Annotated in this window: 52 protein-coding genes and 1 pseudogene (1 of these 53 cut by a window edge); 27 read left to right on the top strand and 26 right to left on the bottom strand. The window is 73.9% G+C overall.

Annotated elements, in window-relative coordinates; genetic code table 11:
• Nucleotides 1-486: 486 nt before the first annotated feature.
• On the top strand, nucleotides 487-1,536 hold the full coding sequence (rsgA, locus tag QSK22_RS10500; protein ID WP_285493870.1) for a ribosome small subunit-dependent GTPase A: 1,050 nt from the start codon (nucleotides 487-489) through the stop codon (nucleotides 1,534-1,536).
• A complete protein-coding gene (locus QSK22_RS10495; protein ID WP_285493869.1) occupies nucleotides 1,533-2,045 on the top strand; it encodes a GNAT family N-acetyltransferase in 513 nt (170 codons plus the stop codon). The genes rsgA and QSK22_RS10495 overlap by 4 nt, the downstream gene beginning before the upstream one ends.
• 48 nt (nucleotides 2,046-2,093) lie before the next feature.
• Here the strand turns inward: QSK22_RS10495 and QSK22_RS10490 are convergent, their stop codons facing one another.
• Nucleotides 2,094-3,110 carry a polyprenyl synthetase family protein gene (locus QSK22_RS10490; protein ID WP_285493868.1) on the bottom strand — a complete coding sequence of 339 codons (1,017 nt, stop codon included), beginning with the start codon at nucleotides 3,108-3,110 and terminating at the stop codon, nucleotides 2,094-2,096.
• Between the two features lie 224 nt (nucleotides 3,111-3,334).
• On the opposite strand from QSK22_RS10490, the gene QSK22_RS10485 reads away from it, so the two are divergent.
• Nucleotides 3,335-4,288, top strand: a complete 954-nt coding sequence (locus QSK22_RS10485) for an undecaprenyl diphosphate synthase family protein (RefSeq protein ID WP_285493867.1) — start codon at nucleotides 3,335-3,337, stop codon at nucleotides 4,286-4,288.
• Complete coding sequence (locus QSK22_RS10480) at nucleotides 4,285-5,235, top strand: phytoene/squalene synthase family protein (protein WP_285493866.1); 951 nt, start codon at nucleotides 4,285-4,287, stop codon at nucleotides 5,233-5,235. Before QSK22_RS10485 ends, QSK22_RS10480 begins: the two co-directional genes overlap by 4 nt.
• Nucleotides 5,236-5,253: 18 nt before the next feature.
• Here the strand turns inward: QSK22_RS10480 and QSK22_RS10475 are convergent, their stop codons facing one another.
• A complete protein-coding gene (locus QSK22_RS10475) occupies nucleotides 5,254-6,099 on the bottom strand; it encodes an ABC transporter permease (RefSeq protein ID WP_285493865.1) in 846 nt (281 codons plus the stop codon).
• On the bottom strand, nucleotides 6,096-7,085 hold the full coding sequence (locus QSK22_RS10470) for an ATP-binding cassette domain-containing protein (RefSeq protein WP_285493864.1): 990 nt from the start codon (nucleotides 7,083-7,085) through the stop codon (nucleotides 6,096-6,098). Before QSK22_RS10470 ends, QSK22_RS10475 begins: the two co-directional genes overlap by 4 nt.
• 223 nt (nucleotides 7,086-7,308) lie before the next feature.
• Between QSK22_RS10470 and QSK22_RS10465 the strand changes: the two genes are divergently transcribed.
• Nucleotides 7,309-8,529, top strand: coding sequence for an amidase (locus QSK22_RS10465; RefSeq protein WP_285493863.1), 1,221 nt, complete (start codon nucleotides 7,309-7,311; stop codon nucleotides 8,527-8,529).
• Nucleotides 8,530-8,545: 16 nt separating this feature from the next.
• On the opposite strand, the gene QSK22_RS10460 is transcribed toward QSK22_RS10465, so the two are convergent.
• A complete protein-coding gene (locus QSK22_RS10460) occupies nucleotides 8,546-9,373 on the bottom strand; it encodes an L-histidine N(alpha)-methyltransferase (RefSeq protein ID WP_285493862.1) in 828 nt (275 codons plus the stop codon).
• A 98-nt stretch (nucleotides 9,374-9,471) separates the two neighbouring features.
• Between QSK22_RS10460 and pdxR the strand changes: the two genes are divergently transcribed.
• The gene (pdxR, locus tag QSK22_RS10455) at nucleotides 9,472-10,881 is read left to right on the top strand and encodes a MocR-like pyridoxine biosynthesis transcription factor PdxR (protein WP_285493861.1); all 1,410 of its coding nucleotides are present in this window, start codon (nucleotides 9,472-9,474) and stop codon (nucleotides 10,879-10,881) included.
• On the opposite strand, the gene QSK22_RS10450 is transcribed toward pdxR, so the two are convergent.
• A complete protein-coding gene (locus QSK22_RS10450) occupies nucleotides 10,876-11,886 on the bottom strand; it encodes a tyrosine-type recombinase/integrase (RefSeq protein ID WP_285493860.1) in 1,011 nt (336 codons plus the stop codon). The genes pdxR and QSK22_RS10450 overlap by 6 nt on opposite strands.
• A 171-nt stretch (nucleotides 11,887-12,057) precedes the next feature.
• Here QSK22_RS10450 and QSK22_RS10445 point away from each other — a divergent pair, with 171 nt between their 5' ends.
• On the top strand, nucleotides 12,058-12,906 hold the full coding sequence (locus QSK22_RS10445) for an SAM-dependent methyltransferase (RefSeq protein WP_285493859.1): 849 nt from the start codon (nucleotides 12,058-12,060) through the stop codon (nucleotides 12,904-12,906).
• A 553-nt stretch (nucleotides 12,907-13,459) separates the two neighbouring features.
• Here the strand turns inward: QSK22_RS10445 and QSK22_RS10440 are convergent.
• The 3 genes from QSK22_RS10440 to QSK22_RS10430 form a co-directional block, all read right to left on the bottom strand.
• Nucleotides 13,460-14,677, bottom strand: coding sequence for a PP2C family protein-serine/threonine phosphatase (locus QSK22_RS10440; protein WP_285493858.1), 1,218 nt, complete (start codon nucleotides 14,675-14,677; stop codon nucleotides 13,460-13,462).
• 175 nt (nucleotides 14,678-14,852) lie between these two features.
• Nucleotides 14,853-15,080 (bottom strand): NAD(P)-dependent oxidoreductase, encoded by a 228-nt coding sequence (locus QSK22_RS10435; protein ID WP_285494044.1) that lies wholly within the window; start codon nucleotides 15,078-15,080, stop codon nucleotides 14,853-14,855.
• 552 nt (nucleotides 15,081-15,632) lie between these two features.
• Nucleotides 15,633-16,601: an rRNA adenine N-6-methyltransferase family protein gene (locus tag QSK22_RS10430; protein ID WP_285493857.1), complete on the bottom strand. Its 969-nt coding sequence runs from the start codon at nucleotides 16,599-16,601 to the stop codon at nucleotides 15,633-15,635.
• A gap of 355 nt (nucleotides 16,602-16,956) precedes the next feature.
• Between QSK22_RS10430 and QSK22_RS10425 the strand changes: the two genes are divergently transcribed.
• The 6 genes from QSK22_RS10425 to QSK22_RS10400 all read left to right on the top strand — a co-directional run bounded on the left by QSK22_RS10425 (nucleotide 16,957) and on the right by QSK22_RS10400 (nucleotide 21,891).
• Nucleotides 16,957-17,163 (top strand): DUF1918 domain-containing protein, encoded by a 207-nt coding sequence (locus tag QSK22_RS10425; RefSeq protein ID WP_285493855.1) that lies wholly within the window; start codon nucleotides 16,957-16,959, stop codon nucleotides 17,161-17,163.
• 237 nt (nucleotides 17,164-17,400) lie between these two features.
• Nucleotides 17,401-18,228 carry a universal stress protein gene (locus tag QSK22_RS10420; RefSeq protein ID WP_285493854.1) on the top strand — a complete coding sequence of 276 codons (828 nt, stop codon included), beginning with the start codon at nucleotides 17,401-17,403 and terminating at the stop codon, nucleotides 18,226-18,228.
• 273 nt (nucleotides 18,229-18,501) lie between these two features.
• On the top strand, nucleotides 18,502-19,041 hold the full coding sequence (locus QSK22_RS10415; protein ID WP_285493853.1) for a putative immunity protein: 540 nt from the start codon (nucleotides 18,502-18,504) through the stop codon (nucleotides 19,039-19,041).
• A 693-nt stretch (nucleotides 19,042-19,734) separates the two neighbouring features.
• Nucleotides 19,735-20,220, top strand: coding sequence for an RrF2 family transcriptional regulator (locus tag QSK22_RS10410; RefSeq protein ID WP_285493852.1), 486 nt, complete (start codon nucleotides 19,735-19,737; stop codon nucleotides 20,218-20,220).
• A 111-nt stretch (nucleotides 20,221-20,331) separates the two neighbouring features.
• Nucleotides 20,332-21,462, top strand: coding sequence for an MFS transporter (locus tag QSK22_RS10405; RefSeq protein WP_285493851.1), 1,131 nt, complete (start codon nucleotides 20,332-20,334; stop codon nucleotides 21,460-21,462).
• Nucleotides 21,463-21,483: 21 nt separating this feature from the next.
• The gene (locus QSK22_RS10400; RefSeq protein WP_285493850.1) at nucleotides 21,484-21,891 is read left to right on the top strand and encodes a RidA family protein; all 408 of its coding nucleotides are present in this window, start codon (nucleotides 21,484-21,486) and stop codon (nucleotides 21,889-21,891) included.
• Between the two features lie 51 nt (nucleotides 21,892-21,942).
• On the opposite strand, the gene QSK22_RS10395 is transcribed toward QSK22_RS10400, so the two are convergent.
• A complete protein-coding gene (locus QSK22_RS10395; RefSeq protein WP_285493849.1) occupies nucleotides 21,943-22,173 on the bottom strand; it encodes a hypothetical protein in 231 nt (76 codons plus the stop codon).
• An 80-nt stretch (nucleotides 22,174-22,253) separates the two neighbouring features.
• Here QSK22_RS10395 and QSK22_RS10390 point away from each other — a divergent pair, with 80 nt between their 5' ends.
• Nucleotides 22,254-23,375 (top strand): coiled-coil domain-containing protein, encoded by a 1,122-nt coding sequence (locus tag QSK22_RS10390; RefSeq protein WP_285493848.1) that lies wholly within the window; start codon nucleotides 22,254-22,256, stop codon nucleotides 23,373-23,375.
• A gap of 397 nt (nucleotides 23,376-23,772) precedes the next feature.
• On the opposite strand, the gene QSK22_RS10385 is transcribed toward QSK22_RS10390, so the two are convergent.
• From QSK22_RS10385 to QSK22_RS10370, 4 genes are all read right to left on the bottom strand, one after another.
• Entirely contained in the window at nucleotides 23,773-25,395 is a 1,623-nt protein-coding gene (locus tag QSK22_RS10385) for an FAD-binding oxidoreductase (RefSeq protein WP_285493847.1), read from the bottom strand.
• Nucleotides 25,396-25,647: 252 nt separating this feature from the next.
• Nucleotides 25,648-26,334, bottom strand: coding sequence for a cysteine hydrolase family protein (locus tag QSK22_RS10380; protein WP_285493846.1), 687 nt, complete (start codon nucleotides 26,332-26,334; stop codon nucleotides 25,648-25,650).
• A gap of 10 nt (nucleotides 26,335-26,344) precedes the next feature.
• Nucleotides 26,345-26,560 carry a hypothetical protein gene (locus QSK22_RS10375; protein ID WP_285493845.1) on the bottom strand — a complete coding sequence of 72 codons (216 nt, stop codon included), beginning with the start codon at nucleotides 26,558-26,560 and terminating at the stop codon, nucleotides 26,345-26,347.
• Nucleotides 26,561-27,513: 953 nt separating this feature from the next.
• On the bottom strand, nucleotides 27,514-28,551 hold the full coding sequence (locus QSK22_RS10370; protein ID WP_285493844.1) for a helix-turn-helix domain-containing protein: 1,038 nt from the start codon (nucleotides 28,549-28,551) through the stop codon (nucleotides 27,514-27,516).
• 96 nt (nucleotides 28,552-28,647) lie between these two features.
• Here QSK22_RS10370 and QSK22_RS10365 point away from each other — a divergent pair, with 96 nt between their 5' ends.
• The 4 genes and pseudogenes from QSK22_RS10365 (at nucleotide 28,648) to QSK22_RS10350 (ending at nucleotide 33,302) form a co-directional block, all read left to right on the top strand.
• Nucleotides 28,648-29,544 carry an alpha/beta hydrolase gene (locus QSK22_RS10365; protein ID WP_285493843.1) on the top strand — a complete coding sequence of 299 codons (897 nt, stop codon included), beginning with the start codon at nucleotides 28,648-28,650 and terminating at the stop codon, nucleotides 29,542-29,544.
• Between the two features lie 193 nt (nucleotides 29,545-29,737).
• A pseudogene (locus tag QSK22_RS10360) lies at nucleotides 29,738-30,616 on the top strand (ABC transporter transmembrane domain-containing protein); the annotation flags it as partial.
• On the top strand, nucleotides 30,508-31,575 hold the full coding sequence (locus tag QSK22_RS10355; protein WP_352231431.1) for an ABC transporter ATP-binding protein: 1,068 nt from the start codon (nucleotides 30,508-30,510) through the stop codon (nucleotides 31,573-31,575). The pseudogene QSK22_RS10360 and the gene QSK22_RS10355, both read left to right, overlap by 109 nt.
• Nucleotides 31,572-33,302 carry an ABC transporter ATP-binding protein gene (locus tag QSK22_RS10350; RefSeq protein WP_285493841.1) on the top strand — a complete coding sequence of 577 codons (1,731 nt, stop codon included), beginning with the start codon at nucleotides 31,572-31,574 and terminating at the stop codon, nucleotides 33,300-33,302. The genes QSK22_RS10355 and QSK22_RS10350 overlap by 4 nt, the downstream gene beginning before the upstream one ends.
• Before the next feature lie 84 nt (nucleotides 33,303-33,386).
• On the opposite strand, the gene QSK22_RS10345 is transcribed toward QSK22_RS10350, so the two are convergent.
• A complete protein-coding gene (locus tag QSK22_RS10345; RefSeq protein WP_502872292.1) occupies nucleotides 33,387-33,518 on the bottom strand; it encodes a MerR family transcriptional regulator in 132 nt (43 codons plus the stop codon).
• A gap of 382 nt (nucleotides 33,519-33,900) precedes the next feature.
• Between QSK22_RS10345 and QSK22_RS10340 the strand changes: the two genes are divergently transcribed.
• Together QSK22_RS10340 and QSK22_RS10335 are read left to right on the top strand one after the other, a co-directional pair.
• Entirely contained in the window at nucleotides 33,901-34,695 is a 795-nt protein-coding gene (locus tag QSK22_RS10340) for a maleylpyruvate isomerase family mycothiol-dependent enzyme (RefSeq protein ID WP_285493840.1), read from the top strand.
• Between the two features lie 218 nt (nucleotides 34,696-34,913).
• Entirely contained in the window at nucleotides 34,914-36,191 is a 1,278-nt protein-coding gene (locus QSK22_RS10335) for a hypothetical protein (protein ID WP_285493839.1), read from the top strand.
• Nucleotides 36,192-36,420: 229 nt separating this feature from the next.
• On the opposite strand, the gene QSK22_RS10330 is transcribed toward QSK22_RS10335, so the two are convergent.
• Entirely contained in the window at nucleotides 36,421-38,022 is a 1,602-nt protein-coding gene (locus tag QSK22_RS10330; RefSeq protein WP_285493838.1) for a bis-aminopropyl spermidine synthase family protein, read from the bottom strand.
• A 110-nt stretch (nucleotides 38,023-38,132) separates the two neighbouring features.
• Here QSK22_RS10330 and QSK22_RS10325 point away from each other — a divergent pair, with 110 nt between their 5' ends.
• Nucleotides 38,133-38,918 (top strand): RNA ligase family protein, encoded by a 786-nt coding sequence (locus QSK22_RS10325; RefSeq protein WP_285493837.1) that lies wholly within the window; start codon nucleotides 38,133-38,135, stop codon nucleotides 38,916-38,918.
• Nucleotides 38,905-40,029: an AAA family ATPase gene (locus QSK22_RS10320; protein WP_285493836.1), complete on the top strand. Its 1,125-nt coding sequence runs from the start codon at nucleotides 38,905-38,907 to the stop codon at nucleotides 40,027-40,029. The genes QSK22_RS10325 and QSK22_RS10320 overlap by 14 nt, the downstream gene beginning before the upstream one ends.
• A 112-nt stretch (nucleotides 40,030-40,141) precedes the next feature.
• Here QSK22_RS10320 and QSK22_RS10315 read toward each other — a convergent pair whose 3' ends face one another.
• The 4 genes from QSK22_RS10315 to QSK22_RS10300 form a co-directional block, all read right to left on the bottom strand.
• A complete protein-coding gene (locus QSK22_RS10315; RefSeq protein WP_285493835.1) occupies nucleotides 40,142-40,384 on the bottom strand; it encodes a hypothetical protein in 243 nt (80 codons plus the stop codon).
• Nucleotides 40,381-40,884: a hypothetical protein gene (locus QSK22_RS10310; RefSeq protein WP_285493834.1), complete on the bottom strand. Its 504-nt coding sequence runs from the start codon at nucleotides 40,882-40,884 to the stop codon at nucleotides 40,381-40,383. The genes QSK22_RS10315 and QSK22_RS10310 overlap by 4 nt, the downstream gene beginning before the upstream one ends.
• A 204-nt stretch (nucleotides 40,885-41,088) precedes the next feature.
• A complete protein-coding gene (locus QSK22_RS10305; protein ID WP_285493833.1) occupies nucleotides 41,089-41,454 on the bottom strand; it encodes a fluoride efflux transporter FluC in 366 nt (121 codons plus the stop codon).
• Entirely contained in the window at nucleotides 41,451-41,930 is a 480-nt protein-coding gene (locus tag QSK22_RS10300; protein ID WP_285493832.1) for a fluoride efflux transporter FluC, read from the bottom strand. The genes QSK22_RS10305 and QSK22_RS10300 overlap by 4 nt, the downstream gene beginning before the upstream one ends.
• A gap of 292 nt (nucleotides 41,931-42,222) precedes the next feature.
• On the opposite strand from QSK22_RS10300, the gene QSK22_RS10295 reads away from it, so the two are divergent.
• Nucleotides 42,223-42,372: a hypothetical protein gene (locus QSK22_RS10295; RefSeq protein ID WP_285493831.1), complete on the top strand. Its 150-nt coding sequence runs from the start codon at nucleotides 42,223-42,225 to the stop codon at nucleotides 42,370-42,372.
• Here QSK22_RS10295 and QSK22_RS10290 read toward each other — a convergent pair.
• The 4 genes from QSK22_RS10290 to QSK22_RS10275 all read right to left on the bottom strand — a co-directional run bounded on the left by QSK22_RS10290 (nucleotide 42,360) and on the right by QSK22_RS10275 (nucleotide 47,818).
• Complete coding sequence (locus QSK22_RS10290) at nucleotides 42,360-44,198, bottom strand: glycoside hydrolase family 3 protein (protein ID WP_285493830.1); 1,839 nt, start codon at nucleotides 44,196-44,198, stop codon at nucleotides 42,360-42,362. The two genes, QSK22_RS10295 and QSK22_RS10290, sit on opposite strands and share 13 nt — an antisense overlap.
• A gap of 405 nt (nucleotides 44,199-44,603) precedes the next feature.
• On the bottom strand, nucleotides 44,604-45,647 hold the full coding sequence (locus QSK22_RS10285) for an ARPP-1 family domain-containing protein (protein ID WP_285493829.1): 1,044 nt from the start codon (nucleotides 45,645-45,647) through the stop codon (nucleotides 44,604-44,606).
• A complete protein-coding gene (locus tag QSK22_RS10280; protein ID WP_285493828.1) occupies nucleotides 45,644-46,981 on the bottom strand; it encodes a vWA domain-containing protein in 1,338 nt (445 codons plus the stop codon). Before QSK22_RS10280 ends, QSK22_RS10285 begins: the two co-directional genes overlap by 4 nt.
• 39 nt (nucleotides 46,982-47,020) lie before the next feature.
• Nucleotides 47,021-47,818, bottom strand: a complete 798-nt coding sequence (locus tag QSK22_RS10275) for a TetR/AcrR family transcriptional regulator (RefSeq protein ID WP_285493827.1) — start codon at nucleotides 47,816-47,818, stop codon at nucleotides 47,021-47,023.
• 102 nt (nucleotides 47,819-47,920) lie between these two features.
• Between QSK22_RS10275 and QSK22_RS10270 the strand changes: the two genes are divergently transcribed.
• Both QSK22_RS10270 and QSK22_RS10265 read left to right on the top strand, forming a co-directional pair.
• Nucleotides 47,921-48,937, top strand: coding sequence for an ATP-binding cassette domain-containing protein (locus tag QSK22_RS10270; RefSeq protein ID WP_285493826.1), 1,017 nt, complete (start codon nucleotides 47,921-47,923; stop codon nucleotides 48,935-48,937).
• Between the two features lie 85 nt (nucleotides 48,938-49,022).
• Complete coding sequence (locus QSK22_RS10265; RefSeq protein ID WP_285493825.1) at nucleotides 49,023-49,793, top strand: ABC transporter permease; 771 nt, start codon at nucleotides 49,023-49,025, stop codon at nucleotides 49,791-49,793.
• 22 nt (nucleotides 49,794-49,815) lie between these two features.
• On the opposite strand, the gene QSK22_RS10260 is transcribed toward QSK22_RS10265, so the two are convergent.
• Complete coding sequence (locus QSK22_RS10260; RefSeq protein WP_285493824.1) at nucleotides 49,816-50,883, bottom strand: EamA family transporter; 1,068 nt, start codon at nucleotides 50,881-50,883, stop codon at nucleotides 49,816-49,818.
• A gap of 146 nt (nucleotides 50,884-51,029) precedes the next feature.
• On the opposite strand from QSK22_RS10260, the gene QSK22_RS10255 reads away from it, so the two are divergent.
• Nucleotides 51,030-53,750: a hypothetical protein gene (locus QSK22_RS10255; protein WP_285493823.1), complete on the top strand. Its 2,721-nt coding sequence runs from the start codon at nucleotides 51,030-51,032 to the stop codon at nucleotides 53,748-53,750.
• Nucleotides 53,751-54,160: 410 nt separating this feature from the next.
• On the opposite strand, the gene QSK22_RS10250 is transcribed toward QSK22_RS10255, so the two are convergent.
• Together QSK22_RS10250 and QSK22_RS10245 are read right to left on the bottom strand one after the other, a co-directional pair.
• Nucleotides 54,161-54,376 (bottom strand): DUF3040 domain-containing protein, encoded by a 216-nt coding sequence (locus tag QSK22_RS10250; protein ID WP_285493822.1) that lies wholly within the window; start codon nucleotides 54,374-54,376, stop codon nucleotides 54,161-54,163.
• A gap of 58 nt (nucleotides 54,377-54,434) precedes the next feature.
• Nucleotides 54,435-56,075, bottom strand: coding sequence for a glycoside hydrolase family 10-like protein (locus QSK22_RS10245; protein WP_285493821.1), 1,641 nt, complete (start codon nucleotides 56,073-56,075; stop codon nucleotides 54,435-54,437).
• 197 nt (nucleotides 56,076-56,272) lie between these two features.
• Between QSK22_RS10245 and QSK22_RS10240 the strand changes: the two genes are divergently transcribed.
• Nucleotides 56,273-56,502: the 5' portion of an intein-containing Rv2578c family radical SAM protein gene (locus QSK22_RS10240; protein ID WP_285493820.1), read on the top strand. The gene runs 1,825 nt beyond the window's last position; the window shows 230 of its 2,055 coding nt (coding positions 1-230); it begins with the start codon at nucleotides 56,273-56,275; its stop codon lies beyond the right edge, outside the window.

Raw genomic sequence — 56,502 nt, 5'->3', positions numbered from 1 at the left:
ACACGGGCCGCGTCTTGCGAGCGGCCGGACGCAGACGTGGCCGCGCAGCTGGAAGGCCGCCACGCGGGACAGCCGCCGACGACGGCGCCGCCGTGTGCAAGGCACCCGGCCCCGGCGGAACTTGGGGCCCTAGGCCATCCAGGCGGGAAGAAGGCGCCCACGAACCCGGCCGCCGGACCCCGGGAGCTGCTGCTGCACCCGCTCAGAAGGCAGATGTCAAGCCCCTCGTCAGCGCGGTCGGTGCGTGTGCCGTGTGGCGGCGGCCCTGCCTGGATCGCAGAGGGAAGGCGTGGTGTTGGGGGAATGGGGAGGCGTTGGGCGGGGCGGAGGGCTACAGTAGGCGCTGGAACCGAAGGGAGGTGTGGTCTATGGCCGTCGCGGTGGTTGTCGCTGCGCGCGACTTCGAGGCCGACCACATTTCCCGGGTCGCCGGCTGACGCTCTTCCGCGCGCCGGGCGGCCCCCTCACACATGAGGTTCCATTCCATTGCTCGAGTCTTCTGACGTCCTGGCCGTCTACGGCTGGGACGAGTACTTCGATGACGCCTTCGCGGCGTACCGTGCCGAAGGGCTGGTGCCCGCCCGTATCGTCCGCGTCGATCGCGGGCGTTGCGACCTCGTCACCGAGCACGGGCCCGTGCGCGCCGACACCTCGCGGGTGGACGGGCCGTGCACGGGTGACTGGGCCGTGCTGCGGCCCGGTGACCGTCCGGTGGTCACGCATCTGCTGCCGCGCCGTACGGCGCTCGTGCGGTCGTCGGCGTCCGGCCGTTCGCAAGGGCAGGTGCTCGCCGCCAACGTCGACACGATCGCGGTGACCGTGTCGCTGGCCGTCCCGGTGGACCTGGGACGGCTGGAGCGGATGCTGGCACTGGCCTGGGAGAGCGGCGCCCGTCCCGTCGTCGCGCTCACCAAGGCCGACCGGGTCGGCGACACGGCCGAGATCGAGGCAGAGGTCGCGGCGGCCGCGCCCGGCGTGGACGTGGTGGCCGTCAGCGCCGCCACCGGGTTCGGCGTGGACGCGTTCGCCGCGCTGCTCACCGGCACGGTGGTGCTGATCGGGCCGTCCGGTGCGGGCAAGTCCACGCTCGGCAATGCCCTGCTCGGTGAGGAGCGGCTGGCCACCGGTGCCGTGCGCGCCTCGGACGGCAAGGGGCGGCACACCACCGTGCACCGCGAGTTGCTGCCGCTGCCCGGAGGCGGTGTGCTCATCGACACGCCCGGGCTGCGCGGCGTCGGCCTGTGGGACGCGGCGGACGGGCTGGAGCAGACGTTCGCCGACATCGAGGAACTGGCCGACAACTGCCGGTTCGCCGACTGCGGGCACCGCGCCGAACCGGGGTGCGCCGTGCTGGCGGCCGTCGAGGACGGTGTGCTGACGCGCCGCCGCCTCGACAGCTACCGCAAGCTGGTCCGCGAGAACGAGTGGATCGCCTCGCGCAGCGATGCGCGTCTGCGCGCCGAACGCGAGAACCGGTACAAGGCGATCAGCAGGTCGCTGCGGCAGAAGTACAAGCACGAGGGGAGGAAGCGGTGAGCGCCTGGACGACGCGGCCCGAGACCTTTCGGGACGTCGCCGACGTGCGGCGGGTGCTGCAAGCGGCGTTTCCCACCGCGCAGGAGGCCGAGCTGGTCGACGCGTTGCGGCGGGACGCGGCGTGGCTGCCCGGTCTGGCGTGGGTGGCCGAGGAACCCGGCGGCCGGGTCGTCGGGTATGCGCTGCTGACGCGGTGCCACGTGGGCGAGCCGCCCGCGCCCGCACTGGCGTTGGCGCCGGTCGCCGTGCTGCCCGCGTTCCAGCGCAGGGGCGTGGGCGAGGCGGTCACGGCCGCCGCGTTGCACGCCGCCGAGCAGGCGGGCGAACGGCTGGTGATCGTGCTGGGGCATCCGGAGTACTACCCGAGGTTCGGGTTCACGCGGGCGTCCCGGTTCGGCATCGGGGTGTCGTTCGAGGTGCCGGACGAGGCGCTGATGGCGCTGGTCCTGGACGTGGGAGCCGACGTGCCGCGAGGCGTCGTCCGGTATCCGGCGCCGTTCGGGGTGTGAGTCGAGACGGCCCGGCCGGCGTTCGGCCGGGCCGTCGCCCTGCCCGCCCTACGGGGTGGGAAGGGGCATGGCGGCCAGTTCGGCGCGTGCGCGGCTCGGCGGCAGCCGGTCCAGGGCTTGGCGGGCCCGGATCCAGTACTGGTCGGCCATGTGGCGGGCGCGGGCCAGGGCGCCGGTGTCGTGCAGGATCTGATGCACCTGCTGCAGGGACGGGGCGCGCCGGGTCAGCGCGCGTCGCAGTGTGCGGCGCTGCTGGCCGTCGCCGCGCTGGTAGGCCAGCAGGAGCGGGAGGGTGGGGCGCCGGTTGCGCAGGTCGCTGTCGGCGGGCTTGCCGTTTTTGGACGTGGCGTCGCCGGTGCGGTAGGCGAGCATGTCGTCGCGGATCTGGAAGGCCATGCCGTACCGCTCGCCGAAGGCGGCCAGGGCGGCGGCCTGCTCGGGGTCGGCGCCGCCGAGCACGGCCCCGGACTCGCATGCGGCTCGGGTGAACACGGCGGTCTTGCCATGCGCCATGGTCAGGTACGTCTCGACCGGGCAGTCGAGGCGGCCGGCCAGTGCGAGTTCGTCGTAGGCGCCTCGGCAGGCGGCGGCGCCGGCTTCGGCGGCGATCCGCATCGTCTCCAGCACGGCCTGCGGCGGCACGCCGCGGTCGGCGACGCGGACGAGCGCCCCGAGGAACTCGATGAGCAGCGAGTTGCCCGCGATGATGGCCGGTTCGGCGCCGAAGGCGATGTGGACGGCGGGACGGGAGCGGCGGATGGCGTCGCCGTCGATGATGTCGTCGTGCACGAGGCTGGCGGTGTGCGCGGCCTCGCTGCCCACGGCCACGGGCAGCACGTGCTCCAGGCGGCCGCCGACCGCCAGGGCCGACCAGACCGTCAGCAGCGGACGCACCAGCTTTCCGGGCGGGATCAGGGCATAGCGCTGGACGCGGCCGAGGCCGTCGAGCGTGGCGGGCCAGCGTTCGGCGAAGGCGTCCCGCAGCGCCGCGTCGACCTCCTCCGGACTCCACTGGTGGGGCTCCCGGGCCGCCGGCCCGGCCGATAGCACGACATGGTTGTTCACGATGGTCTCCAAGGGGAAAGGGCAGCCAGCGGGCATCGGGCTGCTGGGGGCACGAGGCTGGCGATACCCGTCTGGTCCGCTGGTCAGCCCTTCCGTTCACTGGCCGTGTCACTGTCGGCTTGTCGACGCCGATACCGCCGTCGGGATACATGGCGGGTGCCGGGGCGGCCCCTAGGCTGCGTTAGGCAATCGAGTCACCACGGTTCGCGGCAACTGGAGAGCGCATGACGCAGCGGCCCGCGAGGCATGTCGCCTGCATCATGGACGGCGGTGCCGCCTGGCCCGGAGGCGACGCGAGCGACCGTGTTCCCGCTGCCGAGACGGGGGTCGCCGCAGCGGTGGACGCCGCGGTCGAGGCGGGTGTGCGGTGGCTGACGCTGCTGCCCGCTGCCGGTTCGGGCGGGCCGCGAAAGGTGCTGGAACCGGTTCTGGACGCAGGCGGTGAGCGTCTGCACGGCCGCGGTGTGCGGGTCGGCCTGCTCGGCGGTGCGACGTCCGCGCTCACCGGCGATGCGGCGCAGCGGTTGCGCCGCGTCCGGGAACTGACCGTCGGCAACACCGGCCTGCGTCTGACGTTGGCTTTGACCCATGACGGCCGCGAGGCGCTTCCGGCCACCCTCCACGCCCTGATCGCCGGTGGCGAGGCGGGCGACATGGCCGAGCGGCTGCAAAAGGAGACCGGGCTGCCCCCGGTCGATCTGCTGATCCGCACCGGTGGCCGCCACCGCCTGTCGGGCGCGCTGCCCTGGCACTGCGCCGACGCCGAACTGGTCTTCCTGGACGTGCCGTGGGCCGGCTTCACCGCCGAGCACTTCCGCCAGGCGCTGGAGCTCTACCGGCTGCGCCGCGGCCTGGACGGGCCGCCGCCCTCGGGCGACGCGGCCGTCCCCGCGGTCGGCGCCGCTGCCCCCCGTTCGCCGGTGCTGGAGGCGGCGGCCAAGGCCACCGGCCTGTTGCGGGCCGCCGTCTCCGTCCCGGCGCGCGTGCCCCGGCCGCCCGCCGGTTCCTCGGACCTGGCGGCCCTGCCCGCCGAGGTCACCGCGCACCTGGTGAGCGGGCTGCGGGAAACCGTCCGGTTCACCAGAGCCCGCCTCGCCGAGATCCTCGCCGAGCAGGTGGCCGGACCGGAGCGGTGCGGCGACGCGGCGGACACGCTCTTCGACCGAGGCGAGCCGTGAGCCTGGCGCCCGGCTGGGAGCGTTCACTGACCGCCGCGCACATCATCGGCGACCGGTTGCGCGCCGACTACACCGGCGCGGCCGCCATGGTGCGGCGCAGGTATCCCGACATGTACCTGCTGATGCGGCTGGGGCTTCCGGCGCAGATCCAGCCGCATCTGGTGGCGATCGCGTCCTTCTGCGTCCAGGGCGACGCACTGGTGGACCGGCCCGTCGGCGAACGCGACCCCGCGCGCTTTCACGCCTGGGCCGACCAGGTCAGGTCGGCGCTGGCCACGGGCACGGCCGGGCAACCGTACCTGCGGGCGTTCCTGCACACCTTCGCCGTGCGCGGCGTCTCCCACGATGACGTGCTGGCCCACTTGAGGGGGCAGGCCGCCCACCTCTACGTCACCGGCTACGCCACCGAACAGGAGTACTACGACGATCTGGAGCGGGTCGTCATGACCACCGCCCGGTTCGTCGCGGCCATCTGGGGCACGGACGTCACCCCCGCCGAGGAGCAGCTGATGCGGCTGGTCGCCGATGCCGCGCAACGCGTCGACGACCTGGTCGACCTCGCCGAGGACCTCCGCGACGGGCGGCTGACCGTCCCCGAGACCGAGCTGCTGCGCTTCGGTGCCACCCGCGCCGACCTGGAGGCCGCCCGCGACACCCCCGCGGTGCGGGCCTTGATCGCCCACCGGGCCGCCAGGGCCCGCGAGCTGCTGCGGGAGGTCAGGGCCCGGCTCGACCAGACCCGCCAGCCGATGAAGCTGTGGTGCCAGTGCATGGCCCTGTACTACGTCCACCACCTGGACGCCGCCGAACGCCGCGGCGCCGCGACCGACCGCGGCCTGCTGCGGTATCTGCGTCCCCGCCCGGCCGACCTGGGCAGGGGTCTGACGGGCATCCTGCTCAGCCGCCTCGTCGTCGGAGCGATGGCCGCCGCGGCCGACCGCACGTGAGCGACCCGGGCGGGCCGTTCAGCGGCCGCGGCGCCGGTAGGTGCGGATCGACAGCGGCGCGAACACCGCCAGCAGCACGGCCGACCACACCAGCACCGCCGCGACCGGATGGGCCAGCGGCAACGACAGGTCGTCCCCGGTGGGCGCGCCGGGGTTGCCGAACAGCTCGCGGGAGGCCGCGGTCATCGCGCTGACGGGGTTCCACTCGGCCACCACGCGCAGCCAGGCGGGCATCCCGTCGGTCGGGACGAACGAGTTGGACAGCATCGACACCGGCAGCGACAGCGGCACGAAATGGTCTGCGGTCCGCTCGTCGCCCACCAGCAGGCCCAGGTAGCAGCCCACCCAGCTCAGCGCGAACCGGATCAGCAGCAGCAGCGCGAACGCCTCGGCGGTGGCCACCGGTCCGTTGTGCGGGCGCCAGCCGACCAGCAGCCCGGCACCCACCATGATCACCAGGGCGAGCGGCCCGCTCACCAGCGTGTCCGCGCCGACCTGCCCGAGCGGCACCGCGGAACGCGCCATCGGCATGGCGCGGAACCGGTCCATGACGCCGAGGGAGGCGTCGGTGGCGACCCGCATCATCAGGGCCATCACCGCACTGAAGGTGATCATGGAGAACAGGCCGGGCATCAGGTACTCGCGGTAGTTGCCGCCGCCGGGCACCTGGATGGCGCTGCCGAACACGTAGCCGAACAGCAGCACCATGATCCCCGGGAAGATCAGCGCGGCGACGAGCTGGCCGGGCTCCTGACGCAGCCTGCTCAGCTCCCGGCCGACCAGCACGGAGGCGTCGGCGGCGGTCCAGCGCAGCCGCCCGGCCAGCGACGCGGGCGGGGCGGGCATGGGCGGAGCGGTCGTCACACTGCCTCCTTCACGGGTGCGGTCTCGTCGGCGCCGTCGGCCTGCTCGGCGGCGGAGCGGCCGGTGAGGCTGAGGAACACCTCGTCCAATGTCGGGCGGCGCAGGCTGACATCGGCGGCGGCGACGCCGGCGCGGTCGAGTTCGCGCACCACGTCGGCCAGGCGCACGGTGTCGCCGGGCAGGGCGATGCCGAGGCGCGCGTGTTCGGCGTCGACGGCGGGTTCCGCTCCGGTGAGCCCGGCCAGCACGGACGCGCCGCGTTCCAGTTGCGCCCGGTCCTGCAGGACGACGTCGAGCCGGTCGCCGAGCCGGGCCTTGAGGGCGTCGGGTGTGCCGGTGGCGATGACACGGCCGTGGTCGACGACGGCGATGTCGTCGGCGAGCTGGTCGGCCTCGTCCAGGTACTGCGTGGTCAGCAGGACGGTGGTGCCGTCGGCGACCAGTTGCCGGATGCCGTCCCAGATCTCGCCGCGGCTGCGCGGGTCCAGGCCGGTGGTCGGCTCGTCCAGGAACAGCACCGCCGGGCGCAGGATCAGGCAGGTGATCAGGTCCAGCCGGCGCCGCATGCCGCCGGAGTAGCCGCCGACCTGCCGGTCGGCGGCCTCGGCCAGGCCGAACCGCTCCAGCAGTTCGTCGGCCCGCCGGTGCGCCTCGCGGCGCGGCAGGTGGTACAGGCGGGCGAACATGCGCAGGTTGCCGCGGCCGGTCAGCTTCTCGTCGACGGCGGCGTACTGCCCGGCCAGCCCGATGCGCGCCCGCACCCGCTCGGTCTCGCGCACGACGTCGTACCCGGCGATGCGGGCCCGGCCCGCGTCCGGGTCCGCCAGCGTCGCCAGAATCCTGATCAGCGTCGTCTTGCCCGCCCCGTTGGGGCCGAGCACCCCGCACACTGTGCCCGCCGGGACGGTCAGGTCCAGGCCGCGCAGCGCGTGCGTCGTGCCGAAGCGTTTGTGCAGCCCTTCGGCCACGACGATCGGCTCCTCCATCACCCCTCCAACTGAGTACACCGTACGCATCAATCTCTATGAGAGTAGGTAAACGGGTACAGCGTACGCAACTCGGCGCCTCGGTCGGCGCGCACCGCTCGTACGAATCCCGCCGGCGCCCCCGGTAGCGGCGTCGCCACCGCCGGCGGGCGAGCGTAGTCTGTCGGACTCACCGAATCCGACAGCGATCGCGTCCCGGGGGCGGGGCGAAGGCAGGGGCGGCATGGACGACGGCCTGGCGGCACTGGACGCGACGGCGGTGGCGGACATGGTGACGCGGCGCGAGGCGTCGGCGGTCGACATGGTGACCGCCGCGTTGGCGCGGGTGGATGACATCGATCCGCGGTTGCGTGCGTTCCGTGATGTCTGGCCGGAGCAGGCGCTGGCGGCGGCGCGGGCGGTGGACCGGGCGGTGGCGCGCGGGGAGCGGCCGCGGCTGGCGGGGGTGCCGATCGCGGTCAAGGCCTGGCAGCGGATCCAGGCGCCGCAGACCCGGCGGCTGCGCCGCGAAGGCTGCGTGGTGGTGGGGTCGACGTCGGTGCCCCGGCCGAGCACCGACTGGCAGACCTGGGGGCACACCGACCGCGGCCCCACCCTCAACCCCTGGCGGCCCGACCGCACCCCCGGCGGCTCGTCGGCCGGCTCCGCCGCGGCGGTGGCCGCCGGGATCGTGCCGCTGGCCACCGGCAGCGACGGCGCCGGCTCCCTGCGCATCCCCGCCGCCTGGTGCGGGATGCTCGCCCTCAAACCGACCAACGGGCGCCTGCCCACCCGCGACCCCTCGGGCCTGGCCGCACTCGGCGCCGTGGTCCGCACCGCACGCGACGCCGCCCTGCACCTGTCGGTCCTGCTCGACGAACCCTTCACCGTTGACCACGACCTTCCGGCCGGGCTGCGCGCCACCTGGTCCACGACCCTGGGATTCGCCGCCGTCGACCCGCAGCAGGCCGCCATCGCCCGCGCCGCCGCCGACCGGCTGAACGAGGCGGGCGTGATCACCTGGCGGCCCGGGCCCGTCCGGCTGCTGGACCCCGAACCGGCGTGGCGGCAGATGCGGGAGCGGGCGTCCCCCTCGGCGGCCGCGCGGCTGCGGTCGGCCAACGACGCCCGCCTGCGCGAGGTGTTCGAACGCGCCGACGTGCTGCTGACCCCGACCACACCCATCCCCGCCCACGGGCACGCCGGCCCCGGCACGGCCTTGAGCGTCAGCCTCACCTGGGGATTCAACGTCACCGGCCACCCGGCGATCAGCATTCCCGCCGGGTTCGGCCGTGACGGCACGCCCGTGGGACTGCAGGCCGTCGCGCCGCACGGTCATGAGGCGACCCTGCTGCGGCTGGCCGCCGCGGTGGAGCGGCACGCGCCGTGGCCCGTCCTGGCCTCCGGCGCGCCGCCCGCACCGGCCCGCTCCCCCGCCCGCCCTCAGACGGCGCCCGAGCCGTAGGGGCGGCGCCCTCCCCTCACGGGTTGACGGCGACGCCCTTGAAGAACGTGTAGTGGAACGTGCCGTTGGGGTCGGCGGTGCGGCGCAGGTCGGCGATGCCGCGGTCCCATTCGGGCGCGGTGATCAGCCCGGCGGCCAGCGCGTCGTCCCGCACCGACTCGACCATCGCGATGAAGGTGCCGCGGGTGAAGCCCTCCACCAGCGCGGGACGGGTCCGGTCGGCGTAGACGGTGCGCGGGCCGACCGCGACCCCGGTGTACCCGGCCTCGAACAGCAGCGGCTGCAACCGCCGTCCCACCAGGGCGTCCCCGCCCGCGGCGGCCTGCAGGCGGACCAGGCACTCGATCACCGCCTGCGCGTAGCGGCTGTCGGGGTGGAAGATCGCCGAACCGTGGTCCCCCTCGATCACCGTGATCGTGCCGCCCGGTGCCAGCACGCGGCGCAACCCGGCCAGCGCCCGGGCCGGATCCCGCAGGTGCTCCAGGACGAAGCACACGAAAACGTGGTCGAACGCCGCGTCGGGGAACGGCAGGTCGAACAGGTCGGCGCGATGCCACTCGACGCGGGCGCCGGGCCGCTCGGCGGCGACGCGGGCGCGCGCCCGCTCCAGCGAATCCTCCGACACGTCGACCGCCACGAAATGCGCGCCCGGGCTGTTGGCCACCAGGTGCACCGTCTGCGCGCCGACACCGCACCCAGCCTCGAGCACCCGGCTGCCGTCCGGGTAGGCGGTGCCGGAGTGCAGCAACGCCGCCAACGTGTCGGCCTGGTCGCCGAGCCTGCGCGTCTCGTGCTCGGAGTATCCGTGAACGTAGCTTCTGCCCGGGAGGATGTCAGTCTTCATGCCTGCCACCCTGCTGGCATTATGGCCCAATGCCCAGGTCCAATAGCGACCATGATGACCGGTCCATAACGTCCGGTGCCGATTTTCTGCAACTGGACGTGCGGGACGCGCCACCGGGCGGGCTGTCGGACTGGCTGGCCCGCCGGCTGCGGCACGCCATCGCCGACGGACGGCTGCCGATCGGCAGCAGGCTCCCCGCCACCCGCGTGCTCGCCGCGCAACTGGGCGTGTCGCGCGGCGTCGTCACCGAGGCCTACCGGCGGCTCGGCGAGGACGGCCACGTCGCCGGACGCGGCCGCGCGGGCACGATCGTCGTCGCCGCCCCCGTGTCGACGTCGCAGCCGGCCCCACCGCGCCCGGCCGCCGCCCCGCGCAGGACCGCCGTGTTCGACTCCGCACCCGGCGCCGGCGTCTTCGACGCGCTGCGCACCTCCCCCGCCCGCATCGACCTGTCCCCCGGCCTGCCCGACCTGGCCGCGTTCCCCCGGTCGGCGTGGCTGCGCGCCGAACGCGCCGTCATCGGCGAACTCCCCGCGGCCGGCTTCGGCTACGGCGACCCGCGCGGAACGCCCGCGCTGCGCCGCGCCGTCGCCGCCTGGCTGGCCCCCAACCGCGGCATCAAGGCCGACCCGGACGAGGTCATCATCGTCGCGGGCACCGCCCAGGCGATGGGGCTCATCGCCCAGGTGCTGCGCGACGACGGCATCACCGCCATGGCCGTCGAAGACCCCGGGTCGCTGGGGGCGCGCATGCACCTGCAGCACTGGGGCATGGAAACGCCGCCCGTCCCCGTCGACTCCGAGGGCCTGCGGGTGGACGCCCTGGGCGACGCGCCGTCCGTCCTGCTCACCCCGGCGCACCAGTTCCCGATGGGCATGGTGCTCGGCGGGCAACGGCGGCGCGCGCTGATGCGGTGGGCCGCCGACGGAGGGCTGATCGTCGAGGACGACTACGACGCCGAGCACCGCTACGACCACCCGCCCGTCGCCGCCGTGCGCGCCATGCTGCCCGAGCGGGTGTTCTACGCCGGGACCGTGTCCAAGCTGCTGGCGCCGGCGCTGCGCATCGGCTGGCTGCTCGCGCCGCCCCGATACCGGGACGCCATCGTCGACGCCAAACGCTTCACCGACCTGGGCAACGCCGCACTGCCGCAGCTGGTGCTGGCGCGGCTCATGCAGTCCGGCGACATGGAACGCCAGCTGCGCTACCTGCGCCGACGCCACCGCAAGCGCCGCGACGCCATGATCCGGGCGATCGGCGCGCACCTGCCGGACGCGTCCGTGCACGGCGCCGCCGCGGGCCTGCACCTGACGATGACCTTCGACGGCGGGTTCTCCGACGTGGCCCTGGCCGCGGCGGCGCTGGCCCGCGGTGTGAAGACCCAGCCGCTGTCCTGGCATGCCCAGCGGCCGCACCGGCCCGGGCTCGTCCTCGGCCACGCCGCCAGCACCCCGACCGACATCGCCGAGGGCATCGCCGTCATCGGCGAGGAGCTGCGCCGGCTATGACACGGCGGCCGGGAAGACCAGCCGGTCGACCGCGCTGCGCCGCCGCCGCTCGGGCCTGCGGTCGTAGCGGGCCGTCGTCGCCGGGGACGCGTGCCCGACCAGCTGCTGCACGGTCGCCAGGTCCACGCCCCGGTCCAGCAGGTCGCCGATGAACGTGCGCCGGAAATCGTGCGGCGTCATCGGCGGCAGCCCCGCCTCCCGCCGCCGCTTGACGACCGCGTTGCGCACCGCCGCATCCGTCATCGCCCGGTACTGGATCGCCCCCGACTTGTGCACCGGCATGAACAACGGCCCCTTCGGACGATCGCTGAGCGCCAGCCACGCACCGAGCAGCACCGCCGCGCCCTCGTGCACGTACTCCATGCGCTCCTTGTCGCCCTTGCCGACGATGCGCAGCGACCGCTCGCCGGGGTCGTAGTGCTCGCGGCGCATCGCCGCCACCTCGGCGCGCCGCGCACCCGTGGTGTAGAGGACGGCCAGCAACGCCGCGTCCCGCCGCCCCGCCGGAGACGGGTCGTCGGCGCAGACCTTCAGCAGGGCGGCGAACTCGGCGGCGTGCACGCTGCGCCCGGCGGGCAGCCGCGACCCCCTGAAGTTCTTGACGGCCTTGGCCCGCTGGTAGTCGTCGGTCGACATCTCCCCCAGCCGCCACGCCGTCTGCAGCACGCCGCGCAGCGCCGACAGGTGCTGGTTGCGGTAGGCCGGCGACCACGGACGCTCCTCGCCGTCCGGCCCGGGCGTGGTCTGCGCGGCGATCAGCGACCGCAGCGCCGCGGTGTGCTCGGCCCGCAGCATCGCCCACGGGAACGTCTCGGCGGGCGAGGGGCCGGGATCGCGTCCCGAGGCGGTGTGGAACAGCGCCGCCAGCCTGTGCAGGCACGCGCTCATCGCCCGCCGCGACCGCGGACTCTCCAAAGACGCCACGTACACCAGGAACGGATTGCGTCCCGCGTCCACCACGGCGGGCTCCCGGGCCCCCGCAACGGTGATCGCAAGCTCCTCCACGGACGCCCACCCTAACGCCGTCCCCTTCCCGGCGCCGCGGATCACCTGCCGGGTCCGGGAGAGTGGCCTACAGCACACCGGAATCGCACCACAAGATCACGACTTTCGACCGGACGGAGTACCGTCTCTGGCAGACATTCATGGCCCGCGATGCCCGATACGGAGTGTGCAGTGGCTGAAGAGCGGATTCCGCCCGGCATCCCGAGCGACGTGCCGACCTCGGCGCGGGCGTACGGGTGGCTGCTCGGCGGCAAGGACAACTACGAAGTCGACCGGCAGTTCATCAAGGCTCAACTGGAGCAATTTCCGGCCGGCCTCGACATCACCCGGCAGAACCGGCTCTTCCTGTACCGCGCCGTCCGCTACCTGACCCTCGAGGCCGGGATCCGGCAGTTCATCGACATGGGCTGCGGGCTTCCCACCGACAACAACGTCCACCAGGTCGCGCAGGGCATCGCCCCCGAGTCCCGCGTCGTGTACGTGGACATCGACCCGATCGTGCTGGTGCACGGCCGCGCCCTGCTGGCCGACAACGACCTCACCACCGTGATCACCGCCGACATGCGCGACCAGGAGGAGATCCTCAAGCACCCGGACGTGCAGCGGCTCATCGACTTCGACGAGCCCGTCGGGGTGCTGTTCTTGTCGGTCGGGCACCACCTGCCGGACGAGTACGACCCGCGCCGCATCCTGACCACGATCATCGACCGGGCCGTGCCCGGCAGCCACCTCACGTTCTCGCAGGTGGTGTGCGAGGACCCGGCGGAGGGCACGCTGATGACCGAACGCGTCACCGCCGCGGGCATCCCCTGGCAGACCCGCACGCCCGAGGAGGTGGACCGGTTGCTGTCCGACCTGGACCCGGTGGAGCCGGGCCTGGTGAACCTGGCGCAGTGGCGCCCCATGGACGTGCAGCCTCCCCTGCCCCCGGTGCCCGCCGAGATCGCCCACTACGAAGGCGCGTCCAAGCTCAACCCGAAGGTGTACGAATACGGGGGCGTCCTGCGCAAGCGGGCCTGAGCAGGTGTCTTCCGTGCTGATCGCCGAGGCGGTCGGCGCCGCACAGGCTCGCGGCCATGGCGAGGAACCGAAGTGATCTTCACTGCCGTCCCGCTGGCGCTCGACGTTATCTGAGTGGCCGGGTCAACAGCAGTGAGTTTCGGAGTAGCCGCCTTCCCCCCTGGTTTTCACCGAGAAACTCCGCGCGGTCGCGTTCAGCTGTGAGTGACATCGCGACTGCGCGGGGTTCGCGCGCTTTTCGAGAGGGGCGGACTTCGAGGCTTCGGTGAAGGCACACGGTATTCGAACGCGCACCGGGAATGCACAGGAAGCAGGCTCACCGAATACCGCGGAGGGAACACGTGCACGAGGGTGCAGCGGTGCTGCTCAGTACGTGGCCGGTGCTGCCGAACGGCCCGAAGTCTCACGCGTGCACAAGTCGGGGCGATCCGGCATCGGCCGATGACGGCCGTGCGGTGCGACGGCTCGCAGGCCGACGGGTGTGCTGTCGCGCGCGAGTCCGGCGGGGATGGCTACAAAGCGCGCAGCCGAAGCGACCGCCTCGGGTGGGGTGTCAGGCCGGGGTGCGGCGCATCAGCAGAAGCGCGACGTCGTCTTCGGCCGTCTCACGGCCGATGAGCGCTGACATGACCGCGGTGCAGACCGCTTCGGGGGGACCGGCGTACACCGCGTCGCGCAGCCGGGAGAGGTCATGGACGATCTCACTGTTCCGCCGCTCCACCAGCCCGTCGGTGTAGAGGCACAGCAGGGCGCCCGGCGGCAGCGTCACGGTGGTGGTCTGGTGGGGCATGTCGTCCCCCAGACCGATCAGGATGTCGGTCTTCAGGTCGAGGAACTTGACGTCGCCGTCCGGCAGGGCGAGGACCGGAGGCCAGTGGCCGGCCGATGACACCCGGACCCGGCCCCGCTCGAGGTCGCACCTGGCGTACAGCACCGTTGCCGTCGCCTCGGGCTCGAAGTGCTGCATCTTGCGGTCGAGTTTGCGCAGTACCTCCGCCGGATCGTCGGCCTCCAGGGCATAGGCCCGCAGGGCACTGCGCATCCGCCCCATCACCACCGCGGCCGGAAGCCCGTGCCCCGCCACGTCGCCCATGACGATGCCGATCTCGCCGGAGGGAAGGGGGAAGATGTCGTACCAGTCGCCCCCGACGCTCGCCTTGCCGGGGAGGTAGCGGGCGGCGAACTCGACGCCGGGGATGCTCGGCAGCGCGTCCGGCACCAGGCTGCGCTGCAGTTCCAGCACTCCGGCGCGTTCCGCCCTGCTGATCAGGGAATGCACCGCCATCGCGATACGCGCGGCTGCGAGCTGCAGGAACTCGGTCTCGTCTTCGGTGAACCGGCGTTCGGTGAGCGACCCGACGTGCAGGATGCCCACCAGTGTGCCGCCCGCGACGAGGGGGACGCCGAGCAGGGCGCGCAGGCCCCGCTGGACCAGCAGCGGGTTGTACACGTTGGCGTTGGTGATGTCGTCGGTGTAGACCGGTCTGCGCTCGGCGGTGACACGCCCGGCGAAGCCTTCGCCGACCGGGACGCGGATGCCCTGGCTGACCTCCTCCTCAAGACCTTTCGCCGCAACCGCCACCAGGGAGCGCGCCTGACGCTCCAGCAGCAGCACGACGGCGGTGTCGACCTCCAGGATCTGGCGGACGCGGTCCAGCAGGGTGTTCAGGAAGTCGTCGACGTCCATGTGGGCGAACACCTCGTCGGTGATCGCCTGGATGCTCTCGAGCTTGCGGGCGGCGCCCCGCAGGGCGCTTGCCGAGTTCTCCACCTTGACCACTGTATGTGACCCTTGTGGGGGTTTCCTCCCATCACCGCAGGTCGCGGGGTTGGGGGCACGGCGTGGCGGCCCCTGCGGCGCCGGTTCTGCGGCCCGCGCAAAGCCCGGTCTCGGCGACCCGCCGGGCTGTGGAGCGGCCGTGCCCGTCCGGCGGGTCGCCGGGGCGTCAGATCTTTGGGACGGGCGTGATCAGCGTGCCCTTCTCCATGAAGTTCCGCAGGTTGCGGAAGGCAAGGTCGCCCATGGTGCGCCGCGTCTCGTGGGTGGCGCTGCCGATGTGCGGGAGCAGGACGACCGAATCCAGGGTTGAAAGCTCGGCGGGCACGTTCGGTTCGCCGGTGAACACGTCGAGTGCGGCGCCCGCGATGCGTCCGCCGGTCAGGGCGGCGACCAGCGCGGGTTCCCAGCGTCAGGAGCAGGGCATCTGAGCGGTCGGGACCATCACCGGACGGCGTTCAGCCTGCTCCCCGCCCGGCCCGCCGCCTGCGCCCGGCACACGGGGCCGCCACCGGACCCGATCACGCGGGTTCGGCCTGCCTGAAACGCTCCTGGCGGCGTCCGGCCGGTGTCGGCGCCGACTTGATCGGACGGCACCGGGCCGCGGAGGTCCGGCTGCACCGGGCGCCGCCGCGGTCGGTTCATGGCAGGGCGTCGATGCAGCGCAAGGCGCGTAGGGGCGCACCATCGCGCGGCCGAGCTGCGCTTTTTGCGCGTTGCCCGGGAGGTCGGCCGGACGAGGTGCTCAGCAGCGTGCAGCGGTCCGAAATGGTGTCGATGGCGTGTCGAGCCACACCTGTTGCCGCCCGCCGGGCAGGACCGTCATACCGAAGCGGGTGAGGGCCGGTCGGCCGTGGCTTCAGCCATGTCCGGTATGCGGCGGCGACCTCGTCCCAGAGGCGGCGCGGGCCGTGCTGCTGGACCCGGTGGGCGGAGTTGCCCTCGAAGGTCACCGAGGCCCACGATCGGTCGCCGGGTCGACGTCGATGAGCCAGACGGTGAACGCACCGCACCTGTCGTCGGCGTCGAACCGGTGCCAGGACACACCGGGCACCTGTACGCCGATCGCGAAGTCGACGTCCAGGTGACCGAACATGCCGCGCAGGTCCAGGTCGGTGGTGGACACGTCGGGGACGTCGCCGTCGTGCACCTCGTCGCCCAGCGTGCCGAGCAGCACGCGGGCATCCCTCATCCACATGAACGGGGCTCGACCGGTGAACGGGCCCGACGCGGTGCCGTCCTCGTGCACGGTGAGCCGCAGCAGGGCGTCGTTGTGATAGGCGTTGCCCCACGGGGTGAGGATGATCCCGCCCGGCCTGGTCTGCTCGATCCACGCCGTGGGGACGCGCTGCACCGACGCGGTGGCGATGATCCGGTCGTAGGGGGCGTGCGGCGGGTGCCCAGCGATGCCGTCCGCGGTGACGACCCGTACGGGGCGGCCGACGCGGGCCAGGGTTCGGCGGGTGCGGTCGGCCAACTGCGGATCGACCTCCACGGTGGTCACGTTTTCCGGGCCGAGCCGCGCGGCCAGGAGCGCGGCGTTGTACCCGGTGCCGGTTCCGATCTCCAGCACCCGCATGCCCGGCTCGGCGTTCAGCTCGTCGAGCATGCGCAGGACGAGGCTGGGCTGGGTGGCGCTGCTGGTGGAGTACTCGCCGTGGTCGGGGGCGGCGGGCCGGCCGTCATCGACCTGGGTGACGATGTACCCGTCCCGGTTGACCATCTCCCACCAGACATCGGGCTCCGTCAGCCGGGACAGCCGCCGCCAGCCGTCGGACGCCTCGCTCCAGACCTCGTCGGGAATGAACAGGTGCCGCGGTGTGGCGCGGAACGCGTCCCGCCACGCCTCGGGCAGCGCGCCGGCCGATTCGAGTTCGGTTTCCAGTCGTTTGGAGCCGAGGGCGGGATCGGCGGTCACTTCTCTTTGCCGGACCCGTGCTTGGTGCCGGTGGTGCCGTCCGACTGCTGCTTGGTCAGCTTCCCGTCTTCGGGGTTGTTGCTGTCGCCGCGGTTGCCCATCTGCGCCTCCCAGGGGTGAGCACACGCGAAGCTACCCGCGCCTCAAGATCGATGCGGACTGTGACGCGACAGTCACACCTACAGGTAAGGCGTAGGTGACGTAGCCCCTGCGCGGCGGGCTCGAGGGGCGGCATGTCAGCGAGCGTGCTCGCTTCCCATGGCCGTTGACCTGTGTGTTTACCGACCTTCGCCCCTTGTGGCCCCCTCCTGCCCGCACCACGATGGAGTTCTGGACGGCCTGTCAGGAGGACACCATGCGAGCGAGCACAGGCGACCGGCTGGTGGTCCACGGACACCATGTGGGCGAACCGGACCGCGAGGCAGAGATCTTGGAGGTGCACGGCCGGGACGGAGAGCCTCCCTATGTCGTCCGGTGGGACGACGGCCACGAGAGCACGTACTTCCCCTCCTCCGATGCCACCATCCAACGTTTCCCGCCCGATTCGGCCAAGGAGCGGTAGGCGGCGCACCAAAGGCACTCGCTTCCGGTGACGGCGGGCGTCTCGCGCGCCTGCTGACCGGGCGCTTACGGGAGCAGGGCCGATGCTCTTGCAGCACCTTTGCGGGCGGCCTTTCCGGCGGGTGACGCCCGGCGGGATCCCGGCCGTGGAGGGACGGCCGATGCAGGATCACCGCAGTAGACGCCCCGTCCTGGGGGATGAGGACGGAACCGGCCCGATGAGGTGAGGGGATGGCGCATGGACACACCCGTTGTCGCAGGGCTGGACGGTTCAGCCGCGTCACCGCGGTGCGTGGCGTGGGCGGCCAACGAGGCGCGCCTTCGGGGCCGTCCGCTGGAGCTGGTGCACGCCTCGATGCTGCTGTACCGGGACGGATCACTGAGCGAGGCAGCCTACGAGGGCCTGGAGGAGGAACGGACGCGCCTGCTCGTCGAGGCCAAGGCGTACGCGCTGGGGCTGCAACCGGGGCTGGAGGTCCGCACCCGGCTGCTGGCCCAGGAGCCGGGCAAGGCCCTGGTGTTCGAGAGCGAGCGCGCGGAACTGATCGTTGTCGGTACCAGCAGGCTTGAGGCCTTCGGCGGTCCCATCCTCGGGGCGGTGGCCCTGCGCCTGGTGACGGGTGCCCGCTGCCCGGTGCTGGCGGTCACCGACAGCGCCCCCGATGCCGACGCGGCGCCCGCCGAGATCGTCGTGGGGGTCGCCGAACGGGGGCGCGAGTCCCGCGCGATCGGCTGGGCCTTCGAGGAGGCCGCCCTGCGGGGTGCGCATCTGAACGCCGTCCACGCGCTCGGCGGCGAGTTCGCAGGCCGGGCGAAGGCGGAGGAGGACGCGCTGCTGGCCGAGGCACTGGCGGGATGGCGGTCGAAGTATCCGGACGTGGAGGTTTCACGGACCATCTCCGATCAGCACCCGGCGCGGGCGCTGGTGACCGCGTCCGATGAGGCCGCCCTGGTCGTCGTCGGTGCGACGCACCGCCCCGGTATCACCGAGCACGCCCTGGGCACCGTCGGGCATGCGTTGCTGCATCAGGCGCTGTCCGCCGTGGTGATCGTCCCGGAAACCTGACGACACAGGATCGGCTCAGCGGGGAGGGAACGTGCAGTAGTGCCCGCGTGTCCGCCGGGATGTCGCAGCTCCCCGGATAGGGTGTCGAGAACCTCCAGGAGGGTGCACCGGAGTCTCCGCAGAGGACGTGGTGGTAGCGGCCCGGTCAAACAGCAGACGCCCCTGGGTTTGAAGGTTCCTCCGCTTCAGTGCTGAAATGCGCGCTCAGCTTCACACCGAGGGTCCAACGATACGGTGAACGTGCCTTTCGGTTCCTATGCAGAAGGGTGACGTATGGCGGACGACTCCGCGGCGATCGGACTCAGCACGTCCGAACTTCGCGAGGTCACCGGCTTCGCCGTGGCCTGTGCGCGGCCCGCTTTGGCGATCTTCGAGCGTGACCGTCCTGACGATCGGCGTCCGCGAGCCGCGATCGACACCGCGCAGGCGTTCGCGGATGGGGCCGAGCGGACCAAGGCGCTCCGTGACAGCGCGTGGGCGGCGCACCGGGCGGCCCAGGACACCCGCGACGCGGGGCAGGCCGCGGCGAGCGACGCCGCACGTGCGGCCATGGCCGCGGCAGGGGCGGCCTTCCTCCACCCCCTGGCGAAGGCCACGCAGGTCAAGCACATCCTCGGTTCGGCCGCTCATGCCGCACGAGCGTTCGAACTGTCCGCCGGAGACGATCCCGCCGTCGGAGCCGACCACATCGCGCGGTTGCGGATGCTTGCTCGTCCCGTCGTGGTGGACGTCCTGAGGCGCTATCCGCTTGCCCCGTCCGGCGGTGGGCGGGTCGGAGAGCTCATGCGTCAACTGGACGCGTCGCTCCGATGATCCCGGGCGGAACGCCACGCGGGCACGGTCTAGCGGACCTTTTGCACGCGGGCTGCCGGTGCGGAGGGAGGTGCCGTCGGCGCTGGTCGGCGTGAGTTCACGGCACGGGGTCGCCGTGCTGGTCGACAAGGACGGAGTGGGGCTCGCCGGGGGGCGAAGGCGTGGCGTTCTCCCCACCAGCGCAGGGTGAGGACCGGGATGAGGTCGCGGCCCGCGTCGGTGAGCAGGTATTCCTGGCGGCGGCCCGATGGTGCGGTGCGCTTGGTGCGGAGCCAGGCACTGCCCACGCTGCCTAAGATCGGGGCCGGCGGGCGTGGCCGGCGATCACCCGGGCGCTGCTGACCGACGCCGACGACGAGGGGGCGCGCAGCGCGTGGCGAGCGGCGGTCGTGCTGGTGCTGCGAAGGGAGCCCGCGTTGGCGGAGCGGATCGCCGCCGGGCTCGCCGACCGCCTCGCCCACGGCGGTCCCGATTCGACTGCACGTCGTCGGCTGACCGAGGCGCTCGCGGACATTCCGGGGGCGACGACGTCACGTGCCCTCGCAGAGCTGTCACTTGGCGAGGACCGCGCCGTCGCGCTCACGGCGACCCACCTCCTCAAGCTGCTGCGCAGCGCACGAGGAAAGGCAGCTGCGCGCCGGTCCCGGAGGGCGCGGGTGCGGCGGCGAATTCTGGACATGTATGATCCAGGACATGCGGATGAGCGAGGGCGTGGAGTGGGCGCTGCACACATGCCTGAACCTGGCATGGGTGGAGCGGGATCGCGCGGTCCCCACCTCGACGCTGGCCGCGTTCTACGAACTGCCGCCCGCCTACCTCAACAAGCAGCTGCAGGCGCTGGTGCGAGCGGGCATCCTCGCCTCCACGCCCGGGCCGCGGGGCGGTTTCCGGCTGGCGCGCGCCCCCGAGAAGATCACGGTGCTGGACGTGGTGGTGGCGATCGAGGGTCCGCAGGAGGCGTTCGAGTGCGCCGAGATCCTGCGGCGGGGCCCCGGCGGCGAGCCCGGGGTCGACTACCGGACGACCTGCGTGATCTCCCAGTTCATGCGCCGGGCGGAGCTGAACTGGCGGCGGGAGCTGGCCGGGCGGACCCTCGCCGACCTCAAATCGACGGTGGAGGAGCGCTTCCCCGCCGTCCCCGGGGAGATCCGCCACGGGCTGACCGGCACGCGCACCTGAACACCCCCTCTCCACCGAGAGGGTTTTTCGCGGGAGAAATTCTGGATGTTTCCTAGTCAGATTAGGTATAGGTCGCGGTCGCTCGACCGGACGTGGCCGGCGGTCCTGGCGGTGGCGCTCGGCATCTTCGCGCTGATGACGTCCGAACTGCTGCCCGTCGGCCTGCTCACACCGGTCGGCTCGGACCTCGCCGTCTCCGACGGCACAGCGGGGCTGATGCTGACCGCGCCCGGCCTGGTCGCAGCCGCGTCCGCGCCGGTCGTCACCGTCGTCGCCGCCGGGGTGGACCGGCGGGTCCTGCTGGCGGCGCTCATCGGTGTCATGGCGGCCGCCAACCTGGTGTGCGCCGCGGCGCCGCACTTCGCGGTCCTGCTGGCGGCGCGGCTGGCGATCGGCGTGAGCATCGGCGGGTTCTGGGCCATCGCGGGCGGTCTCGCGGTGCGGCTGGTGCCCGCCGAACACGTGCCCCTCGCCACATCGATCGTGTTCGGCGGGGTCTCCACCGCCTCCCTCGTCGGCGTCCCGGCGGGAACGCTGATCGGCGACCTGGGCGGATGGCGCGCCGCGTTCGCCGCGGTCGGGGTGCTGGGACTCGCCGCGCTGGCCGCCCTGCTCGTCCTCGTGCCGCCGCTGCCGTCCCGGGGCGCCCTGTCCTTCCGGGAACTGCCGGGGCTGCTGCGGCGCAACACCGGCGTGCGGGTCGGCGTGATCATCACGTTCCTGCTGATCACCGGGCACTTCGCCGCGTACACCTTCGTCCGTCCGGTGCCGCGCGAGGCGGCCGGGGTGGACGACGACGCCCTCATCGGCGGCCTGCTGATGGCGTACGGGGCCGCGGGCATCGCGGGCAACTTCGTGGCCGGGTCGCGGTTGGCGGCGCACCTGCGCGGCACCCTCGCGGCCATCTGCACCGGCCTTGCGGCCGTGACGGCGCTGTTCGCCCTGCTCGGCACCGCGCCCGTGACCGCGCCCGTCACCGCGTCCGCGCTGCTGGTCGCCTGGGGGCTGGTCTACGGCGGGGTGTCGGTGAGCCTGCAGACGTGGATGCTGAAAGCCGCTCGTGATGCGAGCGAAGCCGCCTCGTCCCTGTTCGTCGCCGCTTTCAACCTGTCCATCGCCCTGGGGGCCCTCGTGGGCGGCGCCACGGTCGACGGCCTCGCTGCCACCGATGTCCTGTGGGTCGCCGGTTCCCTCGCGCTGGTCGCCGCCGCGACCGTCGCAACGTTCCGCACACCCCTTTGATCACACGAGAGAGGTATCGCCATGACACACCGCATCGTCAACCCCGCCGGACTGCACGACCCGGTCGGCTTCGGTTACAGCCACGTCGTCCGCGCACCGGGAGGCCTGGTGTTCATCGCGGGTCAGTACGCCTCCGACGGACAGGGGAACGTCACCTCCCCCGACTTCGGCGAGCAGGTCGAACGGTCCCTGGCCAACCTCGGCACCGCCCTGGCCTCCGTGGGCCTCGGTTTCGCCGACGTCGTGCAGATCCGCACCCACATCGTCGACCACGACGCGGACAAGCTGGCCGTGCTCGTGAAGCACCTCGACCGCATCTGGGGTTCCCGGCCGCCCGCGCAGACCCTCACCGGCGTGGCCGCGCTCGCCCTCCCCGGCATGCTCTTCGAGATCGACGCCGTCGCGGTCGCCCCGTCCGCCCGGCCGTAACGCGATGCCCCGCCCTGCCGCCCCGGAAACTCCTGCGGGCGGCAGGGCCCCTCACCGCTGCAGCCGCGACGGCGCGTTCGCGAACGTGATCGGCGATCTTCCGGGCGGGGTCTCCGGTGCCGCGCCGACGATCGTGCCCGCACGGCCGCAGCCGGCGACGTGGCCGCCCTCACTCGACAGGTCCACGTCCGCGCCGATGCGGCCCTTCTCGTCAACCCCGCCCAGTTCCGTCAGCGCGCCGGGGACGGGCGTCCGCCACAGCTGACTTTCGTCAACGGACATTGTCGTCAGTTAGAGCCTCCGGTTTTCCGTTGGTTGTTATTTTCTGGAAACAGAAAATCAAAAAATGTAGGATGAGAGCCGTGAGTGAGGTGACAGCGCAGGAGCGGCCGTGCCGGTACTGCGGGCGGCCCGTGCCGCAGAGGGGTGGGCGGGGGCGTCCCCGCGAGTACTGCATGGACAGCGACTGCCAGGCTCGGGCCAAGCGGGAGCGGGAGCTGAGGCGTGCGACGCCGGGACTGGAGGGAGCGCTCGCCCGGGCGGAGGATCTCTACGAGCGCATGGAGCAGGGCCTGGCCGCGGTCCTGGCTCCCCTGGCTCAAGCACTCGACGCGGAACTGTCGCCCCGGGGCGTCGAGGCGCGGATCAGTGCGGTCAGGGCCGAGGCCGAGGCCACGGTGGCGGCGGCGTTGGCCGAGCGGCAGGACGCCGAAGACCGGGCCGTCCGGGCGGAGAAGCTGGCGGAGAAGACCCAGGAGCGGGCCCGGGCCGCCCGCGACCGCGCGCAGCAGGCCGAGCAGGAGCGCGACGAGGCCGTCGAAGCGGCGGAGCGGACACGTGCGGAGGCCGAGGCGGCGGTCAAGGCGGCGCAGGAGGAGGCGCAGCGCGTCAGCGAAGCCGCACGGGCCGAGGCCGCGGAGGCCAGAACGGAGGCCGACGAGGCGCGTGCCCGGGCCGACCGCGACCGCGCCGAGAAACAGGAGGCGCTGCGGCAGGCCGAGCAAGCCCGTCGTGCGGCCGAGTCCGCGGCCGACGAGGCGGCGAAGGCGCGCGACGCCGCGCAGCAGGCGCGTGACTCGCAGGTGCGCGCCGAGCGGGAACGCGCCGCCGCGCTCGCCCGGGCCGAGGCGGCCGAAGAGGCCCGCGAACGCGCCGAACAGCACGCACACCAAGCCGAGGCGCAGCGGGTCGAGGCCGTCTCCGGACGCGACGCGGCCCGGGCGCAGGCCCAGCAGGCCGCGGCGGCCGCCCAGCACGCGCGCGAGCAGGCCGACGCTCTACGCGCCGAGGTCGCCGAACTGCGCGCCCTCCTTGACCGGGCTCGGGAGGACCTCGCCACCGTCCGTGCGGAACTGCGCGCCGAGCAGGCACGCAACGACGAACTCACCCGTGAGCGCGACTTCGCACGGGCCGAGGCCACCGCCCAGCGCGAACGCGCAGTCGCCGCCGAGCTGCGACGCGAGGAACGCCCGCGTGACACATGAGCCGGAGGTCGGCGAGCGGCCCGTCCGTCCCCCACCAATGACTCAGCTGCCGCAGGTTCCTGCCCGCGAGGCGAGACGCAGGGCCACGCGCTTGGCGCCTCAACCTGGATGTGGACCCGGAAGCAGCGCGAACGCCGGCCCGGTACGTGCGTGTACGGTCGCGGCCGCGGCGATCGGCTGTTGCGAGGCCCAGCGGCGTCAAGGCTTGCGCCGGGTCCTTCACGACATCGGGTGGCCGAACCACGCCCCCTGAACCGCACGTCCGCTCCGAGAGCCGTCGCGGGCGCGAAGACAGGGGCGCGACGGGCGAGCGGCCGCGGCCGAACCACGGGCCCAACGGGGCCGGCGATTCGGCCGCGCAGCGGGGCTGAACCACTCGCCTGCCGCGCGTCCGCGGTCAGGCGGGCCGCACCGAGAGGGTGTGGCGGAAGACGTTGCGCGGGTCCCACTTGGCCTTGACCTGCTGGAGCCGGGCGTAGTTGTCCCCGTAGTAGAGGGTGTGCCAGGGCGCTCCCCTGTTCCAGGCGGGGTCGGCCAGGTCGGCGTCGGGATAGTTGATGAACGCGCCGTCGGCGGGCGCCGGGACGCCGCCGGTGTCGGCGTACAGGTCGCGGTACAGCTCCCGCAGCCAGGCGATGTGCCGGTGGTCGTCGGCGGCGGCCTCCCACCCGTTGATCAGGAGCATCTTCATGACGGTGTCGCGGTGCGGCGTCGCCGTCGCCTGCGGGGCGACGGTGTTGACCCGGCCGCCGAAGGTGCAGAGGTTGACCAGGCCGCCCGGGTAGTCGTAGTCGGTCCGGGTCAGGTGGTGGTACAGGACGTCGGTCTGCCGGTCGCTCAAACGGCGGCGCAGGTATGCCGACTTGGCCTTCAGCCGCCAGTAGGGGCCGGGTTCGCCCGGCGGTCCGGCCAGGGCGGCGGCCAGCCAGGGCTCGTTTCTCACCTGGCGGACCGGGGTGACCGCAACGCCGCGGTTGATGGCGGCCAGATAGTCGTCCAGCATCCGTTCGGCGCCGGACGCGGCGGCCACCTGGCCGATCATGCCGATCGTCCCGGACGCCCGGCGGTTGAGCTGGAACTCGCTGTAGAGCCGGGCGGACGGGGAGTCCGGTGCGCTGTTGCGCTCGGCCCATTCACCGTAGTTGCGGACCAGGCGGGCGAAAGATGCCTTGTCGAACTTGTTCCAATCCCAGGTGATGGTGAAGCTCAGCACGGCCGGCGGCGGCGCGGGCAGCAACCGGGCGGGGTCGTCGCCGCGCGCGCCGGGCGTGCGGAACCAGTAGCGGGTGACGATGCCGAAGTTTCCGCCTCCGCCGCCGGTGTGCGCCCACCACAGGTCCCGGTTCGGGTCCGTGGCCTCGCGGGTGGCGACGACGCTGCGGGCCCGGCCCGCCCGGTCCACCACGACGACCTCGACCGCCTGGAGGTGGTCGACGACCAGGCCCATCAACCGCGCCAGCGGGCCGTAGCCGCCGCCCAGGACGTGCCCGCCGGCGCCCACGTCGGGGCACCATCCGGCGGGTATCGTCACGCCCCAGCCCAGGTAGAGCCTGCGGTACACCTCGCCCAGCGGGGCGCCCGCCTCCACGGCGAACGCGCGGCGGGCCGGGTCGTAGTAGACGGCGTTCATGGCGGAGGTGTCGATGACGACCTGCACGGCGGGGTCGGCGGCGAAGTCCTCGAAGCAGTGGCCGCCGCTTCGGACGGTGACCCTCTTGCCGCCGTCGACCGCCTCCTGGACGGCGCGGACGACGTGCTCGGTCGTGCCGACCACCCACACGTGCTCGGGCCGCCCCGCGAACCGCCGGTTGTAGCCGCGGGAGGCCAGGGACCGGTGGCGGGGGTCGTTGCGGCCGACCTTGGCGGGTCCGGGCGGGGGCGGGCAGCCGGCGTCGCCGGAGTCCGCTGCGGCGGGGACGGCTCCCACGGCCGGGACGGCGATGCCCGCCGCCGTCGCAGCCAGGCCGCCCCACAAAACGTTCCTTCTGGTGTGCTCGGGCCTTCCGGTCCGCTCGGTCATCAGGGCTCCTTTTAGTCAGGTTGCCCTCAACCTAGGAACGCGGCCACCACGCGTCAGTGGGCCTGACTCCACCAGGGCGGTAGGCATAGCTCCCCGATCCGGGAAGCCGCGCCCCCGAGGGCCAGGTCCTGGACGAACCGAGGTTTCACTGCTCGAGGGGGTGGCACGCGCGGTGCCGACCTGCAGCCCCATGCCGTCGCCCTGGCGGGGGCTGCCGGGGACTGCGGGTACTCCAGCAGCAGGTGCGGCCCCTTATGCGGCCGCCCCGCACTCGGCGCGAAGAAGCCGTTCGATCGTGGGGACGGTCAGGCACCAGGCGGCGATCCCGGTCATCTCCCCCCGGGCGTGCTCGCCGAAACGCGAGGTGGCGTCTTCGGCGGGCACCAGCCGGTAGTCGCGGGCGCTGGCGTCGTAGATCGTCGCCCGCGGGCAGTTGGGGTAGTTGCAACCGGCCACGACCAGCGTGTCCACGCCGAGATCGGCGAGATGCCGCTGCAGCGGGGTGCGGTAGAAGGCGCTCCACCTCGGCTTGTAGATGACGTGCTCGCCGTCGGCGAGCCGTTGCGCCGCGCCCGACAGCAGCCGCTCGGGGTCGAGGGGCGCGGCGTCCGCCGGGGTCAGACCGTCGGCCAGGCGGGAGCCCGGCGAATGCGGGACGACCAGGCGGGTTCCGGAGGCGATGAGCGAGCGGCGGCAGAGGTCGGCGTTGCCGCCGTCGGGCAGGTAGAGCCGGACGAGATGCACGATGGGCCGTCCGGCGTCCCGGAACGCGCGCGCCAGCCTGGCCACCGCCGGAGCGATCCGTTCGGTGCCGGGCACCGCGTGCGGGCCGGACACGAAGTCGGCCTGCATGTCGATCGTCAGCAGGGCGGCGCGGGTGAAATGCGGTCGGGTGTGCTCGTCGCCGGGGACCGGCCCGGCAGCAGTCTCCTTGATCACCCTGCGCACGTTACGGCTCGTCGGCCAGGCGTTCTTGTACGTCGTTGCACGCCCGTCGCGCACGGGCGAACTGCCCGGGCGGTGCGGCGAACGTCCGGCGGAAGTGGCGGTGCAGGTGGGCCTGGTCGTGACCACGCCCGGCGGCGGGCCCGCGCCGAACGGGTCCGACGTCGGCTGCGGCGTGCCCGCCGACGGCGACGCCGCCCGCCGCAAGGCCCCCGGTCATGGTCCTTCCTCCCCTCGTGGCCGGTGACGCGCAGCGGCGTCATGGACACGCATGGGAACGTGTCCGGCATTGATCCCCTTTGCTGTGCGCCGCAGTCGTGTCATTGCCGGCATTCCGCACGGCGGCGGGCTGGTGGAGGGGGAATCGACCGGGAACGGAAGAGTCCTGGCACGGCTCCGGCGGCGGCCGCCAAGGCGCAGCCGGAAGATGAGTGTGCTCCGGGCGCGCGGCCGGGCGCGCTCGGCTGGGGCGAGCCGTGCCGCGGCGGCCGCCCGAGCAGGCGTTCACGCAGTGCCTGCACGCCGGACGGGTGGTCACGGGGCTGGGGCGGCATCGGCGGCCTCCGTTGGGTCGGTCGGTTCCGGTGATCTGTCCACGGTGGGTGCGACCAGTGCCCTCGCGGCGGCGAGGCCGGGCCGCGGATGGTGGCGCGGGCCGGGGCGGGGACGACGGTGATGGGGCCGGTCCGGTGACGAGCCGACCCGGCACGGATGGCAGCAGCCCGCCTCTGGCCAGCGACTTTTCCCGAGGACGGGCCTGGGCACACGGCCGGGCCGGTAGATCCTCCATCATGTGGTCCGGCCCGGTGGCCGGTGGCCCTGCGGGATGACGGCCGTCCCCACGATGCCGCCGCCGTCCCGCGGACCTGCCGGGCGGCCGCGCCGTCTGGCTCACAGCCGCCGGCCGTGCCGTGCGGGGCGCCGCTCACCGTCACCGTGCGAGCCTCCCTTCGGGCCCGGGGCGGGTGGCATCACCGGCGGTCGGCCGCAGGATTCGGGCCGCGGACCCGACCGCCGGTGACGCGGGTCGGACAGGAGATGGGCTCTGCCGGGCTCTGTTCCACCATGGGCGATCGATGCGGCGGCCACCATTGGGGGCAACACCCATTCACCAGCGAAAAGATCCTGATGTTGCCGACCGCTCCCGGCCCCGGGCCCGAGGCGGCGGGGTGCTCAGTCGCTGTTGAGCAGCCGCCATGTGGTGAGGGCGAGCCTGGCTCGTGTCAGTCCGGCCGGTTGGGTGAGTTCGATGCCGAGGGCCTTGCCGATCTGTTCGAGGCGGCGGGCGATGCTGCTGTGGTGGAGGTGCAGGAGGTCGGCGGCCTGGCGCAGGGAGCCGGTGGCGCAGTAGGCGTCAAGGGTCTGCAGGTCGTCGGGGTCGGCGGCGAGGCGGCTGATCGCGGCGACGTCGGCGTTGGCCCGTGCGGTGTCGGGAGGTATCTCGGCCAGGAGCGCCAGTGCCCCCAGGGCGTCGTAGCGGACGACGGGCCGGCGCGGGGTGGTGAAGCGGAGGGCGGTACGGGCCTGCTGCCAGGACCGGTCAGGGGCACCGGCGGTGCCGATGCCGGCGCGTGCGTCCGCGGGGAACCGGGAGGGGTCCAGGGCGGTGGTCAAAAGGACGCCGACGTCGGCGAGCGGGGCCGCCTTCACCGGCCGGTTCGGGGAGATCAGGCCGCCGATCCGGTCGAGCGGGACGGACGAGCGTACGGCGACGACGCGCACCGGCAGATCGGCGGCGAAACCCAGCAGGCGCAGCGCCCGGGCCCGGGCGGCCTCGTCGGCGTCCGCGCTGATCGCCAGTTCGACCAGGGCGGGGTCGGCCATGGTGGTGCGGGCCGGGCCGTACCGTTCGACGACCGCCGCGGCGGCGATGGCGAGCCGGTCCAGCAGCAACTGGTCGAGCGCGCCGGGCGGGGCGGGACGCTCCAGCCACACCGCGCCGATCTCTTCGTCGTCGAGGGTGATCGTTGCCGTGGTGGACGCCGGTGCCGCCGGGGCGGCGGCCTGAGTGCCGTCGGGCGACATGCGGATCACCTGGCCGGTGCCGTGGAGCCGGATCCCGGCCACGCACTCGGCCAGGACCGCCGAGGCCCGGGCGAGGGCCGGCAGGTCCACCCGCCGGCGCATCAGGGTGTCGTAGAACATGACGACGCGGATCGCGCCTTCGGCGTGCGCGTCCAGTTGGGACAACCGTAGGGCCAGTGCCTCCATGGCGACGAGGATAGGCGCCGATCGGTGCGCGATCCGGGCGGGATGCCCGACATGTGGCGGATGATCTCCGGTGCGGCGGCGGCGAGGATGGCAGGCATGGATCCCGAACTGGAAGCGTTCATCCCGCTGTTCCCCCCGGCCGACCTGACCGACCCGGTCGCCGCACGCAAGAACCTGGCCGAACTGTCCGGTGCGGCGCCGCCGGCGGACACCTCGGACATGCGGATCGAGGACCGCACGGTGCCCGCCGCGCCGGACGTGCCGGTGCGGATCTACCGGCCGCACCAGGCCCGGGGCGCCATCGTCTGGCTGCACGGCGGCGGGTTCGTCATGGGCGATCTGGACACCGAGCACCCGTGGGCCACCCGGGTGGCGCACGGCGCCGGCACGGTGGTGGTCTCGGTGGACTACCGCCGCGCCCCCGAGAACCGGTTCCCGGCCGCCCTCGACGACGCCTACGCCGCGCTGACCTGGACGGCCGAGCACGCGGCCGAGCTGGGCGTCGACCCGGAGCGCATCGCGGTCGGAGGCCACAGCGCCGGCGCGGGCCTGGCGGCGGCGGTGGCGCTGCGGGCGCGCGACGAGCAGGGCCCGCCGATCTGCTTCCAGCTGCTCAACCAGCCCGAGCTGGACGACCGGCAGGAGACGTGGTCGGCGCGCAACTTCACCGACACGCCCTGGATGACCCGCGACAAGCTCGCCACCACATGGCGGCACTACCTGGGGTCCGAGCCCGCCACGCCCTACGCCGCCCCGGCGCGGGCCGCGGACCTGTCCGGGCTGCCGCCCGCCTACATCGCCACCGCGGAGTTCGACCCGCTCCGCGACGAGGGCATCGACTACGCCCTGCGCCTGCTGCAGGCGGGCGTCTCGGTCGAGCTGCACCAGTGGCCCGGCACCTTCCACGGATCGCAGGCGATCCTGTCGGCGGAGGTGTCGCAGCGGCAGATCAGCGAACTCGCCGGGGCCCTGCGCCGCGCTCTCAGCAGGTGAGGACTCCCAGTCCGGCCAGGCCGCTGTTGTCCGGCCGTCCGCAAGGCCCGTGCCGACCGGACGGCCGGAGGCACGGCCCTGGCCGGCTCCGCCCGGCGGGCGACGCCGCCCGCCGGGCGGCACCGCTCGCAAGGGCGACCATCGGCCCGGCCACGGGCCCGGCCGCAACGAGATCGACGAAGACGGGAGGGCGATGACCGCCACCGACCTCACCGAGGCGAGGCAGTTGCACGCACCGCCGCCGGATGCCGAGTCCGCGGCGGGACCGAGCCCGGCCGGGCTGCTGCGGCCGTATGTCCGCAGCTTCACCGCCATCATGATCCTGCAGGTGATCGGCGCCGTCGCGGGTCTGGCGCCGCTGCTGGCGGTCGTCGAACTGGGACGCGCCCTGCTGTCGCCCGGCCCGATCGATCACGGCCATGTGCGGCTGGTCGTGCTCGCGGGTGCGGCCGGCCTGCTGGTCCGGCTGCTGTTCACGGCCGCATCGTCGGGCCTGGGGCACATGCTCGACGGCCGGGTGCAACTGTCGTTCCGCCGGCGGCTGGCCGAGCGGCTGGGGCGCGTACCGATCGGCTGGTTGTTCCACCGCCGGACGGGCGAGCTGGCGAAAATCGTGGGTGAGGACGTGAGCGCCGTGCACCCGTTCATCGCCCACTCTCCCAGCGAACTGGTGTCGGCGTTCGTGGTGCCGCTGGTGTCGCTGGCCTACCTGTTCACCGTCGACTGGCGGCTCACGCTGATCACGCTGGTGCCGGTGGTGCTGGCATTGGCGCTGGTCCCGCTGATGATGACCCCGGCCCGGCTGCGTGAGCAGCAGGAGTTCGACCGGGCCCTCGGGCGGATCTCGAATGCGGCCGTCGAGTTCGTGGAAGGCATCGCGGTGGTCAAGGCGTTCGGCGGAGCGCAGCGCGCCCACCGCAGGTTCCGCACGGCCGTGGACGACTTCGTCGCGGTGTTCTCCCGGTGGGTGCGCGGTGTCTCCGCCATCGCCGCGGGCATGCAACTGGCGCTGTCACCGCCGTTCGTGCTGCTGGTCGTGCTCATCGGCGGCGCCAGCCTGATCACCGCCGGGGGCATGGCCCCCGCCGACCTGCTGCCGTTCCTGCTGCTCGGGCTGGGACTGACCGCCCCGGTGGCGGCCTGGGCCACGGCTTCGACGACCTGCAGGCCGCACGGCGCGCCGTCGGCCGGATCCGCGACGTGCTCGCCGTGCCGTCGCTGCCCGAGCCCGCGCACCCGGTCGCGCCACAGGGGCACCGGGTGGAGCTGCGCGGCGTCCACTTCGGCTACGACCCCGGACGCGAGGTGCTGCGCGGCATCGACCTGGTGCTCGAACCGGGCACGGTCACCGCGGTCGTCGGCCCGTCGGGAAGCGGCAAATCCACACTGGTGCAACTGCTGCCGCGGTTCTTCGACCCGACCCGCGGTTCGGTGCTGCTCGGCGGTGTCGATCTGCGCGAGATCGCCACCCGGGACCTGTACCGGACGGTCTCCTTCGTGTTCCAGGACGTTCGTCTGCTGCGCGCGTCGGTCGCCGACAACATCGCGCTGGCGGTACCGCACGCCGGCCTCGACGAGGTGGTCCGCGCCGCCCGGCTGGCGAACATCCACGACCGGATCCTTAAGCTGCCGCGCGGATACGACACGGTGATCGGTCAGGAGGCCGGGCTGTCGGGCGGCGAGGCGCAGCGCATCGCGATCGCCCGCGCGCTGCTCACCGACGCGCCCGTCCTGGTGCTGGACGAGGCCACCGCATTCGCCGACCCGCACACCGAACAGGCGGTGCGCCGGGTCCTGGCGACGCTCAAGGGCGAGCGCACGATCCTGGTCATCGCGCACCGCCTGGAGACGGTCGCCGCCGCCGACACCGTCGTGATGCTGGAGAACGGGTCGATCGTCGAGCGCGGCGGACCCGCCGAACTGCCGGCACGCAACGGCAGGTTCGCCGCGTTCTGGCGATCCCACTGGTCGGCGGCCGCCGACGCGGGCGGACCCGCCGGCGGCGCACTGCGAGGAGACGAGTCCCGATGATCCGAATGCTGCTGCGGGTGCTGGGACACCAGTACGCCCGGCCGGTCCGCCGCACCGTGGCGTTGATGACGGTGACCGCGGTGGCCGAGGGGGCGTCCTACGCCCTGCTGGTCCCCATGCTGCGGGAACTGTTCGGCGGCACCCCCGGCGACGCCCGGCCCTGGCTGGTCGCGTTCGGCGCCGCGGTCGCGGTGTACGCGGTGCTGCGCTACGTCAGCAACCTATCCGGTTTCCGCGTCGGCACGACCCTCCTGCGGGGCATGTACCACCGGCTCGGCGACCACCTGGCCCGCCTGCCCCTCGGCTGGTACGCCGCGGGCCGCGTCGGAGAGGTGTCGGTCCTGGCCGGCCGCGGCGTCCTGCAGGCGATGAGCGTGATCGCGCATCTGCTGTCGCCGTTCATCTCCGCCAGCGTGACCCCCCTGACGGTCGTCGCCGTCATGCTCGTCTACGACTGGCGCATGGGGCTGTCGGCGTCGGCCGCCGCACCGGTCGTGGCGGCGATCCACGTCTGGACGGGACGCTCGATGGCCGCAGCCGACGCCGAACGCGCCGAACGCGACCGGGAGGCCACCGCGCGGGTCGTCGAGTATCTCCAGGCGCAGCCGGTGCTGCGGGCAGGCGGCCGGACCGTCGAACGCTTCCGGTTGCTCGACGACTCGCTGCGGGAACTGCACCGCGCGTCCCGCCGGAGCCTGCTGTCGGCGCTGCCGGGCGTTGTGGGCCTGACGCTCACGGTGCAGGCGGTGTTCACCGTGCTGCTGGTCCTGGGCGCCCATCTCGCGCTGGGCGGGGACATCGGAGCGGCGGAACTGCTGGCGGTCCTGGTGCTGGCGGCCCGCTGCGCCGATCCGCTGCTGTCGCTGGCGGAGATCGGCGGCAAACTGCGCGTCGTCCGCGCCGAGCTGGCCAGACTCGACGCTGTGCTGCGCACCGAGCCGCTGCCGGAGGCTGCCGAACCGGTCCGGCCGGTAGGCCATGGCCTGGAGCTGGAGTCGGTCACCTTCCGGCACGGCGGCCGCACCGTGCTCGAGGACGTGTCGCTTTCCGTGCCGCAGGGGCAGCGGCTCGCCGTCGTCGGACCGTCGGGCGCGGGCAAGAGCACCCTGCTGCAGCTGCTGGCGCGGTTCTACGACGTGGACGCGGGCGCGGTGCGCGTGGGCGGCGTGGATGTGCGCTCCATCGGCACCGAGGTGCTGATGGAGCAGATCGCCGTCGTCTTCCAGGACGTCTACCTGTTCGACGGCACGATCGAGGAGAACGTGCGGCTCGGCCGTCCCGACGCCGACCAGGCCGAGGTGCGGGCGGCGGCGGCCGCGGCGCGGCTGGACGAAGTGGTCGAGCGGCTGCCCGGAGGATGGGCGGCGAACGTCGGCGAGGGCGGTGCGCGGCTGTCGGGCGGTGAGCGCCAGCGCGTCTCGATCGCCCGCGCGCTGCTGAAGGACGCGCCGATCGTGCTGCTGGACGAGGTGACCTCCGCGCTCGACCCGGTGAACGAGGCGGCCGTGCACGAGGGCATCGAGCGGCTGATGGCGGGCCGGACGGTGGTGATGGTGGCGCATCGGCTGCGCACCGTCCAGCGTGCCGACCGCATCGTCTTTTTGGACGGCGGCCGGATCGCGGAGGAAGGCACCCACGAGGAACTGCTGCGCCGCGGCGGCCGTTACGCCGATTTCTGGCAGGTCTCCCTGACATCGGCGGCGGTCGGGCCGGGCACCGCCGGCTGATACCGGCCGGGACGCGACCGCGGTGCGTGATCCCGACCGGTCGCGGCCCCGGCCGGACCGTCGGCATGCCGGCGGCGCCTGCCGTCATCCGCGTTCGCGGAGGTAGGCCTCCAGTGCGGCGGCCCCGGTCGGCATCGCGCGCCCGTGGGCCGACAGCCGGGCGTGCCAGTCGCGCAGGGCGGCCTCCAGCGGCTCCAGCCCACCGGCCGCCCGCACCTCGCACGATCAGCGAGGCGATGACAGGCCGTGCTCGTGTGCCGGGTCAACCGGACTGAGTCGCTTAGTGCCGTGGGGGCTCGTCCCGTGCTCCTGCCAATATCGCATCGAACTCTCAAAACCCACCCGGACACTACCCCCGAAGCACGCCTCTCCGGGCGCCGCCGGGAGCATGCTCTCCCGCGCTCCACTCGGCTGGCAGCACGGCGGGACGGTTCCGACTCTTCGGCCTCCGCACCGCCCGCACCCGACGACCGGCTGCACGGTGGCGGCCACCACTGCCCTGCGCGTCCGGGTGCGTCCGGTGACGTGGTCGGTGTCCAGGTGCCGTCGCCGTCTAGATCGCTGGCCGTGAGACTGCTTTGATCAATAGCATCGGCCGGTGGCCTCACTGACGTTCGATCGTTACTGCGAGGAGATCGTCGCCCAGACCGATCTGCTGAGAGCGCACGTCGAAGGCGCGGACATGACCGCTCCCGTGCGCACCTGCCCGGGATGGAACCTCGGCCAGTTGCTGCGGCACGTCGGTGGTGACCACCGGTGGGCCGACACGGTCGTGCGGACCAGGGCCACCGACCCCGTTTCCGACGAGCAGGCCAACGACCTCGCCGGCTATACCGCCGAGGACGGAGCCGTGCTGGACGTCTGGCTCGCCGAGGGCGCCTCCCGGCTGGCCGCGGCCCTGCGCGCAGCCGGACCCGACGTCACCGTGTGGAACCCGTCCGACACCGACTGCCGGACCACCTTGTTCTGGGCGCGCCGCATGACGCACGAGACCGCCGTGCACCGGGCCGACGCTGCGCTGACCGCCGGGGCGGAGTACGAACTCGACGACGACGTCGCGCTCGACGGCGTGGCGGAATGGATGGAGTTCTCCACGGTCCCCGAGGCGTACGAGCCCGCGCCGGACGCACCGGGCCTGCTCGGCCCCGGCCGCACGCTGCGTTTCGAGGCGGACGCGGCGACACGGTGGCTGGTCGACCTCAGCGGTGCCCGGCCGACGTGGCAACGCGACGGCGACGGCTCGTCCGTCGAGCCCGCGGTGGTGGTGCGCGGACCGGTGAAGGAGCTGCTGCTGTTCCTCTACCGGCGGCCTGCCCCTCACGTCGAGGTAAGCGGCGACTCGGACCTGCTCGACCTGTGGCTGACGCGCACCGGTTTCTGGCTGGAGGCATGAGGTGAACGCGGCGGCGTCCCCGGCGAGGGTGTGACGTTCGCACGGCGTGTCCGACCGGCCCGTTCCCCGCGGGCGTCGGCCTGCTGCGTCGGCCTGCTGCGGCCGCCGTCTGCGTGAGCCGGCGGCCTTCGGCGGCGAAGCCCACCGCGGTGCCGGGGCCCGCTGTGGATCTTGGTACGCTCCTGGGTTCTGCACGAGCTTTCACCAGGGGCTGAGGGATGACGGGGCGCATGGCCATCGGCTGGGACGCTGTCACGGACGTCGACTGGGGGCGTCTGTTCCACGCCTACGGCGCGGCGAACGACACGCCGGACCAGTTGCGGGCGCTGACCGGCGAAGACGCGGCGGCGCGCAGTGAGGCGGTGGACCACCTGTGGGGCGCGGTGCTCCACCAGGGCACGCCCTGGGCGGTGACGGCGCCGACGGCGCTGGTGGTGGCCGGTGTGCTGGCCGATCCTGCGGCCGACGCGCCGATCGCCGACGGCCAGCCGCTGCGGGCCATGCTGCTGCGGTTCCTCGGACGGGTCGCCGAGGCGGGGCGGCCCGAGATCGGCGACGACGAACTGCACGCGGCGGCCTTCCCTCCGGGCGTCGATGAGGAGGCCGTCCGGGTGGCCTGGGACGCGATGCTCGACGGCGACTGCGACTGCGCCTACGACGAGGACTGCACCTGCGACGACTCCGCAGGTGACCAGGACGTCCCCGAGCTCGACCCGGAGCTGATCGCCGACGCCACCGACGCGATCATGGCGCGGGTGGTGCTGGAGATCCGGTCCGCGGCCGAGGCCCTGCTGCCGCCGGTCGAGGCCGCGTTCACCGACGGCGATGCGCGGGTGCGGGTCAACGCGGTCGACGCGGCCTCGTCCCTGCTGGCGCTGCCGGGGCTGCGCGGCCGCCGCGGCGCGGTCGCCGCGAAGGTGGAGCAGGCCGCGCGGCGCGCCGTCCACCGGGACGAGCGGGCCGCGCTCGTGCTGTCGCTGGGATACCTGGGCGAGGAGCCGCGCGGCTACCTGGCCGATCCCGACCCGGCGGTGCGGGCGTGCGCGGCGCTCGCGCCGACGCTGGCCCAGGACGAGGCGGCGGTAGAGGAGCTGCTGAGCGCGCTGCGCCGTCCGGCCGAGGCGGACGAGTGGTTCACCGACCGGCCGCCGCAGATCCGGGCGCGGGTGCGGTTCGCCCTGCTGGACGCGGCGCTGCGCCGCGTCGCCGACTTCGAGCGGCTGCTGCCGGCCGCCGTCGCGATCGCCAAGGTCACCAGCCCGATGTGCGCCGACTGGGACTGGGGGCGTCTGCTCGCCGCGGCGTTCCCCTCCCCCGGGGACCCGCCCGCGCCGCCCGCTCGCCTCACCGACGCGCAGCGCGCCTACCTGCGCGCGCTGGTGGACAACGAACAGCTGTGGGACGCCGGGAACGGCAACGCCCGCCTTGCGTTCGAGCAGGTCGGGCTGCCGCACGACCGCGACGCTTGCCGCCGTCTGGCCGAATCGCCGTCGTGAACGCGCCGCCCCGGTCACCTCGACGCGCGGCCGCCCGTTCCCGGTAAGTTGCACGGTCCGCGACGGGCGGATCGTCGCGCTGGACGTCCTGGCCGCCCCCGAGCGGCTGTCGGCGCTCGGCCTGACCGCCCCGGGCGCGACGTGCCCCGCCGCCCGGATCGCGAACCTTTCCACGCGGCGCGGGTGCCGCAGCCGCTGACGTGCAAGCGGGCCGACCGGGCAGCGCTGCCTACGGCCCGGCCGCCGGTGCCGCGGCGGCGGTCTGCGCCGCCCGCAGCGAGGCGCGGACGGCGTCGGGCAGCGCGCGCAGGCGGTGCGCCGGCAGCTCCAGCGGCGTGACGTCGCGGGCCCACGGCGCGGTGTCGGCGACCACGGTACGGGCCTGCCGTTTGGTGAGGCCGTGCAGGGCGGTCAGCTGGTCGCGCCAGGCGTTGGCGATCTTCCCGTGCGCCCGGTCCATGATCGCGCGCAGGATGCGGGCGGTGTCGTCGCCGGCGGCGGGCGGCGTGCGCACCGCGTCCACCACCGGGCCGCGGGCGGTCAGCTCGTACACCGGTCGCAGCAGCGCGGCGGCGTCCGGCAGGTCGTCCGGCGGTTCGGCCAGGAACACCCGCACGTGCTCGGCTCGCGTGGCCAGCAGCGTGCGCACCAGCGCCGGTTCCAGGCCCGGGGGCAGCGCGACGGCGGCGTGCCGGACGGCCGCCGCGTACGGTTTGGCCAGCCAGGTCGTCAGCCGGGCCCTGGGCACGCGTGGAAGGATCTGCTTGGGCCAGTCCCCCACCAGCACGCCGGGCTGCAGGTCGGCCAGGTCGTCGGTGGTGAGCCGCAGCGCCGCCCGGGATTCGACGGCCTGCGGGCCCTGGGTGTAGATCGCGGTGCTGAACCGTTCGGCGCGGGCGGTGGCGGCGGGCAGGCTCTTGCCGGTGGGGCGCAGCAGGTACAGGTCGGCGGCCGAGCCGATGGCCTCGGCGCCGAAGTACCGGTTGAAGTCGGGGTAGACGGCCTCGGTGACGAGATTGAGGTCGCGCAGGGCGTTCTGCACCTTCAACGCGAGCATGGGGGTGCGGTCGCTGGCCCCGTAGGCCAGCAGCACCCGGCCGCGTGCGTGGTCGCGCAGCCCCTCCAGCGCGCGGGCCACGAACAGCCCGACGCCCTCGGGCGTGTAGGGCGGGTCGGTGACGGCCAGGTCGGCGTGCGCGGCGGCCGACGGCGGCAGGCCCAGCCGCAGGTCGGCCCAGCGGGTCCGCACGTTGACGCCCAGGTCGGCGGCGCACGCGTCGATGTAGGCCAGGATGCGCTCGTCGACGTCCACGACGGTGCTCTCCACGCCGGGGTGGATCATGCCGACGGCCAGCGAGGTCAGGTCGTGGTCGCCCACGCACAGCAGCCGCGTGCCCGGCAGCCAGAACCGGGCGCCCAGCAGCAGCGCCCGCCGCACGACGGTGTCGGGTGTGGCGGCGACGTGGTCGAGGACGTGCCGGCCGCGCGGCGCCCGCCTGATGAGCGCGTCCATCCGCTCCACCACGGCGGCGTGCTCGGACAGCAGGTGCGCCACCGGGTCGGCGGGTTCGAGGGGGCGGTGCCCGGTACGCAGGGCCCCGGTGATCTGTTCGGCCTGCTCGGGGGTGAGGCGGAACCGGCCGTCGCCGGCGTGTTCCAGGGACAGCGCCGCCAGCAGGGACTCCACCGACCGCCTGGGCGCGGCCGTCGCGCGGATCAGATCGGCCAGTGTCCACCATCGCCGGTCGGCCAGCAGGCTCAGCGCGGTGTGCGCACGCCTGGGGTCGATGTCGGCGGCGACCGGCAGCCCCGGTGCTCCCCCTTCGCCCACCCGCAAATGCTACCGGCACCGTCCGGACGGTCGCGCAGGTGCGTTGTACGAGCCCTGCAGAGGGGGAAATTCGGTTGGGCGGCCGTCGGGGGTCCGGTAGAACGGTCGCCGTGATCCGCAAGTATCCCCGTACTCCTCATATCGAAGGGTCCCGGTTGCAGCCCGGCGACCACGACGTGGCCGCCGTCCCGTTCGGCGAGATCGCCGGGCGGTACCTGGTGGTGGAGGAGAAGCTGGACGGGGCGAACGCGGGCATCAGCTTCACTCCCGGCGGGGAGCTGCGGTTGCAGAGCCGGGGGCATTTTTTGACCGGCGGGCCGCGCGAACGGCAGTTCGGGCCGCTCAAGGCGTGGGCGGCGTCGGTGCAGCAGGTGCTGTGGCCGCGCCTGCGCGACCGTTACGTGCTGTACGGGGAGTGGCTGTACGCCAAGCACACCATGTTCTACGACGCGCTCCCCCACTACTTCTGCGAGTTCGACGTCCTGGACACGCGCGACGGGACATTCCTGTCCACGCAGCGCCGCCGTGAACTGCTCGACGGCGCGCCCGTCGTGCCGGTGCCCGTCCTGCACACCGGGCCGTTGCAGCACCTGTCGGCGCTGACGGCGCTGCTGGGGCCGTCCACGTGCCGTACGCCGCGTTGGAGGGACGCCCTGCGCGAGGCGGCGCTGGCGTGCGGAGCCGACCCGGCGCGGGTCGAGGCCGAGACCGACGGCTCCGAGCACATGGAGGGCCTCTACATCAAGGTGGAGGAGGACGGCCGCACGGTGGGCCGCTTCAAGTGGGTGCGGGCCAGTTTCCTGACGACCATCCTGGACTCCGGTTCGCACTGGCAGGACCGCCCGATCGTCGCCAACGGCCTGGCCGACCCGGAGGTGATGCATGCGGGTCTTTGAGGAGCTGTGCCCGGCGCCGCCGCACTGGACGGTGCCGTGGCCTCGCATCCGCGAGGCGTTCGACTGGGTGCGCCGCATGGCGGGCGTCCCACAGGACACGGTGCACCACGGCGAGGGTGACGTGGAGACGCACACGCGGATGGCGTGCGAGGCGCTGGCCGGCCTGCCGCGTTGGCGCGCCCGCCCGGCCGATGAGCGGGTCCGGCTGTTTGCGGCCGTGCTGCTGCACGACGTGGCCAAGCCGCACTGCACGCAGGTCGGCGCCGACGGCCGCATCACCGCGCACGGGCATTCGCGGCGCGGCGATGTGATGGTGCGGCGGATTCTGTGGGAGCTGGGCGCGCCGATCGCCTGGCGCGAGCACGTGGCGGCGCTGGTGCGTCACCACCAGGCCCCGTTCTGGGCGTTGGAGCGTCCCGACCTGCAGCCGATCGCCTTCCGGGCGAGCCTGCTGGCGCGCAACGACGACCTGGTGCTGCTGGCCACCGCCGACATCCTCGGCCGCGTCTGCGGCGACACCCGGGAGGTGCTGGACAACATCGCGCTGTACGAGGAGTACTGCGCCGAGCAGCGCTGCCTGGACCGGCCGCGCCTCTTCCCCTCCGACCACGCCCGGTTCTGGTATTTCCGCAAGCCCGGCCGCGACCCCGACTACGCCGCCTACGACGACACGCGCGTGGACGTCACGGTGCTGTCGGGCCTGCCCGGGGTCGGCAAGGACCACTGGATCGAGCGGCACCGTCCCGGCCTGCCGGTGGTGAGCCTGGACCGGTTGCGCGTGGAGCTGGGCGTGGACCCGGCCGGGGACCAGCGCCGGGTGGTGGCCGCGGCGCACGAGCAGGCCCGCGAGCATCTGCGGGCGGGCCGGTCGTTCGTGTGGAACGCCACCAACGTCTCGCGCATGCTCCGCGAGCAGTGCACCGGCCTGATCGCGCGGTACGGGGGCCGGATCGAGCTGGTGGCGCTGGAGGCGCCGCCGGACGTGCTGCGCGCACGCAACCGGGGCCGTCCCGTCCCGGTTCCCGACGCGGTGATCTCCCGGCTGGTGGACCGGTGGGAGACGCCCGACCCCACCGAGGCCCACCGGGTGCGCTGGCTGTCGACGGCGTAGAGCGGGTTTGAGCATGCCGAAGCCGTGGCGCGGCGACGGCGTCGGGGGCGTCGGCCGCGGCGTGATGTGACGCCGACGGCCCGATCCCCGGCGGCCTGCGGCGTGCCGGGGGTCAGCGCAGCAGGGAGTAGGCCAGGGCCGCGGCGATCGCGAGGGCGTAGGCGGCCGACGCGGCCGCGACCGCGCGTGTGCGGCGCGCCTCGTTGCAGCCGGTCGGCGACAGCAGGGCGGCAAGGGCGGGCAGCACCAGCACGCCGTGCAGGCTGACGGCGTGGACGGGCTTGAGGAAGCCGGCCACCCGGTAGGCCTCCTGCTGGTGGCCCGCCGACGCCTCGATCACCGCGCGGGCGATCATGGCGGCGCCGGGGCGAGCCCGGCCATCAGCGTCGCGAACCCGGCGCGCATCGCCAGCAGCATGCTGGGGGTGACGCGCGGGTTGGGCCGCAAGGCGGCGACGGCCATGGCGGTCAGCACCACGATGAGCACGCCGCCTCCGGCCGCCGGCACCGTCGACACCGCCGAGTCGAACGGCGTCTCCCGGTTGAGGTGGGGCGGCACGCCCCGCCAGGCCTGCAGGGTGATCCCGCCGACCTCGACGACGCAGTCGGCCGTCAGCACGCCCAGCAGCACGGCGCGGGCGCGTTCGCCCAGCGGCAGGTGGGTGGCGACCCAGGTCACCGTGATCAGCGTCAGGCCGAACGACAGCCCGAAGGTGACCGGTTTGCGCCAGGACACCGGCCCGTCCCACGGTCCGCCGTCCACCGCGAAGACGACCAGGTGGAACAGGCCCGAGACGATGAGCACGGCGCCCACCGCCACAGCGGCGCGTTCGACGCGTCGCCGGAACGGCGCCACCGCCGCGTGCAGTCTCGGTCGGGGCGGGCGGGCTGGACTCGTCGTCGGAGCAGGCATCAAACCGTTCCTTCGGGGCGTGGGGGGCTGACCCGTTCATGGTGGTGTCCGGTTGCTGCGCGGGCGTCGTCCGTGGGGCTACATCCGCACTACGCGACTTCGCGTACGCCGGGGCCCGCGCGTACGCCGCCGCGGCGACGGGCGAGGTCACACGGCTTGGGCGAGGGCCATGCCGCAGTAGGCGGCGCCCAGTCCGGCGGCGATAGAGGCGGCGGCGTTGAGCACCGCGTAGGTGCGGGCGCCGTCCTCGGCCAGCCGCAGCGTCTCGTAGCCGAGGGTGGAGTAGGTGGTGAGCGCGCCGCACAGGCCGGTGCCGGCCAGGGCCATCGTCCCGTGCCCGGCGGGCAGGGCGGCCAGGAAGCCCAGCAGCGCCGACCCGGTGATGTTGACGGTGAAGGTGCCCCAGGGGAAGACGCCGTCGTGGCGGTCCTGCACGAAGCGGTCGGCCAGGTACCGCAGCGGCGCGCCCAACGCGGCGCCGAGTGCGACCAGCAGTACGGCGGGGACGCTCACCGCGCCTCCCCGCGGCGGCGGGCGGACGCGCGGGCCAGGGCGCGCGTCAGGTGCACCCCGGTGAACACCGCGGCCAGCGCGGCGGCGGGGGTGGCGGCCAGGTCGAGCAGCGCGGTGCGGGGCGCGCCGGCCTGCAGAGCCTGCTGGACGTCGACGACGTAGGTGGAGAAGGTGGTGAATCCGCCGAGCACGCCCACGCCCAGGAACGGCCGTACCAGCCGGTGCGCCTGCCGGATTTCGGTGATGGCGACCATGAGCACCCCGATCAGCAGGCATCCGGCGGTGTTGACGGCGAAGGTCGCCCAGGCGAAGCCGCCGGGCGCGTGGGGGAAGGCCGCGGTGACGCCGTGGCGGGCGAGCGCGCCCGCCGCCCCGCCGGCGGAGATGGCCGCCAGGGTCGTCCACGGCACGCGGCGCCGTGCGGGGGGCCGGTCGGTGCGCGGGCCGGGTCGCGCGGCGGTGCGGATGTCGGGCATGCGGGATCTCCTACCGGTGCGGCGATCTCATCGGTAGGGACCGTTGGCGTCCTTGTGCGCATGGACGCGGTTGCCCCGCACGTGGGCGGGGGCGGTGGGCCCCACCACCGCTGGCCCGGGGGCGCCCCGGGGGCCGGCCCCAGCATAGCGGCCCGCGGGGCGGGTCAGGGGAGTGAAGGTGCAGGGCAGGAGTCTGATGCCGTTAATGAAGGGAGATCGGAAATCGGCTCCGCCGGCGGGCGCGACGGCGTAGTGACGTATTCAGCAAAGTCCCTAAGTGCCATGAGGGAACGTGTCCGACCCGCGGACCGACGACCGCGACGCCGCCGCGCCCGACGGCGAGGGAAGCGGTTCGGCCTACGACCGGCTGATCGGCCTGCTGGAGGCGGGTGGCTCGGCATACGGCTCGGCGGGCGGTTCGCGGGGCGGTCAGCGGGTGTAGCCGAGTCCGTGGCCGAACGGGTAGAGGGTCTGGCCGGAGTCGCCGGCCGCCGGGATCGTCACCGGCAGCCTGCCCGACGGCGCCAGCTCGCCGAACAGCACCTTGACCGCCGACCGCAGCGCCTCGGCGGTGTAGGAGTAGGTGGCCAGGTAGGTCGGCGCCTCGGTGAAGTAGGCGATGTCGTACGGGTCGCGCACGGCGATGACCACCACGGGTTTGCCGGTGGCGACCAGCGCCTTGACCAGGTCGGCCTGCCCGGGCCCGTTGTGGGGTTCGGTGGGCGTGGACGGTTCGACGTCCCATGCGCGGTTGGTGACGGCGACGACCAGGTCGGCGTCGCGGGCCGCGGCGGCGGTGTCGTCGATGCTCTGCCGGGTGGGGCTCAGCCCCGTTTCGCGCACGGTGGCGGCGGCGCCGCGGCGGGCGAGTTCGTCGGCGAGGGTGCGGGTCGTGGCGGCGCCCCATCCGGCGACCAGCACGTTGCGGGGACGGGGGCGCAGCGGCAGCAGCCCGGCGTCGTTCTTGACCAGGGTGGTGGTGCGGTCGGTGGCGCGCTGGGCGGCGGCAAGGTGCGCGGGGGCGCCGACGATGCGGTCGACCTTGGATTCGTCGGCGAACGGGTCGCGGAACAGGCCGCGCTTGCGTTTGAGTTCCAGGACGCGGTAGACGGACTCGTCGAGGCGGCGTTCGGTCAGCTCGCCGCTGCGGACGGCCTCGACCACGGCGCGCAGCTGGGTGGGGAACAGTCCGGCCCCGGTGCTGTCGGCGGGCGGTTTGAGCAGCATGTCGGCGCCGGCTTTGAGCGCCAGCACGGGGATGCGGTCGTCGCCGTACTTGTCGCGCACGCCCTGCATGTCGAGGGCGTCGGTGACGATGACGCCGCGGTAGCCGAGCCGCCGGCGCAGGATGCCGGTCAGGATGGGCCGCGACAGGGTGGCCGGGTCGCCGGACGGGTCGAGGGCGGGCACGACCAGGTGCCCGGTCATGATGGCGTCGGCGCCGCGTGCGACGGCCGCGCGGAACGGCGGCAGGTCCAGCCGCTCCCACTGCTCGCGGGTGTGCTCGATCTGCGGCACGCCGGTGTGGCTGTCGGTGCGGGTGTCCCCGTGGCCGGGGAAGTGCTTGACGGTGGGCGCCACGCCGCCGGCGCTGTACCCGTCGATCTGCGCGGTGACCATGCGCGACACCAGGGCCGGGTCGGATCCGAACGACCGCACGCCGATGACGGGGTTGGCGGGGTTGACGTTGACGTCGGCGACCGGGGCGTAGTCGGCGTTGACGCCCATGGCGCGCAGCTCGCGTGCGGTGACGGCGGCCAGGGTGCGGGCGTCGGCGGGGCGGCGTCCGGCGGCCAGTGCCATGGCGCCCGGCGACTGGGTGGCGGGCGGCTGGACGCGGGCGACGATGCCGCCCTCCTGGTCGATGGAGATCAGGGCGGGGACGGGGACGCGCTGGGCCAGGGCGGCGCGCTGGATGCCGTTGGAGAAGGCGGCCAGCTGGCGGGGGTTGTCGACGTTGGCGGGGTCGGCGCCGTAGTAGATGATGCCGCCGGGCTTGTAGCGGGCGATGAGCTGGGCGGCGTTGTCGACGCCGTACAGGCGGCGGTTGCGGGCCACGTCCGCGGGGTCGGCGGTGTCGGCGCTCTTGCCGTACACCTGCAGCACGAACAGCTGGGCGGCCTTCTCCTCCAGGGTCATCGCCTTGATGATCCGCGTAAGCTGCGGGTCTGGGCCCGGGGCGGCGAGGGCGGGGGCCGCCGGCGTGGCGCCCAGGGCGGCGGCCAGGGTGGCGGCGGCCAGGAGGGACAGGCGTCGGCGACGGTGCATGACGGCTCCCTGCGGTGGCTGCGTGGCCGCCCCCCGACGACCATGATCATGTGCTCCCTTGGGGACGCTAGACAGCCGTGCGGGGCCCGTCAACGGCAGACGTTCACGATGTTCGCCCGCCGTGTCAGCATGTCGCCGTCACCCGGGCCGCGGTCGCGCGGCGCCCGAAGGGGCGCGCAGGGCGGGGGGAAGGCGGGACGGGCGGCCGGCGCGTGCACCAGAGTTGTGACCGTTCTTCAAACGGTTGCCTTGCCAGACCTGGAATCTGGGGTCCATCTGGTGCGCCCGGCTCAGTTCCCATCCGCCATTCAAGTGGGCGCGGGGCCGCGAGGCAACCGGTTTACGCCGTGGCCCCCGACACGCCGTTGGGCGCCGCCGGTGCCGGGGGCTCGGCTCGTCCCCGGGTCACCGGGGGGTGTCGACGGGCCAGGGGGCGAACAGGGACGCGTACACGGCGCGGTCGCCGTCGGTGACGACCTGCCCGGACAGGTGGTCGCCGGTGACCGTGGACAGCCGCAGGCCGAGGTAGCGCTCCTCCTCGGTGAACTCGACGGGGCCGGTGGGGACGTCGGCCAGCCATTGGGCGATCTGCGCGATGCGGGCGGCGCGGTCGCGGTCGAGCGCGGCGCGCAGTTCGGACAGGCTGGTGGCCGGGAACGGCCGCGCCCCCGCAGCCGCCCCCGCAGGCGCCCCGCTGGGCGGCTGGGTCTGGGCGTGCCGCTGTTCGGCGTGCCAGGCGGCGACGCCGTAGGCGAAGCAGACCAGCGCGGCCCACACGTCGGCGAAGTAGCCGGGGTCGGGCGCCAGCTCCAGCCCGGCCAGGCGCCCGTCGATGAAGAACAGCGCGCCCAGCTGCCCGGGCTGCAGTTCCAGGCGGCTTTGGAACTGGGTGAGCACGGGGCGTTTGCGCGACAGGATCTGCTCCAGGTGCCCGCGCCCCGGCAGGCCGTAGCCGCGGTTGAGGGCGGCGATGTCGGGCCACAGCTTGGAGAAGTCGTGCACGCCGCGCCGCTGCAGGGCGCGGGTGCGCAGTTCGACGGGCAGGATGAAGAACCACTGGTCGCGTCCGGTGAGGTAGCCGGTCTGGGAGGCCTGGACGCAGGCGGCGTCCTCGAACATCAGGGTCTGCCCGGCGGCGATGAACGCCGAGCGGCACAGGGCGTGGTTCTGCGCGGCGTCCTGGATGTAGCCCATGTGCAGCGGGACGATCGCCACGCCGTCGGCGGCGCCGTTGCGCAGTTCGACGCGGCCGTAGCCGTCGACGCGCACGAGTTTGAGGGCGCGGCGGGGCGGGGCGATGCCGGGGTAGGCGGGCCCGGAGATGGGGACCATGGTCAGCGCCCCGGCGCGTTGCGGGGTGCCCAGGCGGTGCCCGGCCAGGCTGAGCGGGCCGGGCATGAGGGTGTCCAGCGTGGCGGGTGCGGCGCCGGGGGTGTCGCTGATCGTCATGCGGCGATCCCTCCGATCTGTGCGGCCTGCCGGTCCAGGGCGTCCAGGCGGGCGTGCAGGGCGGCGCGCAGCCACGGCTCGCCGGCGGTGCAGTGCCCGAACATCCACGGCAGCAGTTCGTCGAAGTCGTCCTGGTGCCAGAAGCCGCGTTGCGGCAGCGCGGGGGCGGGACGGCGCAGGGTCAGGTCGTCGGTCCGGGTGAACATGGCGTGGCAGAACAGGACGGGGGTGGTGACGCCCGCGTGCGGCAGGGTGGCGGCGACGCGGGCCAGGTCGCCGGGGAACACGTTCTCGTAGCCGTCGGACACCACGGCGACCAGGTCGGGGCCGACGGCCAGCGCGTCCAGCACCCCGGTGGCCAGGTCGGTGGCGCCGCGCGGGACGCGTTCGTCGCCGCCGACCTCCACGACCTCCAACCGGTCGCAGACGCGCGACAGCACCATGCGCAGCGCGGCGGCCTGCGACATCAGCGCCCACTGGCGTTCGCCGTAACCGCGCATGGACGCCGAGGCGTCCAGTACGAGCCCGACGGCGCCGGGGAAGCGGGGGTAGCCGGCGACGGCGTCGGCCAGGTAGCGGTCGAGCGCGACGTACAGCTCCTCGGCGGGGCCGCCCCGGTACAGGTGGACGAGGGTGGCGGCGATGTCGCCGCGGTTGGTGGCGGTGACGGTGCCGGGGTGGGGCGGTGTGCGTTCGACGGCGAGGACGGGTTCGCGGGGGGCGGCGGCCTGCTGTTGCGGGTTCGCCTGCGGGTCCGCCGCGTACAGCGCGGGGACGCGGCGGAGGGCATGGTGGGGTGCGGTCAGGAACCGCAGCAGCCGCCGCTGCAGGTAGTCCGAGCCGGTGTCGCCGTCGGCGATGCGGCGGGCGCAGCCGCGTGCGGTGGCCTTGCCGAGGGCGTGTTCGAAGCAGTCCCGCAGGGCGGGGCGGCGTTCGGCGATGAGGGCGTCGGCGTCGGGGTGCTCGAGGACGAACCGCAGTGCGGCGCGGGTGGTGTGCTTGTGGTTGGCGCGCAGGCGGCGCAGGCCCAGCAGCACGGTGATGACGTGGGCGGGCGGCAGCGCCAGGGTGAGCACGCGGGCGAGGCGGGCCAGGGTGGTGCGGGTGGCGTCGTCGAGTCCGGCCTGGGAGGCGGCCAGCACCTGCAGCAGGACGCGGGCGCGCTGCCAGGGCCGCACGCCGGGGGCCAGGCCGAGCAGCGCGTAGCCCTCGGGGTCGGCGGTGTAGGCGGCCTTGTGCAGGTCGGCGTCGTCCCAGCGCAGGGTGCCGCCTCGGGGCAGCGTGAGCGGGACGGCGTGCGTCTCCAGGTGGGTGAGGAGTGTGGGGGTGTCCATGATTGCCTCCGCAACCACGGAGTTTAGGAAGGCCGACGATCAGCTTGATACCGATTTTCCGGTGCCGGGCCGCGGTCGGGATGTCTGCGATGCCGCGTGCGGCGGGGCCTGCGCCGGGGTGCCGCCCTCGTCGGCGGGCCGGGCGGCGGGCTGGTCGGCGGGTTTGGTTGCGTAGCCGCCGATGCCGCGTTCCAGCAGGTCGTAGGCGCGTTCGGCGGCGGCGTAGACGTCGCGGCGCATCTCCTCCAGCGACTGGCCGGCCATCTTGCGCTGCAGGATCTGCTCGACGAGCGTCTGCTGCACGGCGAAGATCATCGCGGCGGCGGCGCGGGCGGTGATGTCGTCGGGGTCGGCGTCGGTCTCGTCGGCGAAGGCGGCGGCCAGCCGGCGCTGGGCGCGATGGCCGATCTCCAGCTGCTTGGCGATCAGGGCGGGGCTCTCCCGGACGGTGCGGGCCCAGGTCTCCGAGCCCTCGTGGAACCCGGTCCGGTAGGCGTTGCGGTCCAGGCCCTCCAGGAACCTGCGGCGGAACACCGCGACGGCCGACTCGCCGGGGGCGCGGTCGGCGAACGCGCGCGCCGCGTCCTCGATGACCTCATCCTGCCGGTCGAAGAACAGGTCTTCCTTGGTGCCGAAGTAGTTGAAGACGGTGTTGACCGACACGTCGGCGGCGCGGGCCACGTCGGCGATGGTGACGTTGTCGTAGCCGCGCGTCAGGAACAGGCCGGTGGCGATGTCGGCGATGCGCCGCCTGGTCTGGCGCTTCTTGCGTTCGCGCAGGCCGCGGCGTTCGGCGTCGGGCGCGCCCCCTCCCCCGGTCCCGTGATCGTCCGCCATGCCGGAGATTCTAGCCGCGCTGGTGTCGCCGAAAACTTGGTGCGACTCCAAAATTGTGGTTACTCTACCGGCGTTTCCCCTCATCCGATCCTGGAGGACGACGTGATCGAGGCGAGCGGGCTGGCCCGCACCTTCACCACCAGGCGCGGCACCGTGGAGGCGGTGCGCGGCGTCGACCTGTCCGTGGCGCCCGGCGAGATCGTGGGGTTCCTGGGCCCCAACGGCGCGGGCAAGACCACCACGCTGCGGATGCTGACCACGCTGCTGGCGCCCACCGCCGGCACCGCCACGGTCGCCGGGCACGACCTGCGCACCGACGCGGCGGGCGTGCGGCGCCGCATCGGCTATGTGGCGCAGGGCGGCGGCGCCGCCCCGGCCGTCCCGGTCGGCGAGGAGCTGGACCTGCAGGCCCGCCTGTACGGCGTGCCCGACCGCGCCGCGCGCATCGCCGACCTGTGCGCCCGGCTGGAGCTGGAGGGCCTGCTGGACCGCCCGGCGCAGGCGCTGTCGGGCGGGCAGCGCCGCCGCCTGGACATCGCGCTGGGGCTGGTGCACCGGCCGCCGCTGGTGTTCCTGGACGAGCCGACCACCGGCCTGGACCCGCACAGCCGCGGCAACCTGTGGGAGCACATCCGCCGCATGCGCGACGAGGACGGCACGACGGTGTTCTTGACCACGCACTACCTGGAGGAGGCCGACGCGTTGTGCGACCGGATCCTCATCATCGACCACGGGCGGATCGTGGCCGAGGGCACGCCGGACGAGCTCAAGCGCCGCGTCTCCGGGGACGTGGTGACCCTGGAGCTGGCCGACGCGCGTCCCGCCGCCCGGCCCGGCGCACCCACCGCCGCCGAGGCGGGCGAAGGGCCGCACGGGCAGGTCGGCGGGGTCGTCCGTGCGCGTGCCGCGCTGGCGGAACTGCCGCAGGTGCGCGAGGCGGTGGTGACCGGCTCGTCGGTGCGGCTGACCGTCGACCAGGGCGACCTGGCGCTGCCGCAGGTGGTGCGGGCGCTGGACGCGGCGGGGGTGGAGCTGACGGCGCTGCGGATGGCGCGCCCCACCCTCGACGACGTGTTCCTCACCATCACCGGCCGGTCGCTGCGCGACGCCGCCGCCTGAAACCCCATGACACCGGAGATGAGCCCGCCGACGGGCACGACGATGGACACGACGATGGACATGACACCGACGAGGAGGAGTTCCCGTGGATGTGCGACGCACCGCGCGTGAAACGCGCCTGCTGTACACGCGTCATCTGCGCACGACGCTGCGCTCCAAGGTGGGCGTGGTGTTCGGCGTGTTGCAGCCGCTGCTGTACCTGCTGCTGTTCGGTCCGCTGCTGACGCGGCTGAGCGGTGTGCGCGGGTTCGGCGACCATGACGCCTGGCAGGTGTTCGTGCCGGGCGTGCTGGTGCAGCTGGTGCTGTTCAGCGCGGCCTACGTGGGGTTCGGTCTGATCGCCGACCTGCGCGCGGGCGTGGTGGACCGGCTGCGCGTCACACCGGTCAGCCGGGTGGCGCTGCTGCTGGGCCTGGTGCTGCGCGACACCACGGTGCTGGCCGTGCAGGCGGTGCTGCTGCTGGCCGCCGGGGTGGCGATGGGGCTGCGCGCACCGGCGGCCGGGCTGGCGGTGGGCGTGGCGCTGGTGGTGCTGCTGGCGGTCGGTGTCGCCTCGCTGTCGTACCTGCTGGCGCTGGTGACGCGGCGGGAGGACGGATTCGCGCCGCTGCTGGGGGCGGTGGTGCTGCCGCTGATGCTGCTGTCGGGGATGCTGCTGCCGATGAGCATGGCGCCGGGATGGCTGGACGTGGCGTCGCACTTCACGCCGTTCAGGTACGTGGTGGACGCGGTGCGCGCCGCGTTCGTCGGCGACTACGCCTCGGTGACCGTCGCCGAGGGCGCGGCGGTGACGGCCGTGCTGGTGGTGGTGTCGGTGGCGTTGGGCACCCGGCGGTTCCTGCGCGAGAACGCCTGACGCCGGCGCCCGGACCCGGGGGTCAGCGGCTGAGGGCGTGCGCGGCGGCCGCGTCCCCCGGGTCTTCTGGGCCGCCTTCGGGGACGTGGCCGCCCGCGGTGGCGGATGCGCTCGCGGTGGCGGGGCCGCCGACCGCGGGCACGGGACCGGGAGACACGGCGTCAGCCGGCATGGTGTCGGCGGCGGCGCGCTGGGCGAGGAACGCGCCGACCAGCACGATCGCGCCGCCCGCCAGCTGCACCGGCGCGAGCCGTTCGCCCAGCGCGGCCCAGGCCAGCAGGGTGGCGGCCACCGCCTCGGTGTAGCAGATGGCGCCGGCGACCTGCGCCGACAGCCGCTGCACCGCGGCCACGCCGGTCAGGTAGGCCAGCACGGTGCTGACGACGATGATCCAGGCGGCCAGCAGCCAGGCGGGGGCGGAGTGGCCGCCGACGGGCACGGCGGCGGGCAGCACGTCCCACGGAAGCGCCCAGGGCGCGGCGGGCACGACCAGCACGGCCGCGGAGACCACCGTGCCCGCCGTGGTCATCACCAGCGGGTCGACCTGGCCGGTGAGGCGGTCGATGAGCAGGAAGTACCCGGCCTGGCAGGCGGCGGCGCCCAGCCCGGCGGCCAGGCCCAGCGAGTCCAGCCGCAGGCCGTCCCACACCTGCACCACCATGGTCAGCCCGACCATCGCGACGGCGACGCCGGCGGCGGCCGAGCGGTGCACCGGCGCGCGCCGCACCAGCCGGGTCCAGCCCAGCACCAGGATCGGGCCGCAGAACTCCAGCAGGATGGCCACGCCGACGGGCAGCCGCGAGGCGGCCACGAAGTAGAACGCCTGCGCCCCGGCCACCCCGGTCAGCCCGTACCCGGCCACGTACGCAAGGTGGGGCCGCACCGAGCGCACCGCGCCGCGGCCACGCAGCAGCAGCGCCAGCGGCACCAGCACCAGCGCCGCCCCGGTGATGCGCAGCCACACCGCCTGCCAGGGGGTGAGCCCGGCGTGGATGAGGGCCTTGCCGAACGGCCCGGACGCGCCGAAGCACACCGACGACAGCACCGCCAGCGCCAGCCCGACGGTGCGCGTGCGCGCGGCGTCCCGCATGGTCCTCCCCCTCTTCCGAAGACATGAGCATCCTGCCATAACGCTCCTTACACCGTCGATGCGGGGTTTCGCCCGCCTCGTCCCGGCCGGGGCGGCGTTCACCGGAACCGCCGGGCGCGTCATCGGGGAGGACTACTATTCGCGGGGTGAACTGGCACGCGGCCGGGTCGGGACTCGGCGGAACTGGGGGCGGAACGGCCGGCGACCTCTTCACCGCGGTGGAGGCCAACGTACGGGAGCTGGTCGCCTCGCCCTGGTGGCGCACGGCCCCGCCGCAGCAGCGCGCCGAGCAGGTCGTGGCGCGGATGCTGTGGGGCTCGGGCGAGTGGTGGCTGTTCGGCGCGTGGGGGCGCTGGTACCGCTGCGGCCTGGACGGCGTCTGGCACCCCTGCCCTCCCCCCGCCGACCCGGCGGAACGGCGCGTCGCCCAGCCCGCGCCGCGCGGCGCCGGCGCTCCCCCGGTGCCGCCGCAGCTGTTCCCCACCGGCCCCGACCTGACCGCCGGACGCGTCGCCTCGCTCGGCTTCCTCGGGGCTGCGCCGGAGACCGCGGTGGTCGCCCGCATCCAGCAGGCGCTGACCACGGCGTGGGCGGTCAACCCCGCGCAGTTCGCCCAGCAGGACCCCATGTTCCAGCCCGGCACCCCCAGCACCGTGGTGGCGGCCTGGAGTTCGCTTTTGTGGTGCGCGGGCGCCCCGGTGGTGCTGACGGAGAACCCGCTGATCGAGTCGTTCATCCCGTTTCTGACCACGCCCGCCGAGCGGCTGCACTGGATGATGCCGCCCGACTTCGGCACCCTGGCCGGGTACTACACCAACCGGCTGCAGGCCGGCGACGGCGCCGGCGCCGCGCACATCGCGCGGGTCATGTACGAGGTGGCGGCGGGGCTGCAGGCCGACGCGCGGTTCCGGCCCGGCGCCGACGCGCTGGCGGCGGTGACGGCCGCGTCGCTGCGGCTGGTGCACCAGGACATGGCCACCGCCCGGTACGGGCCCGCGGCGATGCTGCAGGAGTGGCGGCGCCGCTGCCCCGCCGAGTTCTCCACGCCCATGGTGCGCGACGCGGCGCCCGGCGAGTACCTGCGGCTGGCGCTGTACGACCTGCAGCAGGTGGTGGCCGCGCTGACGGGGGCGCGTCCGCCGGTGCCGACGGGGGGCCGCCCGCACGACGACGTGCGCCGCGCCGGGATCGCGCTGCTGGCCGCCGACCTGCAGGCCGCGCCCAATGCGGTGCCCGCGCTGGGCCGCTGGCTGGACCCCGACAGCGCCCGCACGCTGCACGCGGTGCTGACCGACCCGGCCAACCCGCTGCGGCAGCTGTGGCCGCGCGACGGCCGCCTGCCCGAGGCGCTGCGCAGCACCGACGCCGACGCGCTGTCGTGGCTGCTGGCCACCACCTACACCATCGGGCTGACCTGGTGCCGTCTGGCGCAGGTGCCGCCCCCGGCCACCGGGTTCGCGGTGCCGCAGGCCGTGGCGGCCGAGCTGACCAGCCCGGCGCTGCACTCGCCGCCGTCCACCGACGAGCTGAGCGCCTGGGACATCATCAAGGCGGCGCGTGCGCACCTGGCCGCCGAGCGGCAGGCCGCCGGGGAGTCGGCCGACCGGCCCGTCGCGCCGCCCTCCCCGCAGCCGCCGCCCTCCCCGCAGCCGCCGCCCGCCCCTGCCGCCGAGCCGCCTGCGGCGGAGCCGCCGGGCGCCTGGGAGCCGTCCGCCGCGCCGGGCGGGTCGAGCACGCCGGGCGGGTCGAGCACGCCGGGCGGGTCGGGTGCGGCGGCTCCACCGCAGCCCGAGGCGCCGCAGGTGCACTCGGCCCCCGTGCCCCCGGCGGCCCCGGGCGTGCCGCCCGCGCCGCCGACCGCGCCGGTGTGGCCGGACGCCGCGTCGAGCGCCGCCGGGGACGTGCAGCAGGGCGCGGGCGGCGCCGAGGTGGAGGCCACCCAGCTCGACCCGGCGCCGTACGCCGCGCAGGCCGACCCGGAGGCCACCTCGCGTGATCCGCTGCCTCCCCCGCCCGCACCGGTGTCGGAACCGCCGCCGCCGGTGCCGCCCGCGCCGTCGCTGGAGTCCGGCCCGCAGATCGCCGAGGCCTACGGCATCCGGTTCCTGTGCGGCGCCGACGACATCGAACGCGTCGTGACCGAGGTGCGGCGCCGCGGCAAGTGGGCGCAGCGGCTGCGCGGCCAGGAGGTGTCCACCGCGTCCATGCCGGCGCTGCTGCTGATCGGCGCGCCGTCCACCGGGCAGCGGCGGCTGGCGCGCATGGTGTCGCGCGCGCTCGCCGATGTGGGCGCGGCCGGCGGGCAGGTGCACGGCGTGCATGCCGAGGAGGTCCGCGGCCGCGGTCCCGCCGGGCTGCGCGGGGTGCTGGACGAGCACGCCGGGCACACGCTGCTGCTGGACGGCCTGGACGCGCTGGTCCTCGACGATCCGCAGGGCGCCGCCTACGCCGAGCGCCTGTACGAGGCGCGGCTGGAGGGCGTCAGCGACACCACGCTTTTGGCCACGTGCGAGCCGGCGCGGGTGGCCGAGCTGTCGGCGGCGGCGCCGGAGCTGATGGCCGACCTGCGCGCGGTGCGGCTGCCGGACATGGGCGACCCGCGGGTGCGGGCGGGCCTGCTGGCGCTGCTGGCCGAGGAGCGGCGGCTGCGGCTGGGCCCGGACGCCTGGGAGGTCGTGCACCGCGAGTTGGGCGGGCTGCGCGGCCGGGGGCGGCTGACCGGGGCGCGGCTGGTGGAGACCTATCTGGACCGCGCCGTCACCCGCCACCTCGGCCGGGCCGACGCCACGCAGGCGCTCGACAGCGCCGACGTGCTGACGTTGACCGCGGCCGACCTGGAGGGCCTGGCCGCCGAGCTGTCGCACTGACCCTCCGGGGCGCGGCCGACGCGCGTGCGGTGCGGACGCGGCGGCTCTCAGGCCGCGTCCGTGTACAGGGCGGGACGCCGCCCGGACCGGGCGGGTGCCCGGCGCCTCGCATGCCCCTTTGCCGCCGTGCGGCGCACCCCGGCGGGAGTGAGCACTCCTGCGGTGCCGTTATCGTGGGTGGTGTCGGTGTGGCATGTGTCCCCCGGGCTCTACCCTTTGCCTTCGAGGAATACCGCCGGGCCCTACGGCTCGGGCAGGAGCCTCGTTGTGCCTTTCGCCGCGAGGCGACCACCACACCGGCCTGAACGTCCGGGCCCCGGCGGGCATGCCGCCCGCCGGGGCCTCCCATAGCAGGGCGGGTGTGACGGGCGGAACCTGCTGGGGCGGAACCGGCCGCAACACCCGTCCTGCTATGAGACCGCGGTGAGCACCGCCGCGGCCACCGCCGTCAGCACCGCGAGCACCGCGACCGCCGCGGCCGCGACCAGGCGGATCCGGCGGCGCCGCCGCGCCCGGCCCACCTTCGCGCCGGCTTTCGACAGGCGATGGGCCAGCCGCGGGTCGTCCTCGCTGAGGCGGGTCTCGATCTCGGCGAGGATCCGCTGCTCCTCCATCGACAGCGCCATGCCACATACCTCCGGGGGCGGATAGAAGTGCCTTGTTCTTGCCCCGGCATCAAGATCATTATCCCCGTCGGGCGGTAACCGTCGCGCCCCGTGCGGGAGCGCTCTCACGCTGCATGCGGTCCAGCGCCGTGACGTAGTAGGTGTAGGTGCGGCCGGCCTTGGCGGTCGGGTCGAGGATGCCGCCGCCGCGCACCGCCGTCAGCAGCGCCCCGGAGGTGACGCGGGCGCACCCGGGACGCTCGCCCTCCACCCGGTACACCGCGTAGCCGACGGCGTCCTCGGAGGCGCCCCACGTGACCCGCACACCGCCGTCGGTGCCCTCGGCCCGCACGCTGTGGGCGGGGGCGGGCGCGTCCCCGGCCTTGCTCTTGTCGGCGGCCGCGGGCGCCACGGGCGGCAGCGCGGGGGTGCGGTAGTGGTCGTTGCGCAGCCGGGTGGCGAACCCGTTGCGGTTTGCCACCAGGTCCGAGGCGCTGAAGAACACGTCGCCGCGCACCTGCGGGTAGCGGGCGTTGAGCTTCAGGTGCCGCGACAGCTCGTCGGCCCTGCGCCAGGCGGCGTCCTTGCCGACGCGGTAGGCGGCCTGCCCGATCGTCAGCTGCACCTTGGTGCCCTGCACCTGGCGGGCCCACCACTCCACCAGCTTGGCGTAGTCCGCGCGCGAGTCGCCGATGGTCCAGTACAGCTGGGGTGTGATGTAGTCGATCCACCCCTCGCGGATCCATTTGCGGGTGTCGGCGTGGATGTCGTCGTAGCTCTGCAGCGCGCGGGTGGGCGACCCGGCGGGGTCGCTGCTGTCGTTGCGCCACACCCCGAACGGGCTGATGCCGAAACGCACCCACGGCTTGGCCTGGTGGACGCGCTGGGACACGGTCTTGACGAGGGTGTCGACGTTCTGGCGGCGCCAGGCGTCCTTGCCCATGCCCTTGCCGTAGGTCTTGTAGGTGGCCTGGTCGGGGAACTCCCCCGCACCTGCCTCGGGGTAGGGGTAGAAGTAGTCGTCGAAGTGGACCGCGTCGATGTCGTACTTGCGGACCACGTCCATCACGGCCTTGACCACCAGGTCCCGCACTTCGGGCAGGCCCGGGTCGTACCACAGGCCCTTGCCGTACTTGCGCACCCAGTCGGGGTGGCGGCGGGCGGGGCTGTCGGGGGCGAGCTTGTCGAGGTCGCCCTGGCGGCTGACCCGGTAGGGGTTGAACCAGGCGTGGAATTCCAGGCCGCGGGCGTGCGCCTCGTCCAGCATGAACTTCAGCACGTCGTAGCCGGGGTCCTTGCCGGGCGTGCCGGTGATCCACTGCGACCACGGCTCGTAGGGAGAGTCGTAGAAGGCGTCGGAGTTGGGGCGGATCTGCACGAACACCGCGTTGAGGTTCATCGCGCGGGCGTGGTCGAGCAGCTTGCGGTAGTCGGCCTTCTGCTGGTCGGCGGCGCGGCGGCCGTCCTTGGGCCAGTCGATGTTGCCGACGGTGGCGATCCACATGCCGCGCAGCCGGCGTCCGGTGGATGCGTCGGGCGGCGGCACGTCGGGGCATTCGGCGGCCGCGACGCCGGGCGCTCTGTCGCCGGCCTTGCGTTCGTCGGCGCCGCCCAGTGCCGGCACGCACCCGGCGGACGCGGTCAGCGTTCCCGTGGCCAGTGCGCCCGCGGTCAGCGCCCGCGCGACGGCACCCGGCGTCCCCTTGTTCGTCCAGACCATGACGAGCCATTGTTACGCACCTGTTGCCGTGCTCGGCGCCAAACGCCGATGCGCGTGTGATGCCTGGACGTCCGGAATCTCCCCCGTTCGCCCCTCCGCGCGGTGCGGGTGCCGTCGGCGGGCGGTCACGCAGGGTTGCAGAATTCGAACGCTTGTTCTATCGTCCGGGTGTTCGCTGGAACGGGGGTGTGGGGCCGATGCGCTGGGACAATCTGCGGCTCGACGACGGTGCGGAGCCCGGCCCGGCGGCGCCGCTGATCGAACGCCGCGCGGTCGCCCGCACGTTCGACACGCCCGGTTTCCGCGGCATGACCTTCTACGAGGTGCAGGCCCGTTCGATCATCAACCGCGTGCCGGCCGCCTCGCGCATGCCGTTCCACTGGACCATCAACCCCTACCGCGGCTGCTCGCACGCGTGCGTCTACTG

Source organism: Actinomadura sp. NBRC 104425, from assembly GCF_030269545.1.
In the GTDB taxonomy this organism is placed as follows: Bacteria; Actinomycetota; Actinomycetes; order Streptosporangiales; family Streptosporangiaceae; genus Spirillospora; species Spirillospora keratinilytica.
This window is presented reverse-complemented; position numbering and strand designations above follow the sequence as displayed.

Coding starts and splice junctions, on each gene's coding strand:
- QSK22_RS10485 (WP_285493867.1), top strand. CDS start 3,335: ATGACGCAGCGGCCCGCGAGGCATGTCGCCTGCATCATGGACGGCGGT.
- QSK22_RS10470 (WP_285493864.1), bottom strand. CDS start 7,085: ATGGAGGAGCCGATCGTCGTGGCCGAAGGGCTGCACAAACGCTTCGGC.
- QSK22_RS10465 (WP_285493863.1), top strand. CDS start 7,309: ATGGACGACGGCCTGGCGGCACTGGACGCGACGGCGGTGGCGGACATG.
- QSK22_RS10460 (WP_285493862.1), bottom strand. CDS start 9,373: ATGAAGACTGACATCCTCCCGGGCAGAAGCTACGTTCACGGATACTCC.
- QSK22_RS10425 (WP_285493855.1), top strand. CDS start 16,957: ATGCGAGCGAGCACAGGCGACCGGCTGGTGGTCCACGGACACCATGTG.
- QSK22_RS10420 (WP_285493854.1), top strand. CDS start 17,401: ATGGACACACCCGTTGTCGCAGGGCTGGACGGTTCAGCCGCGTCACCG.
- QSK22_RS10415 (WP_285493853.1), top strand. CDS start 18,502: ATGGCGGACGACTCCGCGGCGATCGGACTCAGCACGTCCGAACTTCGC.
- QSK22_RS10410 (WP_285493852.1), top strand. CDS start 19,735: ATGCGGATGAGCGAGGGCGTGGAGTGGGCGCTGCACACATGCCTGAAC.
- QSK22_RS10400 (WP_285493850.1), top strand. CDS start 21,484: ATGACACACCGCATCGTCAACCCCGCCGGACTGCACGACCCGGTCGGC.
- QSK22_RS10395 (WP_285493849.1), bottom strand. CDS start 22,173: ATGTCCGTTGACGAAAGTCAGCTGTGGCGGACGCCCGTCCCCGGCGCG.
- QSK22_RS10385 (WP_285493847.1), bottom strand. CDS start 25,395: ATGACCGAGCGGACCGGAAGGCCCGAGCACACCAGAAGGAACGTTTTG.
- QSK22_RS10375 (WP_285493845.1), bottom strand. CDS start 26,560: ATGACCGGGGGCCTTGCGGCGGGCGGCGTCGCCGTCGGCGGGCACGCC.
- QSK22_RS10370 (WP_285493844.1), bottom strand. CDS start 28,551: ATGGAGGCACTGGCCCTACGGTTGTCCCAACTGGACGCGCACGCCGAA.
- QSK22_RS10365 (WP_285493843.1), top strand. CDS start 28,648: ATGGATCCCGAACTGGAAGCGTTCATCCCGCTGTTCCCCCCGGCCGAC.
- QSK22_RS10350 (WP_285493841.1), top strand. CDS start 31,572: ATGATCCGAATGCTGCTGCGGGTGCTGGGACACCAGTACGCCCGGCCG.
- QSK22_RS10335 (WP_285493839.1), top strand. CDS start 34,914: ATGACGGGGCGCATGGCCATCGGCTGGGACGCTGTCACGGACGTCGAC.
- QSK22_RS10320 (WP_285493836.1), top strand. CDS start 38,905: ATGCGGGTCTTTGAGGAGCTGTGCCCGGCGCCGCCGCACTGGACGGTG.
- QSK22_RS10315 (WP_285493835.1), bottom strand. CDS start 40,384: ATGATCGCCCGCGCGGTGATCGAGGCGTCGGCGGGCCACCAGCAGGAG.
- QSK22_RS10300 (WP_285493832.1), bottom strand. CDS start 41,930: ATGCCCGACATCCGCACCGCCGCGCGACCCGGCCCGCGCACCGACCGG.
- QSK22_RS10290 (WP_285493830.1), bottom strand. CDS start 44,198: ATGCACCGTCGCCGACGCCTGTCCCTCCTGGCCGCCGCCACCCTGGCC.
- QSK22_RS10285 (WP_285493829.1), bottom strand. CDS start 45,647: ATGACGATCAGCGACACCCCCGGCGCCGCACCCGCCACGCTGGACACC.
- QSK22_RS10280 (WP_285493828.1), bottom strand. CDS start 46,981: ATGGACACCCCCACACTCCTCACCCACCTGGAGACGCACGCCGTCCCG.
- QSK22_RS10275 (WP_285493827.1), bottom strand. CDS start 47,818: ATGGCGGACGATCACGGGACCGGGGGAGGGGGCGCGCCCGACGCCGAA.
- QSK22_RS10260 (WP_285493824.1), bottom strand. CDS start 50,883: ATGCGGGACGCCGCGCGCACGCGCACCGTCGGGCTGGCGCTGGCGGTG.
- QSK22_RS10250 (WP_285493822.1), bottom strand. CDS start 54,376: ATGGCGCTGTCGATGGAGGAGCAGCGGATCCTCGCCGAGATCGAGACC.
- QSK22_RS10245 (WP_285493821.1), bottom strand. CDS start 56,075: ATGGTCTGGACGAACAAGGGGACGCCGGGTGCCGTCGCGCGGGCGCTG.